42 protein-coding genes, 1 other RNA gene and 2 pseudogenes are annotated in these 50,591 nt (G+C 66.4%); 16 read left to right on the top strand and 29 right to left on the bottom strand.

Going from position 1 to position 50,591, the window contains the following annotated elements:
* Positions 1-463: 463 nt before the first annotated feature.
* Positions 464-1,126, bottom strand: coding sequence for a glutathione S-transferase family protein (locus XarbCFBP7408_RS18430; protein ID WP_429001412.1), 663 nt, complete (start codon positions 1,124-1,126; stop codon positions 464-466).
* A complete protein-coding gene (locus XarbCFBP7408_RS18425; protein ID WP_181106857.1) occupies positions 1,123-1,953 on the bottom strand; it encodes an NYN domain-containing protein in 831 nt (276 codons plus the stop codon). Before XarbCFBP7408_RS18425 ends, XarbCFBP7408_RS18430 begins: the two co-directional genes overlap by 4 nt.
* A gap of 201 nt (positions 1,954-2,154) precedes the next feature.
* On the opposite strand from XarbCFBP7408_RS18425, the gene XarbCFBP7408_RS18420 reads away from it, so the two are divergent.
* Together XarbCFBP7408_RS18420 and XarbCFBP7408_RS18415 are read left to right on the top strand one after the other, a co-directional pair.
* Positions 2,155-3,447: an NAD(P)/FAD-dependent oxidoreductase gene (locus XarbCFBP7408_RS18420; RefSeq protein WP_104564191.1), complete on the top strand. Its 1,293-nt coding sequence runs from the start codon at positions 2,155-2,157 to the stop codon at positions 3,445-3,447.
* 52 nt (positions 3,448-3,499) lie between these two features.
* Complete coding sequence (locus tag XarbCFBP7408_RS18415; RefSeq protein WP_104564187.1) at positions 3,500-4,114, top strand: trimeric intracellular cation channel family protein; 615 nt, start codon at positions 3,500-3,502, stop codon at positions 4,112-4,114.
* 150 nt (positions 4,115-4,264) lie between these two features.
* Here XarbCFBP7408_RS18415 and rpoH read toward each other — a convergent pair whose 3' ends face one another.
* The 6 genes from rpoH to rhlB form a co-directional block, all read right to left on the bottom strand.
* Entirely contained in the window at positions 4,265-5,140 is an 876-nt protein-coding gene (rpoH, locus tag XarbCFBP7408_RS18410) for an RNA polymerase sigma factor RpoH (protein ID WP_002803651.1), read from the bottom strand.
* Between the two features lie 207 nt (positions 5,141-5,347).
* The gene (ung, locus tag XarbCFBP7408_RS18405; RefSeq protein WP_104564186.1) at positions 5,348-6,073 is read right to left on the bottom strand and encodes a uracil-DNA glycosylase; all 726 of its coding nucleotides are present in this window, start codon (positions 6,071-6,073) and stop codon (positions 5,348-5,350) included.
* Positions 6,070-6,912, bottom strand: a complete 843-nt coding sequence (locus XarbCFBP7408_RS18400; RefSeq protein ID WP_181106858.1) for a response regulator — start codon at positions 6,910-6,912, stop codon at positions 6,070-6,072. The genes ung and XarbCFBP7408_RS18400 overlap by 4 nt, the downstream gene beginning before the upstream one ends.
* Before the next feature lie 8 nt (positions 6,913-6,920).
* Positions 6,921-7,871 carry a permease-like cell division protein FtsX gene (gene ftsX, locus XarbCFBP7408_RS18395; RefSeq protein ID WP_104564185.1) on the bottom strand — a complete coding sequence of 317 codons (951 nt, stop codon included), beginning with the start codon at positions 7,869-7,871 and terminating at the stop codon, positions 6,921-6,923.
* Positions 7,868-8,554 (bottom strand): cell division ATP-binding protein FtsE, encoded by a 687-nt coding sequence (gene ftsE, locus XarbCFBP7408_RS18390; protein ID WP_016903688.1) that lies wholly within the window; start codon positions 8,552-8,554, stop codon positions 7,868-7,870. Before ftsE ends, ftsX begins: the two co-directional genes overlap by 4 nt.
* Before the next feature lie 75 nt (positions 8,555-8,629).
* A complete protein-coding gene (gene rhlB, locus XarbCFBP7408_RS18385) occupies positions 8,630-10,348 on the bottom strand; it encodes an ATP-dependent RNA helicase RhlB (RefSeq protein ID WP_104564184.1) in 1,719 nt (572 codons plus the stop codon).
* Positions 10,349-10,546: 198 nt separating this feature from the next.
* Between rhlB and trxA the strand changes: the two genes are divergently transcribed.
* Together trxA and rho are read left to right on the top strand one after the other, a co-directional pair.
* A complete protein-coding gene (gene trxA / locus XarbCFBP7408_RS18380) occupies positions 10,547-10,888 on the top strand; it encodes a thioredoxin TrxA (RefSeq protein WP_104564183.1) in 342 nt (113 codons plus the stop codon).
* Positions 10,889-11,106: 218 nt separating this feature from the next.
* Positions 11,107-12,966, top strand: coding sequence for a transcription termination factor Rho (gene rho, locus XarbCFBP7408_RS18375; RefSeq protein WP_181106860.1), 1,860 nt, complete (start codon positions 11,107-11,109; stop codon positions 12,964-12,966).
* Between the two features lie 121 nt (positions 12,967-13,087).
* Here rho and aceK read toward each other — a convergent pair whose 3' ends face one another.
* The 6 genes from aceK to XarbCFBP7408_RS18345 all read right to left on the bottom strand — a co-directional run bounded on the left by aceK (position 13,088) and on the right by XarbCFBP7408_RS18345 (position 21,033).
* Positions 13,088-14,827: a bifunctional isocitrate dehydrogenase kinase/phosphatase gene (gene aceK, locus XarbCFBP7408_RS18370; RefSeq protein WP_104564182.1), complete on the bottom strand. Its 1,740-nt coding sequence runs from the start codon at positions 14,825-14,827 to the stop codon at positions 13,088-13,090.
* A gap of 267 nt (positions 14,828-15,094) precedes the next feature.
* On the bottom strand, positions 15,095-17,326 hold the full coding sequence (locus XarbCFBP7408_RS18365) for an NADP-dependent isocitrate dehydrogenase (RefSeq protein ID WP_104564181.1): 2,232 nt from the start codon (positions 17,324-17,326) through the stop codon (positions 15,095-15,097).
* A 402-nt stretch (positions 17,327-17,728) separates the two neighbouring features.
* Positions 17,729-18,286 (bottom strand): hypothetical protein, encoded by a 558-nt coding sequence (locus XarbCFBP7408_RS18360; RefSeq protein WP_104564180.1) that lies wholly within the window; start codon positions 18,284-18,286, stop codon positions 17,729-17,731.
* A 62-nt stretch (positions 18,287-18,348) separates the two neighbouring features.
* Complete coding sequence (locus tag XarbCFBP7408_RS18355; protein ID WP_104564179.1) at positions 18,349-18,642, bottom strand: LysM peptidoglycan-binding domain-containing protein; 294 nt, start codon at positions 18,640-18,642, stop codon at positions 18,349-18,351.
* A 102-nt stretch (positions 18,643-18,744) separates the two neighbouring features.
* Positions 18,745-19,560 carry an NADPH-dependent 7-cyano-7-deazaguanine reductase QueF gene (gene queF / locus XarbCFBP7408_RS18350; protein ID WP_104564178.1) on the bottom strand — a complete coding sequence of 272 codons (816 nt, stop codon included), beginning with the start codon at positions 19,558-19,560 and terminating at the stop codon, positions 18,745-18,747.
* 165 nt (positions 19,561-19,725) lie between these two features.
* Entirely contained in the window at positions 19,726-21,033 is a 1,308-nt protein-coding gene (locus XarbCFBP7408_RS18345) for a M20 family metallopeptidase (protein WP_104564177.1), read from the bottom strand.
* Between the two features lie 256 nt (positions 21,034-21,289).
* Here XarbCFBP7408_RS18345 and XarbCFBP7408_RS18340 point away from each other — a divergent pair, with 256 nt between their 5' ends.
* The 3 genes from XarbCFBP7408_RS18340 to XarbCFBP7408_RS18330 all read left to right on the top strand — a co-directional run bounded on the left by XarbCFBP7408_RS18340 (position 21,290) and on the right by XarbCFBP7408_RS18330 (position 29,147).
* The gene (locus XarbCFBP7408_RS18340) at positions 21,290-22,531 is read left to right on the top strand and encodes an efflux RND transporter periplasmic adaptor subunit (RefSeq protein WP_104564176.1); all 1,242 of its coding nucleotides are present in this window, start codon (positions 21,290-21,292) and stop codon (positions 22,529-22,531) included.
* A 93-nt stretch (positions 22,532-22,624) separates the two neighbouring features.
* Positions 22,625-25,873 (top strand): efflux RND transporter permease subunit, encoded by a 3,249-nt coding sequence (locus XarbCFBP7408_RS18335; protein WP_181106862.1) that lies wholly within the window; start codon positions 22,625-22,627, stop codon positions 25,871-25,873.
* Positions 25,874-26,006: 133 nt separating this feature from the next.
* Positions 26,007-29,147, top strand: a complete 3,141-nt coding sequence (locus XarbCFBP7408_RS18330; protein WP_104564174.1) for an efflux RND transporter permease subunit — start codon at positions 26,007-26,009, stop codon at positions 29,145-29,147.
* Between the two features lie 491 nt (positions 29,148-29,638).
* Here the strand turns inward: XarbCFBP7408_RS18330 and hglS are convergent, their stop codons facing one another.
* The 11 genes and pseudogenes from hglS to XarbCFBP7408_RS18270 form a co-directional block, all read right to left on the bottom strand.
* Positions 29,639-31,006: a 2-oxoadipate dioxygenase/decarboxylase HglS gene (hglS, locus tag XarbCFBP7408_RS18320; protein WP_104564172.1), complete on the bottom strand. Its 1,368-nt coding sequence runs from the start codon at positions 31,004-31,006 to the stop codon at positions 29,639-29,641.
* Positions 31,007-31,332: 326 nt separating this feature from the next.
* Positions 31,333-31,488 (bottom strand): annotated as a pseudogene (locus XarbCFBP7408_RS18315) (beta-ketoacyl-[acyl-carrier-protein] synthase II); the annotation flags it as partial.
* A non-coding RNA gene (locus XarbCFBP7408_RS18310) (sX9 sRNA) lies at positions 31,476-31,553 on the bottom strand. The gene XarbCFBP7408_RS18310 and the pseudogene XarbCFBP7408_RS18315, both read right to left, overlap by 13 nt.
* 59 nt (positions 31,554-31,612) lie before the next feature.
* Entirely contained in the window at positions 31,613-32,236 is a 624-nt protein-coding gene (locus tag XarbCFBP7408_RS18305; RefSeq protein ID WP_104564171.1) for a hypothetical protein, read from the bottom strand.
* Positions 32,237-32,406: 170 nt separating this feature from the next.
* A complete protein-coding gene (locus XarbCFBP7408_RS18300) occupies positions 32,407-33,165 on the bottom strand; it encodes an HAD family hydrolase (protein WP_104564170.1) in 759 nt (252 codons plus the stop codon).
* Positions 33,166-33,202: 37 nt separating this feature from the next.
* Positions 33,203-33,637 (bottom strand): EF-hand domain-containing protein, encoded by a 435-nt coding sequence (locus XarbCFBP7408_RS18295; protein WP_104564169.1) that lies wholly within the window; start codon positions 33,635-33,637, stop codon positions 33,203-33,205.
* 255 nt (positions 33,638-33,892) lie between these two features.
* Complete coding sequence (locus XarbCFBP7408_RS18290) at positions 33,893-34,255, bottom strand: hypothetical protein (RefSeq protein ID WP_104564168.1); 363 nt, start codon at positions 34,253-34,255, stop codon at positions 33,893-33,895.
* Positions 34,256-34,479: 224 nt separating this feature from the next.
* Positions 34,480-34,857, bottom strand: a complete 378-nt coding sequence (locus XarbCFBP7408_RS18285) for a hypothetical protein (protein WP_104564167.1) — start codon at positions 34,855-34,857, stop codon at positions 34,480-34,482.
* A 137-nt stretch (positions 34,858-34,994) separates the two neighbouring features.
* Entirely contained in the window at positions 34,995-35,192 is a 198-nt protein-coding gene (locus XarbCFBP7408_RS18280; protein ID WP_016903162.1) for a CPXCG motif-containing cysteine-rich protein, read from the bottom strand.
* Between the two features lie 80 nt (positions 35,193-35,272).
* A pseudogene (locus tag XarbCFBP7408_RS18275) lies at positions 35,273-35,937 on the bottom strand (M15 family metallopeptidase).
* 171 nt (positions 35,938-36,108) lie between these two features.
* A complete protein-coding gene (locus XarbCFBP7408_RS18270; RefSeq protein WP_104564189.1) occupies positions 36,109-36,915 on the bottom strand; it encodes an N-acetylmuramoyl-L-alanine amidase in 807 nt (268 codons plus the stop codon).
* 310 nt (positions 36,916-37,225) lie between these two features.
* On the opposite strand from XarbCFBP7408_RS18270, the gene XarbCFBP7408_RS18265 reads away from it, so the two are divergent.
* The 6 genes from XarbCFBP7408_RS18265 (at position 37,226) to XarbCFBP7408_RS18235 (ending at position 43,192) form a co-directional block, all read left to right on the top strand.
* Entirely contained in the window at positions 37,226-38,638 is a 1,413-nt protein-coding gene (locus tag XarbCFBP7408_RS18265) for an SH3 domain-containing protein (RefSeq protein ID WP_146093788.1), read from the top strand.
* Entirely contained in the window at positions 38,635-39,732 is a 1,098-nt protein-coding gene (locus XarbCFBP7408_RS18260) for a dipeptide epimerase (RefSeq protein ID WP_104564166.1), read from the top strand. Before XarbCFBP7408_RS18265 ends, XarbCFBP7408_RS18260 begins: the two co-directional genes overlap by 4 nt.
* A gap of 290 nt (positions 39,733-40,022) precedes the next feature.
* Positions 40,023-40,799 (top strand): L,D-transpeptidase family protein, encoded by a 777-nt coding sequence (locus XarbCFBP7408_RS18250; RefSeq protein WP_104564164.1) that lies wholly within the window; start codon positions 40,023-40,025, stop codon positions 40,797-40,799.
* Positions 40,796-42,103 (top strand): APC family permease, encoded by a 1,308-nt coding sequence (locus XarbCFBP7408_RS18245; protein WP_104564163.1) that lies wholly within the window; start codon positions 40,796-40,798, stop codon positions 42,101-42,103. Before XarbCFBP7408_RS18250 ends, XarbCFBP7408_RS18245 begins: the two co-directional genes overlap by 4 nt.
* Positions 42,104-42,191: 88 nt before the next feature.
* The gene (locus tag XarbCFBP7408_RS18240) at positions 42,192-42,689 is read left to right on the top strand and encodes a hypothetical protein (protein ID WP_104564162.1); all 498 of its coding nucleotides are present in this window, start codon (positions 42,192-42,194) and stop codon (positions 42,687-42,689) included.
* 170 nt (positions 42,690-42,859) lie between these two features.
* Positions 42,860-43,192: a hypothetical protein gene (locus XarbCFBP7408_RS18235; RefSeq protein ID WP_104564161.1), complete on the top strand. Its 333-nt coding sequence runs from the start codon at positions 42,860-42,862 to the stop codon at positions 43,190-43,192.
* Between the two features lie 55 nt (positions 43,193-43,247).
* Here the strand turns inward: XarbCFBP7408_RS18235 and yiaA are convergent, their stop codons facing one another.
* Positions 43,248-43,685, bottom strand: coding sequence for an inner membrane protein YiaA (yiaA, locus tag XarbCFBP7408_RS18230; RefSeq protein ID WP_104564160.1), 438 nt, complete (start codon positions 43,683-43,685; stop codon positions 43,248-43,250).
* A gap of 171 nt (positions 43,686-43,856) precedes the next feature.
* Between yiaA and XarbCFBP7408_RS18225 the strand changes: the two genes are divergently transcribed.
* On the top strand, positions 43,857-45,035 hold the full coding sequence (locus XarbCFBP7408_RS18225; protein WP_104564159.1) for a PQQ-dependent sugar dehydrogenase: 1,179 nt from the start codon (positions 43,857-43,859) through the stop codon (positions 45,033-45,035).
* 286 nt (positions 45,036-45,321) lie between these two features.
* On the opposite strand, the gene XarbCFBP7408_RS18220 is transcribed toward XarbCFBP7408_RS18225, so the two are convergent.
* The 3 genes from XarbCFBP7408_RS18220 to tsaD form a co-directional block, all read right to left on the bottom strand.
* Positions 45,322-47,493, bottom strand: coding sequence for a glycoside hydrolase family 3 N-terminal domain-containing protein (locus XarbCFBP7408_RS18220; RefSeq protein ID WP_104564158.1), 2,172 nt, complete (start codon positions 47,491-47,493; stop codon positions 45,322-45,324).
* Positions 47,494-47,720: 227 nt separating this feature from the next.
* Positions 47,721-48,077: a dihydroneopterin aldolase gene (gene folB, locus XarbCFBP7408_RS18215; protein WP_104564157.1), complete on the bottom strand. Its 357-nt coding sequence runs from the start codon at positions 48,075-48,077 to the stop codon at positions 47,721-47,723.
* 86 nt (positions 48,078-48,163) lie between these two features.
* Positions 48,164-49,225: a tRNA (adenosine(37)-N6)-threonylcarbamoyltransferase complex transferase subunit TsaD gene (gene tsaD / locus XarbCFBP7408_RS18210; RefSeq protein WP_104564156.1), complete on the bottom strand. Its 1,062-nt coding sequence runs from the start codon at positions 49,223-49,225 to the stop codon at positions 48,164-48,166.
* A 279-nt stretch (positions 49,226-49,504) separates the two neighbouring features.
* Here tsaD and rpsU point away from each other — a divergent pair, with 279 nt between their 5' ends.
* The gene (rpsU, locus tag XarbCFBP7408_RS18205) at positions 49,505-49,720 is read left to right on the top strand and encodes a 30S ribosomal protein S21 (RefSeq protein WP_002808376.1); all 216 of its coding nucleotides are present in this window, start codon (positions 49,505-49,507) and stop codon (positions 49,718-49,720) included.
* 245 nt (positions 49,721-49,965) lie between these two features.
* Positions 49,966-50,412, top strand: a complete 447-nt coding sequence (locus XarbCFBP7408_RS18200; protein ID WP_104564155.1) for a GatB/YqeY domain-containing protein — start codon at positions 49,966-49,968, stop codon at positions 50,410-50,412.
* Positions 50,413-50,591: the final 179 nt, after the last annotated feature.

Raw genomic sequence — 50,591 nt, 5'->3', positions numbered from 1 at the left:
TCACGCGCTTCGAGAAGTTGGACGTCATGTTCCTTGGATTCCTCAACTTCGTCCTGGTCGTTGATGGGCTTCGGATGTGTTAACAGGCCCTAGGGCGGGCGTATCGCACGCGGGGGCAACAGCCAGACCCACGTCTTGCGCGCTGTGCCCAGGTCATTGATCGCGCGTGGCGTGATCTTTCGTAGGAGCGCACCTGGGCGCGATGTGGCATTACCGGCACTGCCATCGCGCCCGGGTGCGCTCCTACAACACCGCGAGCCAACAGGCCACACGTGTCCTCACGTTTTTATAGGAGCGCGCTTGCGCGCGATGGGGCGTTAGCGGGAATGCCCTCGCGCACAAGTGCGCTCCTGCAGAAAACGCGGGCTATTTGGCCGCGCGATGTACTTGCAACAACGCATGAGGTCGGCAGCGCGTGTGCTGCCTGCCATGCACCATGCTTGGCTCAGTGGAGGCTCGAAACTCAGGTCAGCGCGGTCATCACCCCACGCTGGTACGCAGGCCGCGCGCGCAGGCGCTGGTACCACGCCTGCAGATGCGGCAGCTCGGGCCGCTCGATCGGCATTTCGAACCAGGCGTAGACGAAGCTGCCCAGCGGAATATCGCCCATCGCAAATTGCGCGCCGGACAGATACGGCTGCTGCGCCAGGGCCGCATCCGCGCGTGCGAGCAGGTCGCCCGAGCGCGTCAGCGCCGCGGCAATGCGCGCAGGATCGCGCTCGGGTTCCGGTGTGCGCAGCACGCCCCAGAACAGGTCGCGAAACACGCCGGCAAACGTCGAGGTGGTCCAGTCCATCCAGCGATCGCCCAGCGCGCGTTCGGCCGGTGCCTGCGGATACAGGGCCGGCGCATATTGCGCGGCCAGGTAGCGCACGATCGCATTGGACTCCCACAGCACCAATTCACCATCCTGCAGCGTCGGCACCAGACCGTTGGGATTCAACGCGCGATACTCGGGCGTGTCGTTACGACCAGACGCACCGCCGACTTCGATCGAGGTGTACGGCAGCCCGGCTTCTTCGGCGCACCACAGCACCTTGCGCACATTGCTGGAATTGCGCCGCCCCCATAGCGTGATCGAGGCGTTTCCTGCGGCCGGTTGCATCGCAGCGTCAGCCATCGTCATTTCCCCGCTGCCGGTTTGGGCGTCGTGCGCGCCGGACGCTTCGCGGTGGAGGCCTGCGTGGCGCCAGCGGCCGCTGGCGGCGCTGCTTTCGCCCGCCCGCCCTTGGGCGCATCGCGTACCCACAGGGCCTGCTCGTCCTGCTTGATCTCGAACAGGCCGATCGCACGCACCAGGTCGCTGAGCTTGCGATAGCCGTAGTTGCGTGGGTCGAACGAGGCCTGGTTGGCCACCTGCTTGCCCACCGCCCCCAGATGCGCCCAGCCATCGTCTTCGCAGGCACTGTCGATCGCGTTGCGCAGCATCTGCACCAGCCGGGTGTCGCCACGCAGCGCGGTGGCGTCCTTGCGGCCGGCGGCGGTGTCGCTGGCCGCTGCCGCCTGCTCGCCCAGCGCTTCGACATAGGTGAACTTGGAACACGCGTTGACGAACGGCGCCGGGGTTTTCTTTTCACCGAAGCCATACACCTTCATGCCATCGGTGAGCAGACGCATCACCAACGGAGTGAAATCCGCATCGCTGGAGACGATCGCAAAGCCATCCAGGTTGCGCGCATACAGCAGGTCCATCGCATCGATCACCATCGCCATGTCCGAGGCGTTCTTGCCGGAACTATAGGCAAATTGCTGGATCGGCCGGATCGCGTATTCGTGCAGCGCCGCTTCCCAGCCCTTCAGGTGCGGACTCTTCCAGTTGCCGTAGGCACGGCGCACGTTGGCCACGCCATAGCGCGCCACTTCGGCCAGCACCACGTCGATCTTGCCGGCCGGCGCATTGTCGGCATCGATCAGCAAGGCGATGCGTTTGTCGGGATTGTCGATCATGGTCATTCCTCGAAGGTGTCGGCAGAGTCGGTGTCGCTTGCGGTGCCGATCTCGCTGTCGGCAGCAGCGGCCGACGGCAGAGACGGCATGCGGTCATCAAGTCGACGAGATGCGACATGATGCCGCAGGCAGGCCGATTCCAGGCGGCATGTTCATTGCCGATGCGGCATGCTGATGCGCCCGTGTCGCATTCCATCGGACCTGACGATGACTTCTTCCCCCTCCCAAGCTCCGCTGCACCTGGTCGTGGTTGGCGGCGGTTTTGCCGGCTTATGGGCCACCCGCGCGCTCGACGATCCCGGCATCCGCATCACCCTGATCGACCGCCAGAACCATCACCTGTTCCAGCCGCTGCTGTACCAGGTCGCCACCGCCGGCCTGTCGGCACCGGATATCGCCGCGCCGCTGCGCCACATCCTGCGCGAGCAGCGCAATGTCGAAGTGCTGCTCGGCGACGTCGCCGAAATCGCACCGGCCCGCCGCGAGGTGGTGCTTGCCGATGGCAGCACGCTCGGCTACGACATGCTGCTGCTGGCCACCGGCGCCACCCATGCCTACTTCGGCAACGATCACTGGGCCGAGCATGCGCCCGGCCTGAAGACGCTGTACGACGCGCTGGTGCTGCGGCGCAAATTGCTGCTCGCCTTCGAGCGCGCCGAAGCCGAATCCGACCCGGCCGCACGCGCGGCCTGGCTGAGTTTCGCCGTGGTCGGCGGCGGCCCGACCGGCGTCGAGCTGGCCGGCACGCTGGCCGAGATCGCCCGCCACACGCTCAAGAACGAATTCCGCCATATCGACCCGCGGCAGGCGCGCGTGCGCCTGGTCGAAGCCGGCCCGCGCGTGCTGCCCTCGTTCCCGGACGATCTCACCGCCAAGGCGCGCAAGCAGCTCGAGCGCCTGGGCGTGGAGGTGCACACCGGCACGCCGGTCACCCACATCGATGCGCAGGGCTATCAGCTCGGCGACACCTTCGTGCCTGCACGCACCGTGGTGTGGGCCGCCGGCGTGGCGGCATCGCCGCTGGCGCGCACGCTCGGCGTGCCGCTGGATCGCGCCGGCCGCGTGCTGATGCAGCCGGACCTGAGCGTGCCTGGCCACCCGGAAATCTTCGTCGGCGGCGACCTGGCCTCGGTCCAGCAGGACGGCCGCCCGGTGCCGGGCGTGGCACCGGCGGCAAAGCAGATGGGCAAGCACATCGCCAAGGCGATCCGCGCCCGCCATCGTGGCCAGCCCGCACCGGCCTTCCGCTACCAGGACTACGGCAACCTGGCCACGATCGGCCGCATGGCCGCCATCGTGCATGTCGGCAAGCTCAAGCTCTCCGGCATCGTGGCCTGGTGGTTCTGGCTGGCCGCGCACGTGTACTTCCTGATCGGTTTCCGCAACCGGTTCGTGGTGCTGGTGAACTGGGCGATGGCGTACTGGAGCTACCAGCGCGCCGCGCGCATCATCTTCGGCGGCGCCACCGACGACCCGCCGCCCAGCAGCAAGGACGGATGACAGCGGCGCAGGCCGTGCGCGATGCTGTGCGGCCTGATGCGGCGGTCTGATCGTGACCACTCTCCTGTTCCTGCTGGATCTGCTCGGCACCTTCGTGTTCGCCCTCAGCGGCGCGACCGTGGCGGTGCGCAATCGCCTGGATCTGTTCGGCGTGCTGGTGCTGTCGTGCGCGGCGGCGGTGTCCGGCGGCATCGTGCGCGATGTGCTGATCGGCGCCACCCCGCCGGCTGCGTTGGTGCATCCGCAGTACCTGCTGGTCGCCTGCCTGGCCGGCGTGGCCGGTTTCTACTGGCATGCGGCGGTGGAACGGCTGCGCAACCCGGTGCAGCTGTTCGACGCGGCCGGGTTGGCGTTGTTTGCGGTGTACGGCACCAGCAAGGCGCTCGATTACCAACTCAGCCCGCTCAGCGCGACCTTGCTCGGCATGCTCAGCGGCATCGGCGGCGGCATCGCGCGCGATCTGCTGGTGGCGCGGACCCCGGTGGTGCTGCAGGCCGAGCTGTATGCGGTCGCCGCGCTGGCCGGTGGCGGCCTGGTCGCGATCGGGCACCTGCTGGCGGTGCCGCAGGCCTGGTCGCTGGCGACCGGTGCGCTGGTGTGTTTCGGGCTGCGTTTCATGGCCATCCGCTACGGCTGGCATCTACCGGTGGCGCGCCTGCCGGAATAGCGCGGGCGGGCGCAGCGCGCGGTCGATCATCGGCGGACGACCACGGTAAGCAAGCACGCGTCGTCGGACTCGACGCAGCACCGGCAGCCCACATGCAAACGGCCCGGAAAACCGGGCCGTTCGTGCAACACCTGGGGCATGATCGAAGGATCAGGCCACGAACAGTGCCTTCATCTTCTTCAGCGCATTCGCCTCGATCTGGCGGATACGCTCGGCCGACACGCCGTACTCATCGGCCAGCTCCTGCAGCGTCACCTTGGAGTCGGAATCCAGCCAGCGGCGCTTGACGATATCGCGCGAGCGCGTGTCCAGGCCGGCCATGCCCTCGCGCAGCAACTGCAGCTGGTTGTCTTCGCTGTCGTGGCGCTCGTAGGCCTGCGACGGATCTTCGTCGTTGGCGACCAGGTAGCTCACCGGCGACGGCGGGCCATGATCGTCGTCTTCGTCCGACGAGGCGTCGAAGCCGATATCGCGACCGGACAGGCGCGATTCCATCTCCATCACTTCACGCTCGGAGACGTTCAGATCCTTGGCGACCGCAGTCACCTCGGACGCATTGAGCCAGCCCAGGCGGGTCTTGGACTTGCGCAGGTTGAAGAACAGCTTGCGCTGCGCCTTGGTCGTGGCGACCTTGACGATGCGCCAGTTCTTCAGGATGAACTCGTGCATTTCGGCACGGATCCAGTGCACTGCGAAGCTGACCAGGCGCACGCCCATTTCCGGGTCGAAGCGTTTGACCGCCTTCATCAGGCCGATATTGCCTTCCTGGATCAGGTCGCCCAGCGGCAGGCCGTAGCCGTTGTAGCCGCGGGCCACGTGCACCACGAAACGCAGGTGGGAATGGACCAGTTCGCGCGCGGCGTCCAGATCCAGCTCGTCGCGGAAGCGGCGGGCCAGATTCTGTTCCTCATCAACCGACAGCACCGGGATCTGGTGCACGGCACCGATGTAGGCGTCCAGCGAACCGAGCGCACTGGGAATCGGGAGATTGTTTGCCACAAGGGCAGTCGAGGTAGTCTGGTTCATAGGCACCATCTTAGCAGTCTTAGCAGTCGAACTATTGGACTGCCGGGTACAGAAAGAGTTCCCAGCATCCCATTAATAGAACGTTCGGGCTTCTGACATTGCCGGTGTTCTACAGCCCGGCACCCCAAAATCAACCGTTACGCTACCACTGCCGGCCTGCGCAAACCGTGACAAACCAGCTGCGAATCCGGCTGCCGGCACCGCCGTTCAGCCGCCGGCCGAGCTGGTGCCCAGCGCGCTGCGCGGTGGCAGCGACCAGTCGATCGGGCTGATCCCGCGGCGCTGCAGGTGCTCGTTGGTCTTGGAGAAGTGCTGGCAGCCCAGAAAGCCGCGATGCGCCGACAACGGCGAGGGATGCGGGGCCTTGAACACGCGATGGCGCGCCTGGTCGATGACCTTGCCCTTGGACTGCGCGTAGCTGCCCCAGAGCAGGAACACCAGGCCTTCGCGCTCGCGGTTGAGGGTTTCCACCACATGATCGGTGAAGCCTTCCCAGCCCTTGTTCTGGTGGGCGCCGGCACGGCCCTGCTCCACCGTCAGCACGGCATTGAGCAGTAATACGCCCTGGCGCGCCCACGGCATCAGGTAGCCATGATCCGGCCGCGCGATGCCCAGGTCGTCCTGGATCTCTTTGTAGATGTTGAGCAGCGACGGCGGCACCGGCACGCCCGGCAGCACCGAGAAACACAGACCATGCGCCTGGCCTTCGCCGTGATACGGATCCTGGCCCAGGATCACCACCTTCACCTGCTCGAACGGGGTGGCGTCGAAGGCGGCGAAGATCTGCGGCCCAGGCGGAAACACCCGCGCACCTGCCGCCTTGCGTTGACGCAGGAATGCCGACAGCTCCTGCATCTCCGGGCGCAGCAACCAGTCGCCCACCCTTGCCTTCCACGACGGTTCCAGTTGGATACGTGCTTCCACTTCAGTCATAGCGTGACAGCCTGATCCTCCAGGCGTGCCAGGCGCAGCTGGAACAACACCTTGGTCACCAGCAGGCGCTCTTCGATCGGTTTTTGCACCAGATCGTTGGCGCCGGCGCGCAACAATTCGGATTGATTGCGCGGGTTGGTATCGCCAGTCATCACCAGCACCGGCAGGCGGCGCTTGCCGTAGGCAAAATCGATGCGGATACGCTCGACCACGTCGCGGCCGTTGAGTTCGCCTTTCAGGGTCACGTCGGTCAGCACCACGTCGATGCGGCGCTCGGTGCGGCCCAGCGATTCGGCAGTGAGCAGCGCAAACGCATCTTCGGCGGTGAGCACGTGCACCACCTTCAGGCTCTGGCGCTCGAGCATGCGCTTGGTCGCCTCGGCCACCACGCGGCTGTCTTCGATATAGAGCACGGTCGCGCCGACCACCGGTTCGGGCTGTACGTAGCCGCGGATGAAGGTGGCCAGGGCTTCATGGCCCAGCGCCTTGTCGAAATAGTCGGTGACGTATTCGGTGAAGCGGCGCTCCACCAGATGCTGCTGCGCATCGCCGGAGACCACGATCACCGGCACATACGCCTGCCCGGCGGTTTCGCGCACGCTGCGTGCCAGGGTCAGGCCGTCGCCATCGGGCAGCGACAGCGAGGTGGTCACCAGATCCACCGCGCCGGCTTCCAGTGCCTGACGCGCTTCGGCAATGCTGGAGCAGCCGATCACCTGCACGTTGGGCAGGTCGCGCTTGAGCACGTCGGCAATCAGCTTGCGCACCAGCTTGGAGCCATCGACCACCATCACGCGCGGCGCGTCGCTGATCAGGTGTTTGAGATCTGGTGGATGCATGGCAGGCCTCAGGTCTCGGTGGGACGGGTCTGGCGAAGGAAATGGCCGGTCACCAGCCAGGCGCCCAGCCAACCCAGCACCAGGGTGCCGACCAGCACCATCGCAGAATGCAACAGATCCAGCCCGTGCAGGGTAAAGGAACTGCCATAGCTATCGGCCAGGGTTGCCAACGGCGCGCGCAATGCCAGGCCCGAGGCGGCGATCAAAGCGAGCGCAACGGCGCCGGCGCCAAGCCCGTACCACGCACCCAGATACAGGAACGGGCGACGGATGAAGCCATCGCTGGCGCCGAGCAGCTGCAGCACGCCGATTTCTTCGCGCCGCGACTGGATGTCCAGCCGCACGGTGTTGCCAACCACCAGGACCGCACCGATGCCGAGCAGTGCCGACAGTACCTGCACCAGCCGCTCGCCGAAGCGCAGCCAGCCATCCAGGCGCTTGCGCCACAGCGCATCGTGCTGCACCTGATCGCTCTGCGGCAGCGCCTGCAGCGCGCTGGCCAGTTGCACATCGTCGGCCGCATCGGCGGGAGTGACGATCAGCAAGGTGGGCAGCGGGTTGTCGCCCAGTGCATCGGCGGCTTCATCGAGCTTGGCGCTCTCGCGCAACTCGGCCAAGCCCTGCGCGGGCGTGCGCAAGGCGACCTTGGCAACGTCCGGGCGCGCACGCAGCTCGCCGGCCAGCGCCTGCGCCGCATCGGCGGCCACGTCGACCTTCAAAAACAGATTGATTTCGCGCGACTGCTGCACGCTGCCGGCCAGCAGCTTGACGTTGTCCAGCGCGATCGACAGCCCCAGCGGCAAGGCCAGTGCCAGCGCCATCACCACGATGGTCAGCAAGGTGGCCCAGGGCTTGCGCATGGCACGGCCCAGGCTGAAGGCGATGCTGTGCAGATGGTGGTCGATCCACACGCCGAACCGCGACGGCGCGACGGCTTCGGTATTGGCAAGCTTGCTCATTCGGCCAGGTCCTGCGGCGAGATGTCGTCGACCAGGCGGCCGTGATCCAGGATCAGCACGCGCTTGCGCATCTGCTTGAGCAGGGCCAGGTCGTGGCTGACCACCAGCACGCTGGTGCCGCGCGCGGGCAGCTCGGCGAACAACTGCATGATTTCCGCGGCCAGCGCCGGGTCCAGATTGCCGGTAGGCTCATCGGCCACCAGCAGGCGCGGTTCGCCGACGATGGCGCGGGCGATGCCCACGCGCTGCTGCTCGCCGGCCGACAACTGCGATGGCAAGGCCCGCTCGCGATGGGCCAGCCCGATCCGCTCCAATGCCGAGCGCACCCGCTTGCCGATCTCGGCACGCCGGGTGCCGCGCAGGATCAGCGGCAACGCCACGTTCTCGGCGATGCTGCGGTCGTTGAGCAGGCGATGGTCCTGGTAGACCGCACCCACCTGGCGCCGATGCAGCGGAATCTGCCGGCCACGCACCTTGAGCAGGTTGCGTTCGCCCAGCAGCACCGCGCCCTGGCTTGGCCGCTCGCTGAGGTGGATCAATTTGAGCAAGGTACTTTTGCCGGCGCCGGAGTGGCCGGTCACGAACAGCATCTCGCCATCGGCCACTTCGAAGCTGACATCGGTCAGCGCCTGGTGGCCACCGGCGTAGTGCTTGCTGACGTTGTCGAAACGCAGAACGGTCATCCAGCGATTATGCCGGAGCGCCAGCGCTTGCGTCGCATCGCCGGAGCCCGGCAATGCGACGCAGGCCGCGTGCGATCAGTTGCCGGACACCAGCGAGCGCAGGCGACGACCGATGCGGCTCAGCAGCGACGGGCCGCCGGACGGCTTGGCGGCGCTGCGCACCGGCTTGGCGACCACCTGGGTGGGCTTGCGCGGCGCGGCCGGTGCGGCGACCGGTGTGGAGGCCACTGCCGGCTCGGTACCGTCGACCGGGCGGCCGTTGCGACGCCGACGCCGCTTGCGCGGTGCGCGCTCGGCATCGGCCACGATGGTGGAAGGTGCCTCGACCGCCGCCGCCGCAACCACCGGCGTTTCGGTCGGCGCTGCCGCTGCCGGGGCTTCGCCCTCCACACGCGGCTTGCGACGCGGACGCGGCTTGCCATCGGCACTGCCGCCGTCGCGACGACCGCCGCCACTGCCGCTGCGCGAACCGCCGCCGGGGCCACTGCGCCCGCCACCGCGGCGCTGTTCTTCGGCAGCACGCTGCTCGCGCGCCTCGCGGAAGATGGTGCCCACGCTGTCGCCAGCATCGGCGTCGGCCTCTTCGCCTTCCACCGGCACGCGCGCTGCACGCGGCAGCGGCGTCAGCAACTCGGAGGTCACCGGCTCGACCGGGATCTTCTGCTCGATATAGGCCTCGATATCCGGCAGGCTCATTGCGTAGCGCTCGCAGGCGAAGCTGATCGCATCGCCCTCTTCGCCCAGCCGCGCGGTACGGCCGATACGGTGCACGTAGTCTTCCGCATCGAACGGCAGGTCGTAGTTGTAGACGTACTTGACGCCGTCGATGTGCAGGCCGCGCGCGGCCACGTCGGTGGCGACCAGGATTTCGAGCTGACCCTTCTGGAAGCGGTTGAGCAGCGACTCGCGCTTCTTCTGCGGCACGTCGCCCGACAGCACGCCGACCCGGTAGCCATGCCGCTCCAGGGTGCGCGCCACGCGCTCGACGAACGCCTTGGTGTTGACGAACACCATGGTGCGCGCGCCTTCACTGCGCGACAGCAGGCCCAGCAGCAGCGTCTGCTTCTCTTCGTCGGAGGGGAAATAGATGCGCTGGCGCACCCGTGCGGCGGTGATGCTTTCCGTTTCGACGACCAGCTTTTCCGGCTCGTTCATGTGCTCGTAGGCGAGCTCGAGCACGCGATGGCTGAGCGTGGCCGAGAACAGCAGGGTCTGGCGGGTGCCGCGCTCGGGCATGCGCCGCAGCAGGAAGCGGATGTCCTTGATGAAGCCCAGGTCGAACATGCGGTCGGCTTCGTCCAGTACGCAGATCTCGCAGGCGTGCAGCGACACCACCTTGTGCTGCTTGACGTAGTCGATCAGCCGGCCCGGGGTGGCGATGATCACGTCCACCCCCTGCTGCAGCAGCTCGCGCTGCTTGTCGTAGTCCACCCCGCCGTAGACCAGCGCAAAGCGCAGGCCCAGGTCGGCGCCGAACTTGACCGCGTCCTTGTGGATCTGGATCGCCAGTTCGCGGGTCGGCGCCAGGATCAGCGCGCGCGGGTCCTCCGGCTTGCGGTCGGCCAGCGCCGGGCGGATCAGCAGGCGGTTCATCACCGCCACCAGGAACGCCAGGGTCTTGCCGGTGCCGGTCTGGGCCTGGCCGGCGACGTCGCCGCCCGGCAGCGCGACCGGCAGGGTCAGCGCCTGGATCGGGGTACAGCGGGTAAACCCGGCGCTCTCCAGCCCGGCGATCAGCGCCGGATGCAGGTCGAACGTGGAAAAAGTCAAATCGGTCAGCGGTTTGTCGCTCATTATTCCGTCTTCGTGGGGCGCCCTGGGCAGCCCGGGCGCGGCTTGCATCGATGCCGACAGCGTCGCAAACTGCGGCTGTTGTGGCGGACAGCGCGGCTTCAGGACTGACACTTGATTCAGTCGCGCAATACCCCAGTTTAACGCAATGTAGCGGCCTGCCCGTTCGGGCGGGCCGTTTTGGTTTCCAGGAGACCCAACGTGAGCGACAAGGTTCAACACGTCGGCGATGCCGACTTCGAGACAGCTGTACTGCAATCCGGCGAACCGGTGCTGGTGGATTTCTGGGCCGAGTGGTGCGGACCCTGCAAGATGATCGCCCCGGTGCTGGACGATCTGGCCGATACATATCAGGGCAAACTGAAGGTTGCCAAGGTCAATGTGGACCAGAACCGCGCACTGGCCATCAAGTACCACGTGCGCTCGATCCCGATGCTGTTGCTGTTCAAGGACGGCCAGGTGCAGGCCACCCAGATCGGTGCGGTTGGCAAGGGCCAGCTGACCCAGATGATCGACAAGACCCTGGGCGGCGCGGCCGCCTGAGCGGGTGGGCGTCCAGCGATGGGCGCCCCTGTGACGCGCCAGCAGTTAAATCCTGCTGCGGCAGGCGCTTGCGCGGTTGCGCGCAGCGGTGATAGTGTCAGCCGATCCGGAGCACGTTCGTGCGCCGACGTACCCCTCTAGAAACCTCTTCTAGACTCCCATCACCTAAAGTTCGCCCCCCCGCCGGGCGCTCGCACTCTTAGCGAGGAATCACGCACTTGTCCGATCATCCTTCCTCCGATACCGGGAGCAGCGTCGACGCTCCTGTCGAGAAGCGCGTGCGCAAGCCGCGCGTGAGCAAGACCGCCGCTGCCACCGACGACGGTGGCGCGCAGCAGCCCAACCTGCCCTTGCCCGCCAGCCCCGCACCCGATGCTCCACGTGCCCCGCATGCACCGTCGCACGCTGCCGATTCGGCACCGGCGCAGACGTCCGGCGATGGCGCGTCCTATGCCGGTAACGCCCCCGGCGCCAACCAGGGCAACCCGGGCGGCGACACCCAGGGCGACTCCCGCGAGGGTGGCCAGACCCAGCAGCAGCGCTTCAATCAGGCGCAGCAGCAGCAGAACCAGAATCAGGCGCAGCACCGGGGCCAGAACCAGGGTCAGCCCCAGGCGCAGGCGCAGGGTCAGGGTCAGGACCAGAATGGCGGCCAGCATCAGCAAGGCCAGGGCAACCGCCGTGACCGCTTCCGCAACCGCCGCGACCGTGGACGCGACCGCTTCGGCAACGAAGGTGGCGGCATGCCGTCGTCGGATGGCAGCAACGAGCCGTTCGTCGCGCGCCCGCACCCGGCCGTGCCGGAAGGCTTCCCGGTCTATTCGCTGAGCGATCTGAAGCGGATGCCGGCGCAGAAGCTGCTGGATATCGCCGACCAGCTCAACATCCAGGAAGGCGTGGCGCGCGCGCGCAAGCAGGACGTGATCTTCGCCCTGCTCAAGGTGCTGACCCGCCACGGCGAAGGCGTTGCCGCCGACGGCGTGCTGGAAATCCTGCCCGACGGCTTCGGCTTCCTGCGTGCCGCAGAAGCCAGCTACCTGGCCGGCCCGGACGACACCTATATCTCACCCAGCCAGATCCGCCGCTTCAACCTGCGGACCGGCGACCACCTGTCTGGCCGTATCCGCTTCCCGAAGGACGGCGAACGCTATTTCGCGCTGTCGATCGTCGACACCATCAATGGCGAGCCGCTGGAAGCCAGCAAGAACAAGGTGCTGTTCGAGAACCTGACCCCGCTGTTCCCGCGTCGCCGCTTCCGGCTGGAGCGTGGCGATGGATCGACCGAGGACATCACCGGCCGCATCCTGGACCTGATGGCGCCGCAGGGCAAAGGTCAGCGCGCGCTGATCGTCTCCCCGCCCAAGGCCGGCAAGACCATGATGATGCAGCAGGTGGCCACGGCCATCACCAGCAATCATCCCGAAGTGCACATGATCGTGCTGCTGATCGACGAGCGCCCGGAAGAAGTGACCGAAATGCAGCGCACCGTGCGCGGCGAGGTCATCTCCTCCACCTTCGACGAACCGGCCGCGCGCCACGTGCAGGTCGCCGAGATGGTGATCGAGCGGGCCAAGCGCCTGGTCGAGCACAAGAAGGACGTGGTGATCCTGCTCGACTCGATCACCCGTCTGGCACGCGCCTACAACAACGTGGTGCCCAGCTCCGGCAAGGTACTCACCGGTGGTGTGGACGCCAACGCGCTGCACCGTCCGAAGCGCTTCTTCGGTGCGGCCCGTAACGTGGAAGAAGGCGGCTCGCTGACCATCATCGCCACGGCGCTGGTGGAAACCGGCAGCAAGATGGACGAGGTGATCTACGAAGAGTTCAAGGGCACCGGCAACAGCGAAGTGCATCTGAACCGTCGCATCACCGAAAAGCGCGTGTATCCGGCGATCGACATCAACCGATCCGGCACGCGTCGCGAAGATCTGCTGATCGAGCCGGAGCTGCTGCAGAAGATCTGGATCCTGCGCAAGCTGCTGCACCCGATGGACGAAATCGCGGCGATGGAATTCCTGCTGGACAAGATGAAGACCACCAAGTCCAACGACGAGTTCTTCAGTTCGATGAAGCGCTGACTCGGTCGGCATTCTCGAGACGAAAAGCCCCGCACTGCGGGGCTTTTTTGTGGCCGCGGAGTTGTGTGTCCGACGGACACCTCGTTATCGTCGCGGCACGCACATCGGCATTCGGCGGCTACTACGCCAGCCGGCGCGAGTCCGCATATGGCGGGGTGTCGGGGTAGTCGTCCTCGCGCAGGCGGGTTTGCAGGTCGCGCCACCATTGCGGGTCGAACAGCTCCGGGTGCAGGTGCTTGACCGCTTCCAGCTGCGAGGGCGGCAAGCCCATGAACAGCGCGAAGCGCTCGGGAAACACATCGCGCGGGCCGACGTGGAACCAGGGCTCGGCAGCCATCTGTTCTTCATAGGTGGTCGGGGTTGGCCAGTCGCGGAAGCTGCATTCGGTGATCAGGCACAGCTCGTCGTAGTCGTAGAACACCGCGCGCTGATGGCGGGTGATGCCGAAGTTCTTCAGCAGCATGTCGCCGGGAAAGATGTTGTTGCGTGCCATGTCCTTGATCGCCTGGCCGTAGTCCAGCGCGGCCGCATGCGCGGCTTCGGGCAGCTGTTCGCGCAGGTAGAGATTGAGCGGGCGCAGGCGGCGCTGCACGTAGCACAGCGCGATCAACACGTCCTGACCATCTTCGCTCAGGCTCGTCGCACAGCTGGTTTGCAGCTCTTCCAGCAACGCGGGCGAGAAACGCGACTTGGGAAACCGCAGGAAGCGATACGGCTGCGCGTCCAGCAGGCGGCCGATGCGATCGAGCTGGAACACCAGCTCGTATTTGCCTTCCACCTGCGCGCGACTCATGGTCTTGGGATAGGCAAAGCGGTCGCGAATCAGTTTGAACACCAGCGGATAACTGGGCAGGGTAAATACCACCATGACCATGCCGGGCGTGCCATCGGCATGCACCAGCTGCTCGGCCGGATGCGCCTGGAAATGGCTGAAGAACGTGCGATAGCGTTCGGTCTTGCCCTGCTTGGCACGCCCGAGCATCGTGTACAGCTCGTCGACCGGCTTGTGGGTGAGCAGGCTGCGTAGAAACACCACCGCATCGCCGACGGTGGATAGATTGGCCTGGAAGTAACTGCGCGAGTTGCTGAACAGCTGCGCGACGTCGCTGCGCCGGGTCAGCACCGCTTCGGCACGCAGGCCGGCGTCGTCGTTGACCAGGGCGATGACGCATGGCGAGAAGCGATGTTCGCCGAACACGCGGCCGACCAGGTAGGCGCGCCGCTCGCGATAGAACACTGTCTCCAGCAGCTCCACGCTGCGCACCGGGTGCTCGCCCCAATGCGCGAGATCGTCGAGCAGGCGCACCGCGATCGCCGCTGCACAACGGGTGCGATGCGCATACGGAACGTCGAAGGAATAATCGCCGAGCACGCGCACCAGCATGTCGGTCAGCCGGCCGGGCGAGACCGCGTAGGTATGCCGCGCGACCGGCACCGTGATCGCATCGGTCGGCTCGATATCCAGCGCGATGAATTCGATCTCCGCATCCACGCCGTGGGTGCCGAAGTAACGCCGGGTCAGGGTGTTGTAGAAGGTCTTGTACAACTCCTGGTCGATCAGCCCGCTCAGCAGCGTGGCGTAATGCACGCGTGCGCGCATCCACAGCGCGCGATCGTGCGCCTGCCCCAGCAGCACCGCACGCAAGCGCAGCATGCATTCGCTGATGTACTGGTCGTACAGCGCGATCCGCGCCACCGCGTCATCGCGCGCGCCGCTCCAGTCGCGCGTTTCGAAGCGCTGTTTGGCGCGTGCGGTGATCTCGGCAAACCGGGCGTGGTAATCCTCGAAGGCGTCGTACACGGCATGGGCAATCGCCAGCGCACGGCGCTCGGACTGCGGCGGTAACGGGAGCTGGCTCATGCCGGCAGTGTACCCAGCGCATGTTGCGGCGTGCAGCCGAGAGCAACGATCAATCGAACAAGCGCACAGTCGGCCAGATGCCGAGACTGCTCGCAACGAGGCGAAGGAGCTCTCGCAGGCAAGGCATTGCCAGGTCGCGAGACCTGGCATGCAACCACCGCGTTCTCGCGCTTGCACGCAAACGCAGGAAACGACAAGGCCCGCCCCTCATCGAGGCGGGCCCTGCCTGTTGCAGCTGCCGGACGCACCGCCAGGCGGTGCGCTGGATCAGGCCTTCAGCGTGGCCAACACGTCGTTGAAGGTCTTGCTCGGGCGCATCGCCTCGCTGACCTTGGCCAGATCGGGGTGGTAGTAGCCGCCGATCTCGACCGGCTTGCCCTGGGCGCCGTTGAGCTCGGCCACGATGGTGGCTTCGTTCTCGGTCAGGGCCTTGGCCAGCGGCGCGAACTTGGCCTGCAGGGCGGTGTCCTCTGTCTGCGCAGCCAGGGCCTGCGCCCAGTACATCGCCAGATAGAAGTGGCTGCCGCGGTTGTCCAGTTCACCGACCTTGCGCGCCGGCGACTTGTTGTTGTCCAGGAACTGGCCGTTGGCCACGTCCAGCGCCTTGGCCAGCACCGTGGCCGACGGATTGTCGTAGCGGTTGCCCAGATGCTCCAGCGAGGCGGCCAGGGCCAGGAACTCGCCCAGCGAATCCCAGCGCAGGCTGTTCTGTTCGACGAACTGCTGCACGTGCTTGGGCGCCGAGCCGCCGGCACCGGTCTCGAACAGGCCGCCACCGGCCATCAGCGGCACGATCGACAGCATCTTGGCGCTGGTGCCCAGCTCCAGGATCGGGAACAGGTCGGTGAGGTAATCGCGCAGCACGTTGCCGGTGACCGAGATGGTGTCCTGGCCCTTGCGGATGCGCTCCAGCGAGAAGGTGGTTGCTTCCACCGGCGGCAGGATGCGGATATCCAGGCCGTTGGTGTCGTGATCCTTCAGATAGGTTTCCACCTTGGCGATGACCTGCGCATCGTGCGCACGGGCGTTGTCCAGCCAGAACACCGCAGGCGTCTGGCTCACGCGCGCGCGTTCGACGGCCAGCTTGACCCAGTCCTGGATCGGCGCGTCCTTGACCTGGCACATGCGCCACAGGTCGCCGGCTTCCACCGCATGTTCGAACACCGTGTTGCCGGTGTCGTCGGTGGCCTTGACGGTCCCGGCGGCGGCAATCTGGAAGGTCTTGTCGTGCGAGCCGTATTCCTCGGCCTTCTGCGCCATCAGGCCGACGTTGGGCACCGAGCCCATGGTGGACGGATCGAATGCGCCATGCGCCTTGCAGTCGTCGATCACCGCCTGATAGACATCGGCGTAGCAGCGATCCGGGATCACCGCCTTGGTGTCCTGCAGCTTGCCTTCGGCATTCCACATCTGACCGGAGTCGCGAATCATCGCCGGCATCGACGCATCGACGATCACGTCGCTGGGCACATGCAGGTTGGTGATGCCCTTGTCCGAATTGACCATGGCCAGGGCCGGACGCTGCGCGTATTCGGCCTGGATATCGGCCTTGATCTGCGCCTGCTGGTCTTCCGGCAGCGTGGCGATGCGCGCGTACAGGTCGCCGATGCCGTTGTTGGGATCGAAGCCGACCGACGCGAGCGCCTCGGCATGCTTGCTCAGCGTGTCCTTGTAGAACTCGCCGACCACCACGCCGAACAGCACCGGGTCGGAGACCTTCATCATGGTGGCTTTCAGATGCACCGAGAACAGCACATCGCGGGCCTTGGCATCGGCGATCTGCGCGTCGATGAAGCTGGCCAGCGCGCGCTTGCTCAGCACCGCGGCATCGACGATTTCGCCGGCCTTGACCGCGACCTTGTCCTTCAACACGCTGCTGCTGCCGTCGTTGCCGACGAACTCGATCTTCAACGCGCCGGCGGCCGCCACGGTGGTGGATTGCTCGCTGCCGAAGAAATCGCCGTCGTCCATATGGGCCACGTGCGACTTCGAATCGCTGCTCCACTTGCCCATGCGGTGCGGATGCTTGCGTGCGTAATTCTTCACCGACAGCGGCGCGCGGCGATCGGAGTTGCCCTCGCGCAGCACCGGATTGACCGCGCTGCCCTTGACCTTGTCGTAGCGCGCCTTGATGTCCTTTTCGGCATCGTCCTTGGGCGTGTCCGGATACGCCGGCAGCGCATAGCCCTGGCCCTGCAGTTCGGCGATGGCGGCCTTGAGCTGCGGCACCGAGGCGCTGATGTTGGGCAGCTTGATGATGTTGGCTTCCGGCGTGGTGGCCAACTCGCCCAGCTCACTCAGGTCGTCGGCGATCTTCTGCGCGTCGCTCAGGTGCTCGGGAAACAGCGACAGGATGCGGCCGGCCAGCGAGATGTCGCGGGTTTCGACCACGATGCCGGCAGTATTGGTGTAGGCATCGATGATCGGCAGCAGCGACTGCGTGGCCAGATACGGTGCTTCGTCGGTGAGCGTGTAGATGATCTTCGGTGTCTTCGACATAAGGTGCGATGGCTCGTGTGGTCGGAAGGAGCGCCGGCGTGTTGGCACTGGCGTTGGCGTGCGCGACGGGGTCGCTGCTGGCACGCCGATCGGCCGGCGCGTGGAACGCGGCGATGGATCAGCACGATATTGTCGCGTCTGAGCCGCGCCCGGGTAAAGCGACCACAGGAGGATGCTCCATCCCGCCACCCGTCCAATGCGATGGATGCAGCTGTAACGAATGTGCCGACTGAGAGACTACGCAGAAAAAAGGGCGCGATCGTGTGATCGCGCCCTGATGGCCTGCTAGAAGAACGACAGGGCAACGCGATGGACGCGCTTGTCCTGCATGCGTGGCATCAGTGCGCTGCTCGCTCTGCGAACACGCATCCCTACCTGCAGACTGCTTGCTCGCGTGGCTGCTTACTTGACCGTGATGGTCTGCGGCGTACCCGCCGGCTTGCCATCCACCATGACCTGCGCGGTGTAGCTGCCAGCCGGCCAGCCATCGGGCTTGCTGAAGCTGAGGTTGGTGGTTTCCGGGCCGGTCGTGGTCAAGGTGGCATTCTGCTCGCCGGCCACCTGGCCATCCTGATAGGTGAGTTTGGCTGCGACCGCCACATTGCTCGCGCTGCCATCGGTTTTCACCGAAACGATGATGGTGTCCTTGCTGCCGATGTTGGCCGACGGGGTCACCGACTTGTCGGCGGTCGCGGTGGTGCCGACCACCACGCTCGACACCGTCACCGCCGAACCCGTCGCGGCTGCGGTATCGGTGCTGGCGGCGCCGGTTGCGGTGCTCTGGCCAGCCTGATCGCTCGCCGGCGGCGTTGCGGCCGGCCCCGGCATCGCCTCGGTGGCAGCGCCGGAAGTCGGATCCTTGGACACGCTGTCGTCGTCGGCCTTCTTGCTGCAGCCCGACAAGGCGAGAACGCCGGCAAGGGCAATGGCGAGGGTGCTGGAAACGGATGTAGTACGCATGGATCAATCTCCGGATATCAGAATAAAAATGGGTTTCGAAAGGTGCCAGGTATGCGGTGCGCCTATGACTTCGGCGGCAATTGCAGGACCTGACCGGGAAAGATCTTGTCCGGATCCTTGAGCGTTTCGCGGTTGGCATCGAAGATCCGCGGCCACAGGTTGCCGTCGCCGAAGTGGCGCTTGGCGATGCTGGACAGACTGTCGCCCGCCTGCACGGTGATCGATTCGCTGACCAACTGCGCAGTGCTCTGCACGCTGGTGCGCACGTTGGAGAAATCCGCCGCCGGCGCGACGTCGGCGGTGCTGTCGACCGAGGACGTCACGTTGGAAAAATCTGCTTTCTTGTCGACATTCATTGCCGCAATCCCGTTGCATCACGATGACTGCAGGGTGCGCGGCGCGCTGTTAAGCGTGGATCGCGCCACCGTGAAGCTGGCGCGAGCCCTGAATGGGCGCGATTACTGGCGCAGGTCGCGGAAGATCGACAGCGGCGTCGGCACGCTGGGCGAGCTGCGCAAGGGGTTGATGTCCAGCCCGCCACGGCGGGTATAGCGCGCTTCCACCACCAGCCACTCGGGCGCGCAGCGGAGCAGCACGTCATGGAAGATACGCTCCACGCATTGCTCGTGAAACTCGGCGTGGTCGCGGAAACTCACCAGATAGCGCAGCAGGCCTTGGCGGTCGATCGGGGCGCCGCGGTAGCGCAACGTGACGCTGGCCCAATCCGGTTGACCGGTGACCGGGCAATTGGATTTGAGCAAAGCCGAGGTCAGCACTTCTTCCACCACTGGTTGTGCGTGCGCCGCCAGATACGCGGCATTGGGCGGGCCGTAGTCGTCGATGCTGACATCCAGTGCGTCGATCGATTCGCCCTCCCCGACCGCGTCGATCGGTGGCAGACCGAATTCCACCACCACATCGGCACCGGCGCGCGTGGACAGGTCGCTAGCGATGCGCGTGCGCACCGCTTCGGCGCTATTGAAGCGGGTGGCGTTGAGCGAGTTGAGATACAGCTTGAGCGACTTGGATTCGATCAACGCCGGCGAGTCATGTGGCACATGCAAGGTGGCGGTGGCCACGCACGGCTTGCCATGCGCATCGAGCCAGCTGAGTTCGTAGGCATGCCAGCGATCGCGGCCGATAAACGGCAAGGCCCCCGACAGGCCGATCGCCTCGCGCCCGGCCGCGCGCGGAATCGGGAACAGCAGCGACGGATCGTAGCCGCTGGGATAGGCGACCTCACGACCGAGGGTGGAATCTTCTGGGGTATTCATCGCGCCATTTTAGGCCGAGCGGGCTGGCCGTGAGGTGTATGACAGCGCGCGAAAGAGAGCGAATGGAAAACTCGAAGATCGCCGCTCCGGAATCACGCCACCGGCCCAGCCAGCGAAAGCGAGAATCGCCCAGCCCGCAGACGATTCCCCATCCCGATTCCCAATTCACCCCTGCTGCAGGTAATCCAGCGACACCTGCAACAGCGCGCGCAGGCCCACATCCAGCGACGATTCGTCGAGCAGGAACTGCGGCGAATGGTTGCTGGGCGCGGTCGCCGGGTCGATGCCCTTGGCGGTGGAGCCGACGAAGAAGAACATCGACGGCACCTGCTGGGCGTAGAAGGAGAAATCTTCCGCGCCCATCTGCAGCGGCGGCTCATAGACATTGTCGGCGCCGACCACGGCCTGCAGGCTGGGCAGCATCCTGGCGGTCAGCGCCGGGTCGTTGACCGTGGCCGGGTTGCCGGGCTGGTCCGGCACCTGCGCCTCGACCTTGGCCCCGTGGGCGGCGGCGGTGTGCTCGGCCACCGTCTTGAGGTCGGCGAAGATCTGCTGGCGCATGGCTTCGTCGAAGGTGCGGATGGTGCCGACCATTTCCACGTCGTCGGGGATGATGTTGTAGCGGATGCCGCCCTTGATCGCGCCGAAGCTCAACACCGCCGGTTGTTTGGACAGGTTGGCGCGGCGGCTGATCACGGTCTGCGCGGCACCGATCATGTCGGCGCTGGCCACGATCGGGTCGATGCCGTTCCACGGCGCCGAGCCATGCGTCTGGCGGCCGATCATCTTGATCGCAAACCGGTCCGAGGCGGCCATCAGCGGGCCGCTGCGCACCGCGATCTTGCCGGCCTGCACGCTGGAGAACACATGCAGGCCGAACACCGCCTGTGGGGTGAAGTCGGCGAACAGGCCTTCCTTGAGCATCAGCGAGGCGCCGCCCTCTTCGTTGCCGGGAGCGCCCTCTTCGGAGGGCTGGAAGATCAGCATCACTTCGCCGGGCAGCTGCTCGCGCATGCTGACCAGCGCTTCGGCCACGCCGAGCAGGATCGCGGTGTGGGCATCGTGGCCGCAGGCATGCATCACCCCGACCTGCTCGCCGCGGTACTCGGCGGTGACCTTGGAGGCATACGGCAGGTCGGTCTGCTCCTTGACCGGCAAGGCATCCATGTCCGCGCGCAAGGCGATCTTCGGACCTGGCTTGCCGCCCTTGATGATGGCCACCACGCCGTGATGGGCGATGCCGGTGCGCGGCTTGAGGCCGAGCTTGCGTAGCTGCGCGGCCACGGTGGCGGCAGTGCGCTCCTCGCGGTTGGACAGCTCCGGGTGCTGGTGGAAGTCGCGGCGCCATTGCACCACCTTGGCCTGCAGCGGGGCGGCGGCGGCCTGAACTTCGGGCCGCCGCGCGGTCTGCGCGGCGGCGAGCGTGGGCAGGGCGAGCAGCAGTGCGCTGGTCAGCAGGCGGGAGTGGCGCATCGGCAATCCTCTGAAGATGGTTGCTTAATGTAGTGCAGGCGCGCGCTCGGTGGGCTGCAGTGGGGCTCGATTCAGTCCTGCGGTCAACCGCACCGGCCCTGACGCGTTGCCGCTGCACTGCATCTGTGAACGCCGCAGTCGTTTCGTCCGGCGGGCCGTTACTTCAGTAACGCTCAATTGCCTGATCGCAACGATATGCTTCGCACAGCCGCCCCACGGTCGCACCAGCGCCCGGCCCGCCCTCAGGAGTTGTCGCATGTCGCGTTTTTGGAAGATCACACTGCTGGTCGTAGCGGTGCTCGTCGTGGTGTTCGTCGCAATGCGGATGTTCGGTGGGGGCAACCACGGCAAGCGGGCGGACGCGCCGGACGGCAATGGCACCGAGCACAGCGGCCCGGTACCGGTCACGGTCGTGGCCGCCACCACCCAGGATGTGCCGGTCTATGCCAGCGCGCTGGGCACGGTGACCGCGTTCAATACCGTCACGGTCAGCCCGCAGGTCGGCGGCCAGCTGAAGAGCCTGAACTTCAAGGAGGGCCAGGAAGTGAAGAAGGGCGAGCTGCTGGCGCAGATCGACCCGCGCACCCTGCAGGCCAGCTACGACCAGGCGCTGGCGGCCAAGCGCCAGAACCAGGCGCTGCTGGCGACCTCGCGGGTGAACTACCAGCGCTCCAACGACCCGGCCTACAAGCAGTACGTCTCGCGCACAGACCTGGATACGCAACGTAACCAGGTGGCGCAGTACGAGGCGGCGGTGGCCGCCAACGATGCGCAGATGCGCTCTGCGCAGGTGCAATTGCAGTTCACCCGGGTCACCGCGCCGATCGACGGCATCGCCGGTATCCGCGGCGTGGACGTGGGCAATATCGTCAGCGCCAGCTCCACCATCGTCACCCTGACCCAGATCCGCCCGATCTATGTGTCCTTCAACCTGCCCGAGCGCGAGTTGCAGGCGGTGCGCAGCGGCCAGGCGGCCGCCCCGCTGGACGTGGCGGCGCTGGATCGCGGCGATGCGCACGTGATCAGCGGCGACGGCAAGCTGGAGGTGATCGACAACCGCATCGCCGCCGACAGCGGCACCTTCGGTGCGCGTGCGATCTTCGCCAACACCGACAACGCCTTGTGGCCGGGCCAGTTCGTCAACGTGCGCCTGCAGCTGCGCACCATCTCCGGCGGCACCGTGGTGCCGACCCAGGCCGTGCAGCGCGGCCCGGACGGCGATTACGTCTACGTGGTCGGCAGCGACAACACCGCGCAGATGCGCACCGTGGTGCAGGGCGTGGAAGTGGACGACAGCCATGTGCAGATCACCAAGGGGCTCAAGCCGGGCGAGCGCGTGGTGACCGAAGGCCAGTTCCGGCTCAAGCCGGGCAGCAAGGTCAGCGCGCTCAAGCCGGGCGAAACCCCGCCGGAGCCGACCGAGGCCGAACTCAAGGCCGCGCAGGACAAGAGCCGTGGCGGCGCCGGTGGCCGACGCAGTGGCGGCGGCCCGCGCTAACTCGCGAGCATCGGCGACGGGACTTCCGTCGCCGGTGTGCATCGGCGCTGCGCGCGCCGGCATCGATTGACGTCTTCAGCAAGGACACCCCCCGTGGGCTTTTCGACCATCTTCATCCGCCGTCCCATCGCCACCTCGTTGTTGATGGCGGGCATCCTGCTGCTGGGCATCCTGGGCTACCGGCAATTGCCGGTCTCGGCCCTGCCGGAGATCGACGCGCCCAGCCTGGTGGTCACCACCCAGTATCCCGGCGCCAACGCGACCACCATGGCCTCGCTGGTGACCACGCCGCTGGAGCGCCAGTTCGGGCAGATCTCCGGGCTGCAGATGATGACCTCCGATTCGTCGGCAGGCCTGTCCACGATCATCCTGCAGTTCTCGATGGACCGCGACATCGACATCGCCGCGCAGGATGTGCAGGCGGCGATCCGTCAGGCCACCCTGCCCTCGTCGCTGCCGTACCAACCGGTCTACAACCGGGTCAATCCGGCCGACGCGGCGATCCTCACGCTCAAGCTCACCTCCGACTCGCTGCCGCTGCGCGAGGTCAACCGCTATGCCGATGCGATCCTGGCCCAGCGCCTGTCGCAGGTGCCGGGCGTGGGGCTGGTGTCGATCGCCGGCAACGTGCGGCCTGCGGTGCGCATCCAGGTCAACCCGGCGCAGCTGTCGAACATGGGCCTGACCATGGAGTCGCTGCGCAGCGCGCTGACCCAGACCAATGTCAGCGCGCCCAAGGGCTCGCTCAACGGCAAGACCCAGTCCTACAGCATCGGCACCAACGACCAGCTCACCGACGCGGCGCAGTACCGCGAGACCATCATCAGCTACAACAACGGCCGCCCGGTGCGGCTGGCCGATGTGGCCAACGTGGTCGACGGGGTGGAGAACGACCAGCTCGCCGCCTGGGCCGACGGCAAGCCGGCGGTGCTGCTGGAAATCCGCCGCCAGCCCGGCGCCAACATCGTGCAGACGGTGGAGCAGATCCGCAGCATCCTGCCGCAGCTGCAGGCGGTGCTGCCGGCCGACGTGCGCCTGGAGGTGTTCTCCGACCGCACCGAAACCATCCGCGCCTCGGTGCACGAGGTCAAGTTCACCCTGGTGCTGACCATCGCGCTGGTGGTGGCGGTGATCTTCGTGTTCCTGCGCCGGTTGTGGGCCACCATCATTCCCTCGGTGGCGGTGCCGTTGTCGCTGGCCGGCACCTTCGGGGTGATGGCGTTCGCCGGCATGTCGCTGGATAACCTGTCGCTGATGGCGCTGGTGGTGGCCACCGGGTTCGTGGTCGACGATGCGATCGTGATGATCGAAAACATCGTGCGCTACATCGAACAGGGCAAGAGCGGGCCGGAAGCGGCCGAGATCGGCGCCAAGCAGATCGGCTTCACCGTGCTGTCGCTGACCGTATCGCTGGTGGCGGTGTTCCTGCCGCTGCTGCTGATGCCGGGCGTGACCGGGCGCCTGTTCCATGAGTTCGCGTGGGTGCTGTCGATCGCGGTGGTGATCTCGATGCTGGTGTCGCTGACGCTGACGCCGATGATGTGCGCCTACCTGCTCAAGCCCGACGCCCTGCCCGAAGGCGAAGACGCGCACGAGCGCGCGACCGCCGCCGGCAAGACCAACCTGTGGACGCGCACCGTGGGCACCTACGAGCGCAGCCTGGACTGGGTGCTTGCCCATCAGCCGCTGACCCTGGCGGTGGCGATCGGCGCGGTGGCGCTGACCGTGGTGCTGTACGTGGCGATCCCCAAGGGCCTGCTGCCCGAGCAGGACACCGGCCTGATCACCGGCGTGGTGCAGGCCGACCAGAACGTGGCGTTCCCGCAGATGGAGCAGCGCACCCAGGCGGTGGCCGCGGCGCTGCAGAAAGACCCGGCGGTGACCGGCGTGGCCGCCTTCATCGGCGCCGGCACCATGAACCCGACCATCAACCAGGGCCAGCTGTCGATCGTGCTGAAGACACGCGGCGACCGCGACGGTCTGGACGAGGTGCTGCCGCGCCTGCAAAAGGCGGTGGCCGGCATTCCCGGCGTGGCGCTGTTCCTCAAGCCGGTGCAGGACGTCACCCTGGACACCCGTGTGGCCGCCACCGAGTACCAGTATTCGATCTCGGATGTGGACAGCGGCGAGCTGGCCACCTGGGCCGCGCGCATGACCGAGGCGATGCGCAAGCTGCCCGAGCTGGCCGACGTGGACAACAACCTGGCCAACCAGGGCCGTGCGCTGGAGCTGAGCATCGATCGCGACAAGGCCAGCATGCTCGGCGTGCCGATGCAGACCATCGACGACACGCTGTACGACGCCTTCGGCCAACGCCAGATCTCCACCATCTTCACCGAGCTCAATCAGTACCGGGTGGTGCTGGAAGTGGCGCCGGAGTTCCGCAGCAGCACCGCGTTGATGAATCAGCTGGCGGTGGCCAGCAACGGCAGCGGCGCGCTGACCGGCACCAATGCCACCAGCTTCGGCCAGCTGACCTCGTCCAATTCCTCCACCGCCACCGGCGTGGGCGCGCAGAACACCGGCATTGTGGTCGGCGCCGGCAGCATCATTCCGCTGGCCGCACTGGCCGAGGCCAAGGTCACCAACACGCCATTGGTGGTCAGCCACCAGCAACAGCTGCCGGCGGTCACGATCTCGTTCAATCTGGCGCCGGGCCATTCGCTGTCGCAGGCGGTGGAGGCGATCGAGCAGGCGCGCCAGGATCTGAAGATCCCGACCCAGGTGCATGCGGCGTTCGTCGGCAAGGCGGCCGAATTCACCGGCAGCCAGACCGATATCGTATGGCTGCTGCTGGCCTCGATCGTGGTGATCTACATCGTGCTGGGCGTGCTCTACGAGAGCTACATCCACCCGCTGACGATCATCTCCACGCTGCCGCCGGCCGGTGTCGGTGCGTTGCTGGCGTTGATGATGTGCGGGCTGAGCCTGTCGGTGGACGGCATCGTCGGCATCGTGCTGCTGATCGGCATCGTCAAGAAGAACGCGATCATGATGATCGACTTCGCCATCGACGCCCGCCGCGAAGGCGCCAACGCGCACGAAGCGATCCGGCGCGCCTGCCTGCTGCGCTTCCGCCCGATCATGATGACCACCGCCGCCGCGATGCTGGGCGCGCTGCCGCTGGCGCTGGGCACCGGCATCGGCTCGGAACTGCGCCGCCCGCTCGGCATCGCCATCGTCGGCGGCCTGCTGCTGTCGCAGCTGGTGACGCTGTACACCACGCCGGTGATCTACCTGTACATGGAACGCGCCGGCGAGCGGCTACGCGATTGGCGCGCGCGCCGCGCAGCGCGCCATGACGGCGCAACCCCGGCCTCCACCCCGGAGCGATCGGCATGACGACTGCTGACGTCTTCGCTGATCGCTGTGCCTGCCCACGGCATCGCCTGCCCACACGCACGCGTGGAGGCCGCGCTGGCTGTTGCCTCTACCGATTCCCGAATCCCGATTCCCGCTTCCCGGCAGTCACCCCATGAACATCTCCGCGCCCTTCATCAAGCGCCCGATCGGCACCTCGTTGCTGGCGATCGGTTTGTTCGTGATCGGATTGATGTGCTACCTGCGGCTGGGCGTGGCGGCGTTGCCGAACATCCAGATTCCGATTATTTTCGTGCACGCCACGCAGTCCGGTGCCGATGCCAGCACCATGGCCTCCACGGTCACCGCCCCGCTGGAACGTCACCTGGGCCAATTGCCCGGGATCGACCGCATGCGCTCCTCCAGTTCGGAGAGCAGCAGCATGGTGTTCATGGTGTTCCAGAGCAATCGCAACATCGATTCGGCCGCGCAGGATGTGCAGACCGCCATCAACGCCTCGCAATCGGATCTGCCCTCCGGGCTCGGCACGCCGATGTACCAGAAGGCCAATCCGAACGACGACCCGGTGATCGCGATCGCGCTCACCTCGAACACGCAATCGGCCGATGAGCTCTACAACGTCGCCGACTCGCTGCTTGCACAACGCCTGCGCCAGATCACCGGCATCAGTTCGGTGGATATTGCCGGTGCATCCACACCCGCCGTGCGCGTGGACGTGGACCTGCGCGCGCTCAACGCGTTGGGCCTGACCCCGGACGATCTGCGCAACGCGGTGCGCGCGGCCAACGTCACCTCGCCGACCGGATTCCTGTCCGACGGCAATACCACCATGGCAATCGTGGCCAACGATTCGGTATCCAGGGCCGCCGATTTCGCCCAGCTGGCGATCTCCACCCAGTCCAATGGCCGCATCGTGCGGCTGGGCGACGTGGCCACCGTCTACGACGGCCAACAGGATGCCTATCAAGCGGCCTGGTTCGACGGCAAGCCGGCGGTGGTGATGTACGCCTTCACCCGCGCCGGCGCCAACATCGTCGAAACCGTGGACCAGGTGAAGGCGCAGATTCCCGAGCTACGCGCCTACCTGCAGCCCGGCACCAAACTGACGCCCTACTTCGACCGCACCCCGACCATCCGCGCCTCGCTGCACGAGGTGCAGGCCACGCTGATGATCAGCCTGGTGATGGTGATCCTGACCATGGCGCTGTTCCTGCGCCGCCTGGCGCCGACGTTGATCGCGGCGGTCACCGTGCCGCTGTCGCTGGCCGGCTCGGCGCTGGTGATGTACGTGCTCGGCTTCACCTTGAACAACCTCAGCCTGCTGGCGCTGGTGATCGCCATTGGCTTTGTGGTCGACGACGCGATCGTGGTGATCGAAAACATCATGCGGCATCTGGACGAAGGCATGCCGCGTCTGGATGCCGCACTGGCCGGTGCGCGCGAGATCGGTTTCACCATCGTGTCGATCACCGCCTCGCTGGTGGCGGTGTTCATTCCGATGCTGTTTGCCAGCGGCATGATCGGCGCGTTCTTCCGCGAGTTCACCGTCACCCTGGTGGCGGCGATCGTGATGTCGATGCTGGTGTCGCTGACCTTGACGCCGGCGTTGTGCAGCCGCTTTCTGTCCGCGCACACCGAACCGGAAAAGCGTGGCCGTTTCGGCGCCTGGCTGGACCGCATGCACGAGCGCATGCTCGCGGTGTACACGGTGGCGCTGGACTTTTCATTGCGCCACGCGCTGCTGCTGTCGCTGACGCCGCTGCTGTTGATCGCCGCCACCGTCTTTCTCGGCGGCGCAGTCAAGAAGGGCTCGTTCCCGGCGCAGGACACCGGCCTGATCTGGGGCCGTGCCAATTCCAGCGCAACGGTGTCGTTTGCCGACATGGTCAGCCGCCAGCGCCGCATCACCGACATGCTGATGGCCGACCCGGCGGTGAAGACCGTCGGCGCGCGGCTGGGCTCCGGCCGGCAGGGCTCCAGCGCCTCGTTCAATATCGAATTGAAGAAGCGCAACGAAGGCCGCCGCGACACCACCGCGCAGGTGGTCGCACGCCTGAGCGCCAAGGCCGACCGTTACCCGGATCTGGATCTGCGCCTGCGCGCGATCCAGGACCTGCCCAGCGACGGCGGTGGCGGCACCAGCCAGGGTGCGCAGTACCGCGTCTCGCTGCAGGGCAACGACCTGGCGCAGTTGCAGGAATGGCTGCCCAAACTGCAGGCCGCGTTGAAGAAGAATCCGCGCCTGCGCGATGTCGGCACCGACGTGGATACCTCCGGCCTGCGCCAGAACATCGTGATCGACCGCGCCAAGGCCGCGCGCCTGGGCATTTCGGTCGGTGCCATCGATGGTGCGCTGTATGGCGCCTTCGGCCAGCGCTCCATCTCCACCATCTATTCGGATCTCAACCAGTACAGCGTGGTGGTCAATGCACTGCCCTCGCAGACGGCAACGCCCAAGGCGCTGGACCAGGTGTTCGTGCCCAACCGCGCCGGCCTGATGGTGCCGATCACCTCCGTCGCCACCCAGGTACCGGGCCTGGCGCCGCCGCAGATCATCCATCAAAACCAGTACACCACGATGGATCTGAGCTACAACCTCGCACCGGGCGTGAGCACCGGCGAGGCGGATCTGATCATCAAGTCCACCGTGGAGGGCTTGCGCATGCCCGACGGCATCCGCCTCAGCGGCGACGACAGCTTCAACGTGCAGCTCAGCCCCAATTCGATGGGCATTCTGCTGCTGGCGGCGGTGCTCACCGTCTACATCGTGCTGGGCATGCTCTACGAGAGCCTGATCCATCCGGTGACCATCCTGTCCACCTTGCCGGCCGCCGGTGTCGGCGCGCTGCTGGCGTTGTTCCTCACCAACACCGAGTTGTCGGTGATCTCGATGATCGCGCTGGTGCTGCTGATCGGCATCGTCAAGAAAAACGCCATCATGATGATCGACTTCGCGCTGGTGGCGCAGCGCGTGCACGGCATGGATGCGCGTGCGGCCGCACGCGAAGCCTCGATCGTGCGCTTCCGCCCGATCATGATGACCACGATGGTGGCGATCCTGGCCGCGGTGCCGCTGGCGGTCGGCCTGGGCGAAGGCTCCGAACTGCGTCGCCCGCTGGGCATCGCGATGATCGGCGGGCTGATCTTCTCGCAGAGCCTGACCCTGCTCAGCACCCCGGCGCTGTACGTGATCTTCTCCTGCCTGAGCGAACGCTGGAAGGCGCGTCGCGCGCGTGCGCGTGCACGCCGGGCCGAGCGCGCGGCGGCACGGCGCCCGGCGGCGTCGGCGCACTGAGGCGAAGCGGCACACGCGCCGGTCTGCTTGGACCGACGCGTGCCGGCCGGTATGCCGGTGGCCCGCATCTTTCGCCATCGCTCGTCGATTGCCGGCATGCCGCAGGGGCGTCGCTGCTGGCAGTGCATTCAAACGCGGCACAGTGATGCGAGCTGCAAATGCACGCTCGACTCACGCGGCTTTTGGCCAGAGCCCAAGTGTTCGACCGCATCCAGACGACACTGCGATCCGGAAGTTCGGCTGCCTTGACGTGGTTGGGCGGTATGGATGGATCAGTTGTCGCGCGGCGGGGCTGCAGCTTGGTTGCAGGGGCCTTGCCCGCCTACCATCGCAGGACACGCCGCAAGTACGTCCGTGTAGGCGCTTACGCGGCATCCATGCCGCGTAAGGTCCCGCGACGGTGGGCGGGCAAGGACCTGTCGAGATGGTCGGTGTGCAAGATGCAAACAGTGCGTTACATGCGTTGTTCGGGCGACGGCGCGCCCTTATCGCTACACCAGCAACGCCTGCAGCGACGCCCGCTCCAGCTGCGCGTACAACGCGCACTCATCCTGCACCTGCGCGCCCAGCGCCTGTTCGAAACTGCGCTTGCTCGAATGGGCGGCATAGGCGCGTTGTTCGGCGCCACCGAGATTGGACTGGAAGATGCCGGCCGCGCTCACCGGCAGGAAATCTTCGTAGACGATCGGATCGGCACTGAGCAGACCGAGCGCAATCGCGGTTTCTGCCGGCATGGCCGCCACCTGCGCGGGGTCGGCGCGTCCGGCCTCGGTCAGCGCATAGCGGAAATAGCCCAGGCCTTCCTGGCGCAGCACGGCTTCGTCGTCGGGAAATGCCACGAATGCGGTCTGCAGCCGCGTGGCGTAATCGGTACCGGTGCTGCCCACGCCATCGCTGTCGCGTGCCTGCGCCAGCAGCGCGTCGTACAGCGCGCGGCCCTTGGGCGTCAGCGCGAGCCCGCGTTGTTCGATCTCGCCGAAGCGCGCGGTATGCGTGCCGTGCTCGGCCTGCCCGCTGTCGCCGACAAAGCGCACCGGCTCCTCCAGTGCCTTGAAGCTGGTCTGGCGCAGCAGGATCGGCACCCGCCGACGTGGCGGCCCTTCGATCACCGCCTTGGCCTCGATGCCGGCGCGCTGCATCTGCGCCTGCGCCGCATCGATGTCCAGCGTACGTGGCGTCAGGTGGTTGATATGCGGCCCGTGGAAGCTCACCACGTCGGCGATCAGCTTGTGCGCCTCGCTCAGCGCGCGGTAGGTCGGCAGCGACACGGTGGCATCGCCGTGCCAGCGGAAGGTTTCCAGCGCTTCGGCCACGAACTGCTGCGCCTGCGCCGCCTCCAGCCCGCCGTGGCGCTCGTGCTGCTCGATCAGCTCCAGCGCGGCGGCGGTGAAGATCTGCCGCTGCTCCAGGATCTGCGCCGCCTGCGCCCGCAGCGCGGCGTCTTCGATCAGCTCCAGCCGCAGCAACGAGGTGAACACGCGGAACGGATTGACCGACAGCGCCGCCTCGTCGATCGGGCGGAACGCGGTGGAATGCACCGGCACACCCGCCACCGACAAATCGTAATAGCCCACCGGATGCATGCCCATCACCGCAAACAGCCGCCGCAACGTGGCCAGTTCCTGCGCCGTGCCGACCCGGATGGCACCATGCCGTTCCAGATCCAGCCGCGCGCGCTCGTCGTTGCGTTGCAGGCGCGCGGCCAGGGCGGGATCGGCGCTCAGGGTGTCGGCGTTGACCTGCGCCACCAGCGTCATCAGGTCGCCGTACAACGGCACCTCGGCGCGATACATGTCCGACATCGCCTGCGCGAACAGGCTGCGGATGTGATCGGGGGAGACAAACACGGTATCGCGCATGGGCTGGTCTTGGCAGGGCCGGCCAACGCCGGCGTTGCGGCATTCTCGCCGACCGCGCCCCGCGGCGGCCAGCTGCACGGCAGCATGCCGGCGCCTGTGTTGGCGCGCAGACAGCCGCGCAGCCGATCGGACACCTCACGGCTTGCCGCTGCGCAGGTTCCCACCAGGCGTAAGACGCATCGAGTGGCGGCTGGCGATCCGTGGCGAGCAGTCGTCCGCTGGATACGGATGGCGGGCACGCTCGCAACCCCAGCGCACGGCGTGGTCCATGTCGGTCCTACTGCCGGCTGCGCCCGTGTGGCCGGGAGCGCAGTCATCTTGTGGGTCGCTCCGGGGATGGCCAACAAGCGCGAGAGGCCGCCAGCCTCGTCCAGGCTCAGGCCGACCCGGCGCGCACCGAACGGCTGGCACGGCTCCGGTGCCACTATCTGCAGCGAGTTGAAGCCGAATAGCACGCTGCCGCACCGGTAGCCGACACCACCGTGAGCCGGCAGCCGCCGGATGTGCGTGGACGGCGCGCAGGAACCGCAGCGTACGAGTGGTACACGCCGGTTCCGAGCACCGCCGCACCCGCCTGGCGGCTACGCCGCCGGTTTGCCAGCCACTTTAAAGCCCGGCCTGCGCCGCTGCCTCGGCCGCCTCGCTGGCTTGACGCGCGGCTTCCAGCCGTTGCGCGTGATCGCCGAGCTGGCGGCGCAGCAGCGCGTCCAGCGTGATCGGACGTTCCCAGCGGTCGTAACTGGCGACGATGGCGTGCCGCAACGCGCGCATATGCACGGTCTCCGGCGTGACCGACAGCCGCGTGATCACGCCCTCCCAGCCGTCATGATGGTCGCGGCTGTAGGCGCGCACGGTGTCGCGACAGGACAACTGCAGCGTCCGCGCCCAGAAACAGGCGAAATAGATGTCGCCGGCGTGCCAGCCATGCACCTGCAACAATGCCTGCACATAGCCGCGCGGGGTACCGGTGTAGCGCGCGACGTCGCCGATGAAACTGTCCGGGTAGCGCTGCGCGTAGCTGCCCATGTCGGCCAGATGCTGATCCACCCAGGCATCGCCGGTGCCCGGCGTCACTGCCGGCACAACAGCCGGTGCCGCAGCGGCAGGCGCGGATGCGGGTGCAGGCGATGTCTGCGCAACTGCCAGCATCGGCAGCAGCAGCGCACTCAGCAGCGGCAGGGATCGCAACAGCGAGGTGGGCAAAGAAGGCATGCGCCGATGATGCCGCATGCCCGCGTCGCTGTCAGGCCGAGCGCCCGCACTTGCGCCACCGACCCAGGCGACTCGCCGTCACGACGCCAGGCGCCTGCGCCTGACCGGAAAGTCGTGTCGCTGGGCACTGCAGCGTGCCCGCCGGTTGCATCTGCAGGTCCAGGCCGCGGCACTGGCCGCGACGGAGGTCAGCTTGGCGCGTGCCGCCGGGCCAAGGCATCGAGCGCGTGCACTGCTGCCGGCCAGCCGGCGGCGTCGGGCACTTCGCGCATGCGCGGCTCGTCGGCGGCCACGCCATGCTCCTGCTCGTGCGCCCAGGTCACCGCGTACGGGGTGTAGATCCCCCAGCCGCCGATGGCCAGCACCGGCTCCACGTCCGAGCGCAGGGAATTGCCGATCATCACAAAGCGCTGCGCCGGCAGGTCGAACTCGCCCAGCACGCGCGCATAGGTCTGGGGATCCTTTTCGGACACTACCTCCACGCGCGGAAACAGATCGGCCAGACCGGATTGCTCGATCTTCTGCTCCTGATGGAACAGGTCGCCCTTGGTGATCAGCACCACCGCATAGTCGGCGGCAATCGCGCTGACCGCCTCGCGCACGCCGGCAATCACCTCCACCGGGTGCTGCAGCGTGGCGCGGCCGATCTCGACGATGCGCTGGATGTCGCGTGCGGCGATGCGCGCCTGCGTCAGTTCGATCGCCGTCTCGATCATCGACAGCGTCATGCCCTTGGCGCCGTAGCCGAACACCTTGAGGTTGCGCCGCTCCACCGCCAGCAGGTGCTGCTGCATGCGGCTGTCGCCCAGATCCAGGTAATCGGCCAGGATCGCCTCGAAATCCGCTTCGGCAGTGCGGTAATAGTCCTCGCTTTTCCAGAGGGTATCGTCGCCGTCGAAGCCGACCAGTTGAATCGCCTGGCCGTCGCGTTGTGCAGAAGAGGTCATCGCGCCAGTCTAGCAGCGCACTGCAGCGCTGCTGCGATCAATCCCCGGCGGGATCGCCCGGACCGGGCTGGTAGCTGGCGAATTCGTCGCGCGACAGGCGTCCATCGCCATTGCTGTCGAAGCCGGCAAAATTCTCGCGCAGGACCGGGTCGGCACCGGCTTCGTCCACGGTCAACGAACCGTCGGCGTCGCTGTCCAGGCTGCGGAAGGTCCGTGGCGCCAATGTGCCGGCCTGCGGCGCCAGTGCGGCTTCCGCACCGCCTTTGGCAGCCGACGGCGCTGCGGCGTCGGCCGGCAGCAACGGCGTGGTGGCAGGCGGCGGTGGGTCGATCGGCAACGGCGCCATTGCCGGTGTTGCCGGCCCTGTGGTGGAGGTCCGACGCGACGGGTTGGCTGGTGGCAACTCCGGCGGCGCCGCAAGCGCCCACAGTGGACTCGACAGGCCGACCAGCACGGCGAGGCGTAGCAGCATGAGCGTGTATCGAAGGGACGAGCGGGCAAATCTAGCGCGGCGCACGTAAAGAAAACGGGAGCGACCCTGGCAGATCGCTCCCGCGTGTCCATCCTGTTGCGTGGTCATGCTGCTACTTGCTGATCACGGGCATCCACGATGCGAAGCCACGGATCAAACGACAACACTGCTCAAACGACTGCGCTTGCGAAAGCTGCCTCCTGATGTCGAAAAAATACGTCAGCAAACGAACTCACTCCCTTGCGACCTACTACCTCAGTTGCCCTGCGACCCACTTCCCGCCGCGCCGCCCTGCTGCTTGGCGACAAACGCCTTGTATTCATCTGGGGTCAGCTTGCCGTTCTTATCGGAATCGGCGTCGTTGAAGATCCGCGCAAGCCCGGCGTTGGCCTGGGCCTCTTGCGTGCTGATGGCACCGTCGCTGTCGGTGTCGACACTCGCCCAGGTCTGGCCGCCGCCGGACTGCGCAGGCTGCGCCGCGCTGGTGGCAGAACTGCCCGACTGGGCCGAGGTCGCGGCGGCATCCTGCTGCGTACTCTGCGCCATCGCCGGCAGCGCCAGGGCGGCGGCAAGAGCGGCAGTGGCGGCGAGCAGCGAGGTGCGGTTGCGATTCTTCATTGGGTGGTCTCCTTGGCTTGGGAATGCGCGGTGTCGCCGCACATGGCCCCACCTTACCCAGCCCGAATGAACGCGAAACCCGCCGCAATTTCGCGCAAAACATCCTCTTAACCACCGCTTGGATATTTGCGTCTAGCCATCTGTTAGCCAGCGGTGAGCCAAACAGAAGCAGCGCATTCAATGCATCGAAATCTGCGAACCGCGCCGCATTTCATAACGTAAATTTACGCATTCGGCGCCTCGTCATCCCAGCTTCCGGAACTGAACAGTTTCCAACCCATAACGACACCGGCGATCGCCCCAGCCACGTCCAGGATCACCCGCGATCCCAATTCATTGGGATCGTGGATCTTGGCCAATGCCAGGCGCGCATACAGCGGGGACTCCAGCCGCACGATGCTGGTGTAGACGAGATTCCAGATGTCGTAGCCGCCGCCGATGGCGACTGCGAGCAGACAGGCGATGCCCAGCGTGTGCCCGTGGGTGAAGTGCAGACGCCGGCCGATGTGCTCGACTACAGCGAAGACCAATACGCCCAGCACCAACGCGATCAGGCCAGCCTCCAGCGAACCGAGCAGACCGAAGTGCAGGGGCAGATTCATCGTGACGATCCAGGCAGCAGGCGCATCAGTCTAGCGGTTGCGGGTGATGGATCCCGGCCCAAGCAGCAAGCGCGAGCGCTTACGCGAACGCGGATCGGCCAGGCGCTACGAGTGCCCGATGCCGCGGCACGCCGCGCTCACGCATCGTCCTGCCCGCGCGCACTCACCTGCGCCTCGCCTTCCTCATCCCATTGCACGCTGACCGAGATCGGCTTGCAGCACACCTGACAATCTTCGATGTAATGCTGGTCGCCGCCGGTCAGATCCAGTGTCAGGGTGATCCACTCCCCGCAATACGGGCAGGCGATATCGATGAAGCGTTCCGGGTCGGACATGGCAATTCCTTGCAGCAGCGTAGGGTGATGCACCACATGGACAGCACGGTGGCCGGAGTCACCCACTGCGGCGCGGTTGCTCAGTTGACCGGCACATCGAACGCGGTATCCGGCATCGGCTCGGGACGGAAGGTGAAATGCCACCACTCCATCGGATAGTTGGCAAATCCCTCCGCCGCCATGGCACGCAACAGCTGCTGGCGGTGGGCACGCTGGGCAGGACTGATGTCGCGCGCATCGGTATGCGCACGCGCATCGAAGAAATCGAAGTCGGTGCCCATCGCCACCGGCTGGCACGGGCCCTGCCGGCAATCGAGCAGGCCCAGGTCCAGCGTTGCGCCACGGCTATGCCCGGAAGTCTCGGCAATGTAGTCGCCCAGCAGCGCGCGCTTGTCCACACGCGGGTAGTACTGCGCCTTGGTCGACTGATCCTGCAGATCCGCAGCCCAGGCCACGAAGGCCTGCACCGCCCGCACCGGCCGGTAGCAGTCGAACACCTGCAGCCGATATCCCTGGGCCTCGAGCGACCGCGCCACCCGCGCCAGCGCCTGCGCCGCCGGACGCAGCAGATAGCATGTGGCGCCTCATACCCCGGCACCACGCGCCCGGTGAAGTTGTTGCTGCCCGCATAACGCATGTCCACCGCGATCTCCGGCGCAAGGCCCTGCACGTCGACCAGACCGGCTTGTGCGGCGGTTGTTGCCGAAGAGACATGCACCTCGGCAGCTGCGGCAACCAAGGGCATCACCGCGATCGACAGCAGTGCCTGACAGAGCGCTCCCCGAACCCGCCGACGCAATCTGCGTACCGACCTGATTTGCCTCATCGTTCTTCCTCCGTAATCAAGGCGGACATTGCACGTCGGCCATCACGTCCGAATCGGGTCGCCAGGATGGCGAACGCGACCACGATGCACCTATGAACCTTCGCTCTCAAGCTGCTCTGCCGCAGCCGGCAAGCGGAGTGGTCGCAGCGACCCGGTCAACGCATGCAGGATGCGCAGATCCTCCGCATCCAGCGTACGGGCGTCGCTGCCGCGGTAGTGATGGTGAAATGCCTGCAGCGTGGCGGCGGGATCGTCGAGGCTGTAGCCGAGCAGGGCCAGCGCCTGCCAGGGATCGAAACCCGCCGGTGCAGCGGGGGCATCGGCGGCGGGCCAGCGGCCGAAGCCGGCGTCGGCCAGGCGCTTCCATGGAAACAACGGGCCGGGATCGTTCTTGCGGGTCGGCGCCACGTCTTCATGACCGACGATCTGCGTGCGCGGGATACGCAGGCGGGTGCACAGGTCGTCCAGCAACACCAGCAGGCTGTCGATCTGGGCGGGCGCGAACGGCTCGCTGCCGTCGTTGTCCAGTTCGATGCCGATCGAGGCGGAATTGATGTCGGTGATGGTGCCCCAGCGCCCGGCGCCGCCATGCCAGGCGCGCTGGTCGTCGCCGACCAGTTGATAGCGCGCGCCATCCTCGCCGATCAGATAGTGCGCACTGACCCGGCCGCCGCTATTGCGCCCGCGCAGCGTGCCCAGGCTCTGCGGCACCGATTGCTGGTCGGTGAAATGCAGCACGATCAGGATCGGCCGCCGCGCGTCGTAGTTGGGCGAGGGCACCCACTGGGCCAGCGGGTTGCGTTGCGGCGCATGCGCGCACGCCCCCAGCGACAGCACCACCAGACACAGCGCGGCGCGTAGCCAGGGCGATGGCGACAGCGTGGGAGCAGGGGACATCGGATTCTCCTGGCGAAACGGCAAGGGCTTGCGCTGCACCGGCACCCTGACGGGTCGCGCAGGCGATGCGCCCATTATCTGCCGTGCGGGCGATGGCGTACAGCACGCGGCTGCGGCCGGTGGCAGGCAGACTGCGCGTGCGCAGAGGCCGACAGACCTTACGGCGCCGCTGCGCCATGCGACACGCACCGGGGATACCTGCGCATGCGTACACTACAGGCCGGCGCGGTCGGCGCAGGTCCGCGCGCCTGCGGTCGTGATTGCCTGTAAAAAGCCTCGCCAGTCGCTGCATCCATCAAGAGCCCTCTTCATGCCACTGTCGCGCCGCCTGCTGACGTTGTTGCTGCTGGTCACTGGACTGCCCTGCAGTGCCGCTGCGGCAACGCCTGCCACCCCGATACCGCACACGGCACCGTTTGCGGCCAGCGATGCGCAGCTGACCGCCGACTACTGGATCCAGCGCACTGGCAACGCGCAGACGCTGCGCATGACTGCCGCACAGATCGCCGGCTTCAATGCGCGTTTGCTGCGTGACGATGGCTCCATGCACGACCTGTCGCAGCTGGCCGAGGTGCTGCCGGCGGCCGAGGTGCGCGCGCACATCGAAACGCTGTCGGCCATGCCGACGCGTGCGCTGTACGACAGCGAAGGCCACAGCATCGATGCCTCGCGCCTTGCGACACTGCGCCACGCCCTGGCACTGGATGCACTGCCCGCACAGGTCACGCCACGGTTTGCACTGGTGGTGCAGCGCGCGGCACTGCGCACCTTCCCCACCGCGCAACGCGTGTTCAGCACCACCGACGACCACGATATCGACCGCTTCCAGGAATCGGCGCTCTATCCCGGTACACCGGTGGCGGTGCTGCACACCAGCGCCGATGGTGCATGGCACTTCGTGCTGGCGGCCAACTATGCGGCCTGGATCGCCGCCGACCGGCTTGCCGTGGGCACGCGTGAGGAAGTGCTGGATTATGCACAACGCCGCCCACGGCTGGTGGTCACCGGCGCACGCGTGCAAAGCGCCTACACCCCGGAGCTACCCGCCATCTCCGCACTGGCGCTGGACATGGGTACCAGCGTGCCGCTGCTTCGCGACTGGCCGCCGCAGCAGCCGGTCAACGGGCAGCTGCCGCAGGCCGCCCAGGTCGTGCAGTTGCCGCGGCGCAACAGTAATGGTCGCTTGCAGCTGGTGCCGGCACTGATCCCGCGCGGTGCCGACGTACGCGTTGGCCCGCTGCCGGCCACGCCGGCGGCGTTGTTGCTGCAGGCGTTCAAATTTCTCGGCGAACGCTATGGCTGGGGCAACGATTACGATGCGCGCGACTGCAGCGGTTTCGTGCTGGATGTGTATCGCAGCCTGGGCGTCGCATTGCCGCGCAATACCGGCGACCAGGCACGCAGCCCGGCACTGCTGAACGTTCCGTTCCAGGCGCAGGCAGCACTGCCGCAGCGCCTGCAACAACTTGCACGACTGCGGGTCGGCGACCTGATCTACATCCCCGGTCATGTGATGCTGGTGATCGGACACGAGCGCGGTGCGCCATGGGTGATCCATGACGTGGCCGGCGCCAGTTACCGCGATGCAGCCGGCAACGTGCAGCGTGCGCGCTTGAACGGCGTGTCGGTGACGCCGCTGCTGCCCTTGCTCGCCAGCGACGGCACACCGTTCGTCGACCACATCACCCGCATCCAACGCATTGCACCGCTTGGCTCCCCATGAAGATCACCGGCTTTCGCCTCGGCATGCTGCGCGTGCCGTTGAAGACCCCGTTCAAGACAGCAGTGCGTACCGTGCAGGCGATCGAGGACGTGGTGGTGCTGCTGCAGGCCGATAGCGGCCACATCGGCTATGGCGCTGCGCCGGCCACCGCCCCGATCACCGGCGATACGCACGGCTCCATCATCGCTGCGATCCAGCATTGCATCGGGCCGACGTTGATCGGCCAGGACGTGGCCGATCTCAACCGGCTATGCGCGCTGGTGCAACACGCGCTGGAGCGCAACACCAGCGCCAAGGCGGCGGTGGAGATCGCGCTCTACGACCTGTGGGCGCAGGCCCTGGGCACCCCGCTCTACCGGGCGCTCGGCGGCGGCATGCCGCGCATCACCACCGACATCACCATCAGCGTCGACAGCATCGACGTGATGGTGGCCGCAGCGCAATCCGCGCTCGCACGCGGCTATCGATCGCTGAAGATCAAGGTCGGCAAGGACAGCGGCTCGGACCTCGAGCGGATCACGGCGATACATGCCGCCGTCGCTGGTCGCGCATCGCTGCGCCTGGATGCCAACCAGGGCTGGACGCCCAAACAGGCAGTGCGCACCATGCGTGCACTGGAACACGCCGGCATCGCGATGGAACTGGTGGAGCAGCCGGTCAAGGCCACGGACATCGACGGACTTGCGTTTGTCACCGCGCGGATCGACACACCGGTGATGGCCGACGAAAGCGTGTTCTCGCCGGTCCAGGTGATCGACCTCATCCAGCGCCGCGCCGCCGATATCGTCAACATCAAACTGATGAAGACCGGCGGGCTATCCAACGCAATCCGCATCGCCGATATCGCTGGCTTGTACGGCGTGCCGTGCATGATCGGCTGCATGATCGAATCCAGCATCAGCGTGGCTGCGGCAGTGCATCTGGCGGTGGCCAAGGCCGACAGCATCACCCTGGCGGATCTGGATGCGCCCGCGCTCGGGCAGTTCGATCCCACCGAGGGCGGCGTGCACTTCGACGATGCCCAGATCCAGATCGACGACTCGCCCGGCCTGGGCATCCGCCGCATCCGCGGGCTGGAACTCCTGCCGGCTTGACTTGCCGGCTAAGACGCCAGTTGGATCTCCAGGCCGCGTTGGTCCAGGCGCGGCGCCTCACCGCTTCCGAGCATGCAGTCATCCGCACAGCGAACGGCGTACGCTGCCTGCACCATGCCCACCGACCATCCCGACTGGTCCTTGCCCGCGCATGCAACACACGGCCGCATTGCTGAGTACAGTAGCGACAGGATGGTGTGCCCAACGCGGCACCAGAGCAGCGCACTGTCTCCGTCAACCGTGTATCGATCCCAGACTCGTCCCCGTTCGATCATTCCCCCGGAGCCTGCATGCGCCTTGCCACCTTGTTTCGATCCGTTGCGCTGTTGGCGCTGGCGAGCTGCAGCAGCGTTGCCATCGCTGCCGGGCCGATCGATGCCCTGAATCAAGCGCGCGCGTTGATCGTGGTGACCACGCCGGACTGGGACAGCACCCAGGCGCGCCTGCAGACGTTCACCCGTGTGGACGGCCATTGGCAACCGGCCGCACCGGGCTTTGCGGTCGCGCTCGGGCGGCATGGCAGTGCCTGGGGCGATGGCCTGCACCCGGCGCAGGCGCAAGGCCCGCAGAAGCGCGAAGGCGACGGCCGCAGCCCGGCCGGCGTATTCGCGATCGGCCCGGCCTTCGGTTACGCGCAACGGATCGACAGCGCCATGCCGTACCAGGCGATGCGCGCCACCCACTACTGCATGGATGTGCCGAGTTCGCCGCTGTACAACCGCATCGTCGATGCCGCGCAGGTCGGTGAGGCCGCAGTGGCCGGGTCGACCGAACCGATGCGCCTGGATCTGCAACATCCCGGCGATGCGCGTTACAGCGAGGGCTTCGTGATCGCCCACAATCCCGACGCGGTTCCCGGGCGCGGCAGCTGCATCTTTGCGCACCTGTGGCGCTCACCGGGCCAGTTCACCGCCGGCTGCACCGCGATGGCGCCGGCCGATATGCAACGCCTGCTGGCCTGGTTGAAACCCGACGACAAGCCGCTGTTCGTGCTGTTGCCACGTGCCGAATACGCGCGCCTGCAAGCCCGCTGGCAGTTGCCCGAGTTGAGGGAGGCAGCACGATGAGCACACCGGCTCCTGCACCCGATTCCACTGGCCTGGTCCGCGTGGTCAGCCGTTGGCAGATCGTCGGCCTGTCGATCAACGATGTCATCGGCAGCGGCATCTATCTGCTGCCTGCGGCCACCGCAGCACTGCTGGGGCCGATGAGCCTGTGGGCGGTGATGCTGGCCGGCCTGGCGGTGGCGTTGCTGGTGTTGTGCTACGCGCAGGCGGCCAGTTATTTCGACACGCCGGGCGGCAGTTACCTGTACACGCGTGAGGCGTTCGGCCCGCTGGTCGGCTTTCAGATCGGCTGGATGATCTGGCTCACGCGCATCAGTTCGGCAGCGGCATTGAGCAACGGCCTGACCGATGCGGTGGCGCGGTTCTGGCCGACCGTGGCGACCGATCACTGGGCGCGCTTGCTGGTGGTCGTCGGCTCCCTGGGTCTGCTCACCGCCATCAACGTGATCGGCGTGAAATCGGCGGCGCGTACCGGCATCGCACTGGTGATCGGCAAGCTGGTGCCGCTGCTGCTGTTCGTGGCCATCGGCCTGTTCTACGTGGACTGGTCGTGGGCCTTTGCCGGCACCACGCCGGATCTGCGCGACCTGGGCAATCTGGGCGAAGCGGCCTTGCTGCTGCTGTTTGCCTATGCAGGCTTCGAAAACATTCCTGCGGCCGCTGGCGAATACCGCAACCCACGCCGCGACGTGCCGTTTGCGTTGATCACCATGATCGTCACCGTCACCTTGATCTACGCCGCGGTCCAGGTCGTCGCACAGGGCACGCTGCCCAATCTTGCCGCCTCGCCCACGCCATTGGCCGATGCCGCAAGCCGTTTCGGTGGCGAGGCGCTGGCGCTGATCCTCACCGTGGGCGCCACCATTTCCATCCTCGGCACCACCAGCAATACGGTCATGCTCGGGCCGCGCTTTCTGTTTGCGCTGGCACAGGATGGCTACGGCCCCGCATTCCTGGCACGCGTGCATCCGCGCTTCCACACCCCGGCTGCGGCAGTGCTGACCCAGGGCGTGCTGTCGCTGGCGCTGGCGGTGTCGGGCTCGTTTACGCAGCTGGCATTGCTGTCGATGGTCACGCGGTTATTCGCCTATATCGGTACCGCCGCGGCAGTGATCGTGCTGGCGCGTCGCTACCGGCAACGCACCGACACCTTGCGCCTGCCTGGCGGGCCGGCCATCCCCGTCGCGGCGCTGCTGCTGTCGCTGGGCCTGCTCGCCAGCGCCAGCTGGCAGAACCTGGCGGCCGCCGGGGTGGCGTTGCTGGTGGGTTGGGTGATCTACCTGTTTCCGCGCAAGCCTGCGTAGCGGTTTTCGCAGGATGCTCGCACAGCGATCACGCACGACTAACCGCGCGCGTCCAAGGCTGCAACTCTCACCTGCTTGGGAGCTTGCGATGAAACTGCGCCGTGTCTACAGCACGCCCGATATCGAGAGTGCGCAATGCGTCATGCAGGCCGCACGCAGTGCCGGCATCGACAACGATGCGCTGTCGTTGATTGCCCGTTCGGATATCGAGCTGGAAGGCATTCCCGATGAACGCAAGGACGCCAAGACGGATTTTCTCCCTGCTGCCGCGCGCGGCGCCGCCACGGGTGGCGCTGCGGGCCTGGTCGCCGGGCTGGTCGCCATCGCCGTGCCTCCGATCGGCCTCACCATCGCCGGCGCCGGTGTCATGGCGCTGGCAGGCGCCTTGGTCGGCACCTGGTCGTCTGCACTGATCGGCGCCACCGTCCCCGATCCGGTGCGCCGCCAATTCGAGGACGAAATCCAGGCAGGGCGCGTCCTGGTCATCATCGACGCCGACGAGCCCTCGCTGCAGCATGCCGAAGCCAGCCTGCGTGCTGCCGGCGCCACCCCGCTGCCGTATGAGGCTGCATCGGCGGCGACGTGATGCGCGCCGACACCGGCTGAATTGTTGGGCGCAGCGCACCGTATCGCGTAGGGGCGCACCAGCGAGCGTTACCAAGGGCAGCATGCCTTGATCCCCTCCTCACTTGCCCTGGCAACGGATTTAACACCTGCCCGCCTAGGTTAGGGCGCACAGTCAACACGGAGACGAGCATGAACGTGCCGTATCAGATTGCGGGCCGCGCACCGGACGAGGACCGCAGCCAGAACGTATCCAATTATTGGCGCGAGCGCTTCACCGAAGAATCGTATTACACCGAAGGTGACCGCTACGAAGATTACGAAGGCGCCTATCTGGCAGGACACCAGGCGCGTATCCGCGAGAACGCACGCGCCTACGATCAGGTGGAAGCAGAACTGCACCGCGAATGGGAAGCCAATCGCGGCACCGATGGATTGAGCTGGAGCAAGGCCCGTCACGCCGTCAAGCGTGCCTGGGAAAATGCGACCGACCTCGTCACTGGCGACAACAAGTCCAAGCCCTGAAGACAACAACGCCACCGTCGAGGTGGCGTTGTTGTCTCAGTGTGTCGGTGCCGCGTCAGTCCAGTGGCGGCGGTACAGCGCGCGAATAATGCGATGCGTTGTCGACATCCATCGCATCGCGGGTGTTCTTCTGTACCGCAGCTGCGCCAAACAGGCTTAATGCGTAGGCCATCGCGTAGAACCCTTTCTCGCTCAGCAACAAGGTCGCGTTGATCAAGCCGATTGCCAGGAGCAGCAGCGCGATGACCAGCGAAAACCAACAGATCGCGTAGTACAGTCCCGTCACCGGAATTCCATCTGCGCGGTCACGCACACCCTTCTGCAACGACACCGATGCGAACAGGCCAAACAACAGCAGAGTGAAGTAATAGCCTTTTTCGTTGAGCATCATCTGCGCATTCCATAGCCCGACCAGGTAGGCAATGCCGCCCAGCTGCAATGCAGCCGAGGATGCGGCGATAAAAGCAGGTGACGTTTTTTGCGTGGCAGCCATCGAAACTCCTTTTCATGGTGAAGCAGTGGTGTGGGACGCACACGTCTCACAAAGTAAAGTGATCTACGACAAGGCGGCCTTGAAGGCGTCGTGTAAGGTACTTTAAAACCCGACGCAGGACACGTTGCGGGAGGGCTGCAACGTCACTGCGCCCATTCCCTGGAAGACCTCATGTCTGTCCGACGTCTGCTGGCCCTGGCCTGCTCGGCCACCCTGTTCACTGCCAGCGCTGCACTCGCCGCACCCGCAGCCGCCCCCGCGGCCGCCATTCCCAAGGCGCAATGGCCATTCCAGGCCGCCACGGTCGCCGATTTCGACGAACCCTGGGCGATGACCTTCCTGCCCGACGGCAGTTTGTTGGTCAGTGAAAAACGCGGTGCATTGGTGCGGCTGGATCTCAAGACCAACCGCAAGAGCGCCATCACCGGCATTCCGGCAGTGGCGTATGGCGGCCAGGGCGGTTTTGGCGATGTCCTGGCGCATCCGCGCTTTGCCAGGAATGGCCTGGTCTATGTCAGCTACGCCGAACCGGGACAGGGCGATACCCGCGGCGCAGCGGTGGCACGCGCCAAGCTCACGCTGGATGCCAGCGGCGGCGGCACGCTGTCGGAGCTGAAGGTGATCTGGCGCCAGGATCCCAAGGTTACCGGCAACGGTCACTTCGGGCACCGGCTCGCGTTCGGCCCGGATGGCAAGCTGTGGATCAGCTCCAGCGAACGGCAGAAATTCACGCCCGCCCAGGACATGCAAGCCAACCTCGGCAAGTTGATCCGGCTCAACGATGACGGCAGCGTGCCGGCCGACAACCCGTTCGCTGCGCAGGGCGGCGTTGCCGCGCAGGTGTGGTCGCTGGGTCACCGCAATATTCTCGGCCTGGCCTTCGACGGCAAGGGGCGCCTGTGGGAACACGAAATGGGCCCGCTCGGCGGCGATGAGTTGAACCTGATCCAGCGCGGCGCCAACTACGGTTACCCGATCGTCTCCAACGGCGACAACTACGACGGCACGCCGATCCCGGATCACAACACGCGCCCGGAATTCGCCGCGCCCAAGATCAGCTGGACCCCGGTGATCTCGCCAGCCGGCTTTGTGATCTACCGCGGCAAGCAGTTCCCGACATGGCGCGGCAACGGCTTTATCGGCGGCTTGTCGTCGATGGCGCTGGTGCAGGTGTCGCTCGGCGATCAGCCACGCGAGGTGGCCCGCTACGACATGGGCGCGCGCATTCGCGAAGTGGAACAGGGTCCGGACGGCGCGCTGTGGTTGCTGGAGGACGAAGCCAGCGGCAGCACCGGGCGCCTGCTCAAGTTGACGCACAAGAGCAAGGCGGCAGTCGAGAACGACGCGTAATTCTGCAAGACCGTTTCCAGGGGAGTCGTGCCACCGCCACATGTCATCTGCGTGCTGGCGGTGGCCACGATTTTCGCTGCGGAGCCGGGTTCGATCCGGCGTGATGCCTGTCGCGACAGATGCGGATGTCAAAGGGCCCGTGGTTCACATCGAGCAGGCACGCGCCACATTCTCTCCGACCCGATGACGACGCGCCCTTGGGCCACATCCGTCACCGTCAAACCCGGCGCAGTAATCGCACTCCGCTGCTCGTCGCACGAGTGCGCCATACCACGCCCGCGGATGCTCAGGCCTCCAGCAACTCGAACGTCACCGCCTCGCCACTCTTGGCCGAGGCGCACACCCACACATCGAACAGGCCCGGCTCGGCGCCAAACACGTTCTTGTGGTTGGTAAAGGCCAGTGCGTCACGCGTCAGGGTGAACACCACGTCCGCGCTTTCGCCAGGCTGCAACGACACCTTGCGGAAACCCTTGAGTTCGCGCACCGGGCGCACCCGGCTGGCCACGCGATCGTGCACATACAGCTGCACCACTTCTTCGCCGGCCACGCGGCCGGTATTGGTGACGCGCGTGGTGATGGTCAGCGTCTGGTCCCAGCCGAGCTGCGCACTGCTCAGCTGCGGCTGCGCATACGCAAAGGTGGTGTAGCTCAAGCCGTGGCCGAACGGATACAACGGCTCGTTGGGCATCTCGCGCCAGCGTGCCTTGTACTCGGACAGCGTCGGCAGTTCCGGGCGGCCGGTGCGCAGATGGTTGTAGAAATACGGTTGTTGCCCGGTCACCTGCGGAAAGCTGATCGGCAGGCGCGCGGACGGGTTGTAGTCGCCGAACAGCACATCGGCCACGCCGGTGCCGGTCTGCGTGCCCAGGTACCAGGTCACCGCAATCGCGTCGGCATCGCGCACCGCACCGCTCAGGGCCAGCGCGCGGCCATTGCGCAGCAGCACCACCATCGGCGTGCCGGTGGCGGCGATGGCTTCGGCCAATGCCTGCTGCGCCGGCGGCAACACGATCTCGGTGCGCGACTGCGCCTCGCCACTGAAGCGCTGCGGCTCGCCCAGCGCCAGCACCACCACATCGGCCGCCTGCGCGGCGTCGATCGCGGCGGAAATACCGCCCGGCAGCGCCTCTTCCAGGCCACAGCCCGGCACCACCGTCAGATGCTCGCTGCCGACCACCGCACGCACACCCTGCTCCAGGGTCACGTAGCGCTGCTTGTCGCCGAACAGTGTCCAGCACCCCTCGATGTTGTCGCGGTCCTGCACGAACGGCCCGATCAACGCGATGCGCTGCCCGCTTTTCTTCAGCGGCAACACCTCGCCCTGGTTTTTCAGCAACACGATCGAACGCCGCGCCGCATCGCGCGACAACGCATCGTGCGCGGGCAGATGCGCGGTGTCGGCTTCGCGTGCCGGATCCAGCGAACGGTACGGGTTGTCGAACAACCCGATCGCATCCTTCAGCTGCAGCATGCGGCGCACGCTGGCATCCAGCGTGGCCATCGGCACCTCGCCGCTATCCACCAGCGACGGCAGATGCGCGGCATAGAAGCCGCTCTGCATGCTCAGATCCAGGCCGGCCAGGAACGCCTTCTTGGTCGCATCGCGCTCATCGGCGGCATAGCCGTGCGCAATCAGTTCCATGTCGGCGGTGTAGTCGGAAATCACCACGCCGGGGAACTGCCAGTCACCGCGCAGGATCTCGGTCAGCAACTCATGGTTGGCGCTGGCCGGCACGCCGTTGATGTCGTTGAACGAGGACATCACGGTCAGTGCGCCGGCATCGAAGGCGGCCTTGAACGGCGGCAGGTGCACATCGCGCAGCGTCTGCGGCGCGATGTCCACGGTGTTGTATTCCATGCCCGCAGCCACGGCGCCGTAGGCGGCGAAGTGCTTGGGCGTGGCCAGCAGGCAATCGTCGGCGGTCAGATCGCTGCCCTGGAAGCCGCGCACGCGGGCGGCGGCAAACGCCGCGCCCAGCACCACGTCTTCGCCGGCGCCTTCCGCGCCACGGCCCCAGCGCTGGTCGCGCGCGATGTCCACGGCCGGTGCGTAGGTCCAGTGCAGGCCGGCGGCGGTCGCCTCGATCGCGGTGGCACGCGCGGTGCGCTCGGCCAGCTCGGGCTCGAAACTGGCCGCCTCGCCCAGCGGGATCGGGAACACCGTGCGCATGCCGTGGATCACGTCCGCCGCCAGGATCACCGGGATGCCCAGGCGGCTTTCTTCCACCGCCACCTTCTGGATCTGCACGCCGAGCGCAGCACCGACGCCATTGAACAACGAGCCGACCCGGCCCGCGCGCACCTGCTGCAGCACCTCGTCGGCGTTGAGCACATTGGCCTCGGGATTCACGTCCGGCGCGAACGGCCGCACCATGTCGGCGAACACACCCAACTGTCCGACCTTCTCTTCGACGGTCATCCGGGCAATCAGGGTTTCGATACGATCAGCAGCCATGAGATCCTTGAGAAAACGTTTACATGGCCGTCAATTCTAGCCTGACGCGACCGCGACGGTGCAAGTTCTGAAGGCCGGGATTCGAGATTCGGGATTTGTAGAGGCCGGTTGCACGGCATGTTGCCCGCCGGAGCGGCAGCGGCGCAGCGCCTGGCCCACCGCAACCTTCGATACTCCGGGATCCAGGCATGCAGCGACAAGCCAGCCAGGCGGGCGGTGCGCGGCAATCAGGCCGCCCGCTCGCGCTCGATGATCACCCCCACCGCCTGCGCCCCGCGCACTGCACCGGGCTTGCTCAGCTTCAACCGCAGCCAATGCACGCCGAACTCGTCCAGCACGATCGCCGCGCAGCGCTCGGCCAGGGTCTCCACCAGCCCGAAGTCCGAGGCCTGCACGAATTCGATCAGCCGCTTGCTCACCGCCTTGTAGTTGAGGGTATCGGCGATGTCGTCACTGGCGGCCGGAATGCGGTTGTCGAAACCCATCTCCAGATCGAACCGCAGCGTCTGGCGGATGCGCCGCTCCCAGTCGTAGATGCCGATCAGTGCATCGATTTCCAGGCCTTCGATAAAAACTTTGTCCATAGGTGGGGAATAGGGAATAGGGAATAGGGAATGGTGAGAAGCACAAGTAACGACAGGGCAGCGCGAACGGAATCGAAGTAGCGCTTTTACGATTCCCGATTCCCGACTCCCGATTCCCCAGCCGCCAGCGGCGGCAGCGCAGCCATATCCCAACGCGGCGTCACATGCACTGCCGCGCCGGCGCGCTCGCCGGCCTCCAGCCGCAGCGCGCCGGCGAAGGCGATCATCGCGCCGTTGTCGGTGCACAGAGCCGGCCGCGGGAAGCAGACCCGGCCGCCGCGCCGCTGCGCCGCGTCCTGCAGGCGTGCGCGCAGGCGCTTGTTGGCGCCCACCCCGCCGGCCACCACCAGGGTGTTGCAGTCGGCCGCATCCAGCGCGCGCAGGCATTTGATCGCCAGCGTCTCCACCACCGCATCCTCGAACCCGCGCGCGATGTCCGCCCGCGTGGTATCGGACTGGTCGCTGCCGCGCCAGGCCAGCAGCACCTGGGTCTTGAGCCCGCTGAAACTGAAATCCAGCCCGGGGCGGTCGGTCATCGGCCGCGCGAACGTGTAGCGCCCCGGGGTGCCGGTTTCGGCCAGCGCCGCCAGCTGCGGCCCGCCCGGATACGGCAGGCCCATCATCTTGGCGGTCTTGTCGAAGGCCTCGCCGGCGGCATCGTCCAGGGTCTCGCCCAGCACTTCATAGCTGCCCAGCGCCTTCACCGACACCAACTGCGTGTGGCCGCCCGAGACCAGCAGCGCCACGAACGGCGGCTGCGGCGGGTCGTCTTCCATCAGCGGTGCCAGCAGATGGCCTTCCATGTGATGCACCCCGATCGCCGGCACGTCCAGCGCCCAGGCCAGCGAGCGCGCCACGCCGGCACCGACCAGCAGTGCACCGACCAGCCCAGGCCCGGCGGTGTAGGCCACGCCGTCGAGTTCGTCGATGCGCGATCCGGCCTCGCCCAGGGTCTGGCGGATCAGCGGCAGCAGCTTGCGCACGTGGTCGCGGCTGGCCAGCTCCGGCACCACCCCGCCATATTCGGCGTGCAGCGCGATCTGGCTGTAGACCGCGTGGGCGCGCAGCGCCGCCACCCCGGACAACGCAGTGTCGTAGACCGCCACGCCGGTCTCATCGCACGATGATTCGATCCCAAGGACTTTCACGGCAGCTCGGCAGAGACAGACAGACGCGTATTTTCGCAGCTTTTGGGCTGCGCAGATTGGCCAATGGCGATATGCTGCGCCGCCCCGTGATCGCTGCCGTAGCCGGCCCGGGCGCACGCTTTATCAGCGTCGTGCCAGGAAATCCTGCCGGGGACTTGCAGGTCGTTGGCAAGTCGTTATAATGCGCGGCTCGCCGGGGCAACCCGGAAATTCCGTCACGCGAGTCCGCTCGCACCCGCCCGGGGCTCCCGGACGGAAATCCCATTTTCTGGAGAACACATGCCCAGCGTTAAAGTCCGCGAGAACGAGCCCTTCGAATTTGCGCTCCGTCGTTTCAAGCGCACCTGCGAAAAGGCCGGCGTGCTGGCCGAAACCCGCAAGCGCGAGTTCTATGAAAAGCCGACCCAGGAGCGCAAGCGTAAGGCTGCCGCTGCTGTGAAGCGTCAGTTGCGTCGTTCTTCGCGCGACGTCACCAAGCGCCAGCGCTTGTACTGATCGAACGCGGTTCCTTGCCGATGGGTGTGCGCTGAAGGCGCGACCTGTCGGGATCGAACCCAAGAGCCGGCACGCGCAAGCGTCGCCGGCTTTTTGTATTGGTCCGTTGCCGGGCGACCGCTGCGTTCTTCGCAGCTGCAGAGCCGACCGGCATCGCTGCCATCACCCGCCCGACGTCCTGCCGATGCACCGCGCCCGTCATGGCGCATCGGCACACCAGCAACACGCACTCCAGGAGTTACCCCATGCCCCTCAAGCAGCAGCTCACCGATGACATGAAAGCCGCCATGAAATCCGGCGACAAGCACAGCCTGGGCGTGATCCGGCTGATCAATGCCGCGATCAAGCAGAAGGAAGTGGACGAACGCGTCGAGATGGACGATGCCGCCGTGATCGCCGTGCTCGACAAGATGGTCAAGCAGCGCAAGGACTCGGTCACCCAGTTCGAAGCCGCTGCACGCGACGACCTGGCGCAGATCGAGCGCGAGGAGATCGTGGTGATCGAGCGCTACCTGCCGGCCAAGATGGGCGAGGCCGAGATCGTCGCCGCCATCCAGGCAGCCATCGCGCAGACCGGTGCCAGCAGCCCGGCCGACATCGGCAAGCTGATGGGCGCACTCAAGCCCAGGCTGGCCGGTCAGGCCGACATGGGCCTGGTCTCGACGCTGGTCAAGCAGCATCTGGCAGGCTGAATCTTCGCCCGCGCAGTGCCCTGTGCCCGATGGCCAGGGCACTGCGGCGAGCCGCCTGCGTGCGGCTGGCTGCAGCGCCGTTTCACTAGGGCCTGTTAACGCTAGTGGTTGGGGAGGTTAAACTATTGGACATGGAGATCACGCCAGCACAATTTGCCCTCATCGAACATTGCTTACCT

The sequence above is a fragment of the Xanthomonas arboricola pv. guizotiae genome (assembly GCF_002940205.1).
Lineage (GTDB): Bacteria > Pseudomonadota > Gammaproteobacteria > Xanthomonadales > Xanthomonadaceae > Xanthomonas > Xanthomonas arboricola_C.
The sequence above is the reverse complement of the archived record's forward strand: the minus strand, read 5'-3'. Positions and strand labels throughout refer to the sequence as shown.

Coding starts and splice junctions, on each gene's coding strand:
- XarbCFBP7408_RS18265 (WP_146093788.1), top strand. CDS start 37,226: ATGCCACTGTCGCGCCGCCTGCTGACGTTGTTGCTGCTGGTCACTGGA.
- rpoH (WP_002803651.1), bottom strand. CDS start 5,140: ATGAACCAGACTACCTCGACTGCCCTTGTGGCAAACAATCTCCCGATT.
- XarbCFBP7408_RS18360 (WP_104564180.1), bottom strand. CDS start 18,286: ATGCGTACTACATCCGTTTCCAGCACCCTCGCCATTGCCCTTGCCGGC.
- XarbCFBP7408_RS18300 (WP_104564170.1), bottom strand. CDS start 33,165: ATGACCTCTTCTGCACAACGCGACGGCCAGGCGATTCAACTGGTCGGC.
- XarbCFBP7408_RS18250 (WP_104564164.1), top strand. CDS start 40,023: ATGCGCCTTGCCACCTTGTTTCGATCCGTTGCGCTGTTGGCGCTGGCG.
- XarbCFBP7408_RS18225 (WP_104564159.1), top strand. CDS start 43,857: ATGTCTGTCCGACGTCTGCTGGCCCTGGCCTGCTCGGCCACCCTGTTC.
- XarbCFBP7408_RS18280 (WP_016903162.1), bottom strand. CDS start 35,192: ATGTCCGACCCGGAACGCTTCATCGATATCGCCTGCCCGTATTGCGGG.
- XarbCFBP7408_RS18245 (WP_104564163.1), top strand. CDS start 40,796: ATGAGCACACCGGCTCCTGCACCCGATTCCACTGGCCTGGTCCGCGTG.
- XarbCFBP7408_RS18355 (WP_104564179.1), bottom strand. CDS start 18,642: ATGAATGTCGACAAGAAAGCAGATTTTTCCAACGTGACGTCCTCGGTC.
- ung (WP_104564186.1), bottom strand. CDS start 6,073: ATGACTGAAGTGGAAGCACGTATCCAACTGGAACCGTCGTGGAAGGCA.
- ftsE (WP_016903688.1), bottom strand. CDS start 8,554: ATGACCGTTCTGCGTTTCGACAACGTCAGCAAGCACTACGCCGGTGGC.
- XarbCFBP7408_RS18270 (WP_104564189.1), bottom strand. CDS start 36,915: ATGTCCCCTGCTCCCACGCTGTCGCCATCGCCCTGGCTACGCGCCGCG.
- XarbCFBP7408_RS18400 (WP_181106858.1), bottom strand. CDS start 6,912: ATGCATCCACCAGATCTCAAACACCTGATCAGCGACGCGCCGCGCGTG.
- yiaA (WP_104564160.1), bottom strand. CDS start 43,685: ATGGCTGCCACGCAAAAAACGTCACCTGCTTTTATCGCCGCATCCTCG.
- XarbCFBP7408_RS18430 (WP_429001412.1), bottom strand. CDS start 1,126: ATGACGATGGCTGACGCTGCGATGCAACCGGCCGCAGGAAACGCCTCG.
- XarbCFBP7408_RS18345 (WP_104564177.1), bottom strand. CDS start 21,033: ATGCGCCACTCCCGCCTGCTGACCAGCGCACTGCTGCTCGCCCTGCCC.
- hglS (WP_104564172.1), bottom strand. CDS start 31,006: ATGCGCGATACCGTGTTTGTCTCCCCCGATCACATCCGCAGCCTGTTC.
- XarbCFBP7408_RS18285 (WP_104564167.1), bottom strand. CDS start 34,857: ATGAATCTGCCCCTGCACTTCGGTCTGCTCGGTTCGCTGGAGGCTGGC.
- XarbCFBP7408_RS18295 (WP_104564169.1), bottom strand. CDS start 33,637: ATGCTGCTACGCCTCGCCGTGCTGGTCGGCCTGTCGAGTCCACTGTGG.
- XarbCFBP7408_RS18200 (WP_104564155.1), top strand. CDS start 49,966: ATGCCCCTCAAGCAGCAGCTCACCGATGACATGAAAGCCGCCATGAAA.
- folB (WP_104564157.1), bottom strand. CDS start 48,077: ATGGACAAAGTTTTTATCGAAGGCCTGGAAATCGATGCACTGATCGGC.
- rhlB (WP_104564184.1), bottom strand. CDS start 10,348: ATGAGCGACAAACCGCTGACCGATTTGACTTTTTCCACGTTCGACCTG.
- XarbCFBP7408_RS18220 (WP_104564158.1), bottom strand. CDS start 47,493: ATGGCTGCTGATCGTATCGAAACCCTGATTGCCCGGATGACCGTCGAA.
- XarbCFBP7408_RS18290 (WP_104564168.1), bottom strand. CDS start 34,255: ATGAAGAATCGCAACCGCACCTCGCTGCTCGCCGCCACTGCCGCTCTT.
- XarbCFBP7408_RS18365 (WP_104564181.1), bottom strand. CDS start 17,326: ATGTCGAAGACACCGAAGATCATCTACACGCTCACCGACGAAGCACCG.
- ftsX (WP_104564185.1), bottom strand. CDS start 7,871: ATGAGCAAGCTTGCCAATACCGAAGCCGTCGCGCCGTCGCGGTTCGGC.
- rpsU (WP_002808376.1), top strand. CDS start 49,505: ATGCCCAGCGTTAAAGTCCGCGAGAACGAGCCCTTCGAATTTGCGCTC.
- XarbCFBP7408_RS18260 (WP_104564166.1), top strand. CDS start 38,635: ATGAAGATCACCGGCTTTCGCCTCGGCATGCTGCGCGTGCCGTTGAAG.
- XarbCFBP7408_RS18340 (WP_104564176.1), top strand. CDS start 21,290: ATGTCGCGTTTTTGGAAGATCACACTGCTGGTCGTAGCGGTGCTCGTC.
- XarbCFBP7408_RS18425 (WP_181106857.1), bottom strand. CDS start 1,953: ATGACCATGATCGACAATCCCGACAAACGCATCGCCTTGCTGATCGAT.
- XarbCFBP7408_RS18240 (WP_104564162.1), top strand. CDS start 42,192: ATGAAACTGCGCCGTGTCTACAGCACGCCCGATATCGAGAGTGCGCAA.
- XarbCFBP7408_RS18235 (WP_104564161.1), top strand. CDS start 42,860: ATGAACGTGCCGTATCAGATTGCGGGCCGCGCACCGGACGAGGACCGC.
- XarbCFBP7408_RS18305 (WP_104564171.1), bottom strand. CDS start 32,236: ATGCGGCATCATCGGCGCATGCCTTCTTTGCCCACCTCGCTGTTGCGA.
- XarbCFBP7408_RS18420 (WP_104564191.1), top strand. CDS start 2,155: ATGACTTCTTCCCCCTCCCAAGCTCCGCTGCACCTGGTCGTGGTTGGC.
- queF (WP_104564178.1), bottom strand. CDS start 19,560: ATGAATACCCCAGAAGATTCCACCCTCGGTCGTGAGGTCGCCTATCCC.
- XarbCFBP7408_RS18330 (WP_104564174.1), top strand. CDS start 26,007: ATGAACATCTCCGCGCCCTTCATCAAGCGCCCGATCGGCACCTCGTTG.
- aceK (WP_104564182.1), bottom strand. CDS start 14,827: ATGAGCCAGCTCCCGTTACCGCCGCAGTCCGAGCGCCGTGCGCTGGCG.